The 54,631-nt window shown below is 43.8% G+C and carries 68 protein-coding genes and 4 tRNA genes; 19 read left to right on the top strand and 53 right to left on the bottom strand.

What is annotated here, in order from left to right; genetic code table 11:
- Positions 1–150: 150 nt before the first annotated feature.
- The 31 genes from eno to rplC form a co-directional block, all read right to left on the bottom strand.
- A complete protein-coding gene (gene eno, locus DQQ10_RS18945; RefSeq protein WP_112748498.1) occupies positions 151–1,428 on the bottom strand; it encodes a phosphopyruvate hydratase in 1,278 nt (425 codons plus the stop codon).
- 36 nt (positions 1,429–1,464) lie between these two features.
- Positions 1,465–2,577, bottom strand: a complete 1,113-nt coding sequence (gene carA, locus DQQ10_RS18950; RefSeq protein WP_112748499.1) for a glutamine-hydrolyzing carbamoyl-phosphate synthase small subunit — start codon at positions 2,575–2,577, stop codon at positions 1,465–1,467.
- A gap of 131 nt (positions 2,578–2,708) precedes the next feature.
- Positions 2,709–3,221, bottom strand: a complete 513-nt coding sequence (gene rplQ / locus DQQ10_RS18955) for a 50S ribosomal protein L17 (protein ID WP_112748500.1) — start codon at positions 3,219–3,221, stop codon at positions 2,709–2,711.
- Between the two features lie 5 nt (positions 3,222–3,226).
- Entirely contained in the window at positions 3,227–4,216 is a 990-nt protein-coding gene (locus DQQ10_RS18960) for a DNA-directed RNA polymerase subunit alpha (RefSeq protein ID WP_112748501.1), read from the bottom strand.
- A 26-nt stretch (positions 4,217–4,242) separates the two neighbouring features.
- Positions 4,243–4,848, bottom strand: coding sequence for a 30S ribosomal protein S4 (gene rpsD / locus DQQ10_RS18965; RefSeq protein WP_112748502.1), 606 nt, complete (start codon positions 4,846–4,848; stop codon positions 4,243–4,245).
- A gap of 27 nt (positions 4,849–4,875) precedes the next feature.
- The gene (rpsK, locus tag DQQ10_RS18970; RefSeq protein ID WP_112748503.1) at positions 4,876–5,274 is read right to left on the bottom strand and encodes a 30S ribosomal protein S11; all 399 of its coding nucleotides are present in this window, start codon (positions 5,272–5,274) and stop codon (positions 4,876–4,878) included.
- 19 nt (positions 5,275–5,293) lie between these two features.
- Complete coding sequence (gene rpsM, locus DQQ10_RS18975) at positions 5,294–5,674, bottom strand: 30S ribosomal protein S13 (protein ID WP_112748504.1); 381 nt, start codon at positions 5,672–5,674, stop codon at positions 5,294–5,296.
- A gap of 6 nt (positions 5,675–5,680) precedes the next feature.
- Positions 5,681–5,797 (bottom strand): 50S ribosomal protein L36, encoded by a 117-nt coding sequence (gene rpmJ / locus DQQ10_RS18980; protein WP_112748505.1) that lies wholly within the window; start codon positions 5,795–5,797, stop codon positions 5,681–5,683.
- Positions 5,798–5,808: 11 nt separating this feature from the next.
- Complete coding sequence (infA, locus tag DQQ10_RS18985) at positions 5,809–6,027, bottom strand: translation initiation factor IF-1 (protein ID WP_112748506.1); 219 nt, start codon at positions 6,025–6,027, stop codon at positions 5,809–5,811.
- Positions 5,988–6,800 carry a type I methionyl aminopeptidase gene (gene map, locus DQQ10_RS18990; RefSeq protein ID WP_112748507.1) on the bottom strand — a complete coding sequence of 271 codons (813 nt, stop codon included), beginning with the start codon at positions 6,798–6,800 and terminating at the stop codon, positions 5,988–5,990. Before map ends, infA begins: the two co-directional genes overlap by 40 nt.
- Positions 6,801–6,807: 7 nt before the next feature.
- Positions 6,808–8,142: a preprotein translocase subunit SecY gene (gene secY, locus DQQ10_RS18995; RefSeq protein ID WP_112748508.1), complete on the bottom strand. Its 1,335-nt coding sequence runs from the start codon at positions 8,140–8,142 to the stop codon at positions 6,808–6,810.
- The gene (gene rplO / locus DQQ10_RS19000; protein WP_112748509.1) at positions 8,142–8,588 is read right to left on the bottom strand and encodes a 50S ribosomal protein L15; all 447 of its coding nucleotides are present in this window, start codon (positions 8,586–8,588) and stop codon (positions 8,142–8,144) included. The genes secY and rplO overlap by 1 nt, the downstream gene beginning before the upstream one ends.
- Before the next feature lies 1 nt (position 8,589).
- On the bottom strand, positions 8,590–8,769 hold the full coding sequence (rpmD, locus tag DQQ10_RS19005; RefSeq protein ID WP_112748510.1) for a 50S ribosomal protein L30: 180 nt from the start codon (positions 8,767–8,769) through the stop codon (positions 8,590–8,592).
- A 5-nt stretch (positions 8,770–8,774) separates the two neighbouring features.
- The gene (rpsE, locus tag DQQ10_RS19010) at positions 8,775–9,293 is read right to left on the bottom strand and encodes a 30S ribosomal protein S5 (protein ID WP_112748511.1); all 519 of its coding nucleotides are present in this window, start codon (positions 9,291–9,293) and stop codon (positions 8,775–8,777) included.
- An 11-nt stretch (positions 9,294–9,304) separates the two neighbouring features.
- Complete coding sequence (gene rplR / locus DQQ10_RS19015; protein WP_112748512.1) at positions 9,305–9,655, bottom strand: 50S ribosomal protein L18; 351 nt, start codon at positions 9,653–9,655, stop codon at positions 9,305–9,307.
- A gap of 38 nt (positions 9,656–9,693) precedes the next feature.
- Positions 9,694–10,245: a 50S ribosomal protein L6 gene (gene rplF / locus DQQ10_RS19020; RefSeq protein ID WP_112748513.1), complete on the bottom strand. Its 552-nt coding sequence runs from the start codon at positions 10,243–10,245 to the stop codon at positions 9,694–9,696.
- An 18-nt stretch (positions 10,246–10,263) separates the two neighbouring features.
- Positions 10,264–10,662 (bottom strand): 30S ribosomal protein S8, encoded by a 399-nt coding sequence (rpsH, locus tag DQQ10_RS19025; RefSeq protein ID WP_112748514.1) that lies wholly within the window; start codon positions 10,660–10,662, stop codon positions 10,264–10,266.
- 211 nt (positions 10,663–10,873) lie between these two features.
- Positions 10,874–11,143: a 30S ribosomal protein S14 gene (rpsN, locus tag DQQ10_RS19030; protein WP_112748515.1), complete on the bottom strand. Its 270-nt coding sequence runs from the start codon at positions 11,141–11,143 to the stop codon at positions 10,874–10,876.
- Between the two features lie 11 nt (positions 11,144–11,154).
- Positions 11,155–11,703 carry a 50S ribosomal protein L5 gene (gene rplE / locus DQQ10_RS19035; protein WP_112748516.1) on the bottom strand — a complete coding sequence of 183 codons (549 nt, stop codon included), beginning with the start codon at positions 11,701–11,703 and terminating at the stop codon, positions 11,155–11,157.
- Positions 11,703–12,044, bottom strand: a complete 342-nt coding sequence (gene rplX / locus DQQ10_RS19040) for a 50S ribosomal protein L24 (RefSeq protein ID WP_112748517.1) — start codon at positions 12,042–12,044, stop codon at positions 11,703–11,705. Before rplX ends, rplE begins: the two co-directional genes overlap by 1 nt.
- 3 nt (positions 12,045–12,047) lie before the next feature.
- Positions 12,048–12,416, bottom strand: coding sequence for a 50S ribosomal protein L14 (rplN, locus tag DQQ10_RS19045; protein ID WP_079690070.1), 369 nt, complete (start codon positions 12,414–12,416; stop codon positions 12,048–12,050).
- 2 nt (positions 12,417–12,418) lie between these two features.
- Positions 12,419–12,673 carry a 30S ribosomal protein S17 gene (rpsQ, locus tag DQQ10_RS19050; RefSeq protein WP_112748518.1) on the bottom strand — a complete coding sequence of 85 codons (255 nt, stop codon included), beginning with the start codon at positions 12,671–12,673 and terminating at the stop codon, positions 12,419–12,421.
- A 5-nt stretch (positions 12,674–12,678) separates the two neighbouring features.
- Positions 12,679–12,873: a 50S ribosomal protein L29 gene (rpmC, locus tag DQQ10_RS19055; protein ID WP_112748519.1), complete on the bottom strand. Its 195-nt coding sequence runs from the start codon at positions 12,871–12,873 to the stop codon at positions 12,679–12,681.
- Between the two features lie 8 nt (positions 12,874–12,881).
- Positions 12,882–13,301: a 50S ribosomal protein L16 gene (rplP, locus tag DQQ10_RS19060; protein ID WP_112748520.1), complete on the bottom strand. Its 420-nt coding sequence runs from the start codon at positions 13,299–13,301 to the stop codon at positions 12,882–12,884.
- 32 nt (positions 13,302–13,333) lie between these two features.
- Positions 13,334–14,152, bottom strand: a complete 819-nt coding sequence (gene rpsC, locus DQQ10_RS19065; RefSeq protein WP_112748521.1) for a 30S ribosomal protein S3 — start codon at positions 14,150–14,152, stop codon at positions 13,334–13,336.
- Positions 14,152–14,619 carry a 50S ribosomal protein L22 gene (gene rplV, locus DQQ10_RS19070; RefSeq protein WP_112748522.1) on the bottom strand — a complete coding sequence of 156 codons (468 nt, stop codon included), beginning with the start codon at positions 14,617–14,619 and terminating at the stop codon, positions 14,152–14,154. The genes rpsC and rplV overlap by 1 nt, the downstream gene beginning before the upstream one ends.
- 5 nt (positions 14,620–14,624) lie before the next feature.
- Positions 14,625–14,900: a 30S ribosomal protein S19 gene (gene rpsS / locus DQQ10_RS19075; protein WP_112748523.1), complete on the bottom strand. Its 276-nt coding sequence runs from the start codon at positions 14,898–14,900 to the stop codon at positions 14,625–14,627.
- Entirely contained in the window at positions 14,900–15,724 is an 825-nt protein-coding gene (gene rplB, locus DQQ10_RS19080; RefSeq protein ID WP_112748524.1) for a 50S ribosomal protein L2, read from the bottom strand. The genes rpsS and rplB overlap by 1 nt, the downstream gene beginning before the upstream one ends.
- A 10-nt stretch (positions 15,725–15,734) precedes the next feature.
- Positions 15,735–16,022 carry a 50S ribosomal protein L23 gene (gene rplW / locus DQQ10_RS19085; protein ID WP_112748525.1) on the bottom strand — a complete coding sequence of 96 codons (288 nt, stop codon included), beginning with the start codon at positions 16,020–16,022 and terminating at the stop codon, positions 15,735–15,737.
- Positions 16,022–16,654 carry a 50S ribosomal protein L4 gene (rplD, locus tag DQQ10_RS19090; RefSeq protein WP_112748526.1) on the bottom strand — a complete coding sequence of 211 codons (633 nt, stop codon included), beginning with the start codon at positions 16,652–16,654 and terminating at the stop codon, positions 16,022–16,024. Before rplD ends, rplW begins: the two co-directional genes overlap by 1 nt.
- The gene (rplC, locus tag DQQ10_RS19095) at positions 16,654–17,286 is read right to left on the bottom strand and encodes a 50S ribosomal protein L3 (RefSeq protein WP_112748527.1); all 633 of its coding nucleotides are present in this window, start codon (positions 17,284–17,286) and stop codon (positions 16,654–16,656) included. The genes rplD and rplC overlap by 1 nt, the downstream gene beginning before the upstream one ends.
- A gap of 266 nt (positions 17,287–17,552) precedes the next feature.
- Here rplC and DQQ10_RS19100 point away from each other — a divergent pair, with 266 nt between their 5' ends.
- From DQQ10_RS19100 to DQQ10_RS19130, 7 genes are all read left to right on the top strand, one after another.
- The gene (locus tag DQQ10_RS19100; protein ID WP_112748528.1) at positions 17,553–18,560 is read left to right on the top strand and encodes an iron ABC transporter permease; all 1,008 of its coding nucleotides are present in this window, start codon (positions 17,553–17,555) and stop codon (positions 18,558–18,560) included.
- On the top strand, positions 18,557–19,519 hold the full coding sequence (locus tag DQQ10_RS19105; protein ID WP_133259703.1) for an ABC transporter ATP-binding protein: 963 nt from the start codon (positions 18,557–18,559) through the stop codon (positions 19,517–19,519). Before DQQ10_RS19100 ends, DQQ10_RS19105 begins: the two co-directional genes overlap by 4 nt.
- 97 nt (positions 19,520–19,616) lie before the next feature.
- The gene (gene glgP / locus DQQ10_RS19110) at positions 19,617–21,269 is read left to right on the top strand and encodes an alpha-glucan family phosphorylase (RefSeq protein WP_112748530.1); all 1,653 of its coding nucleotides are present in this window, start codon (positions 19,617–19,619) and stop codon (positions 21,267–21,269) included.
- Positions 21,270–21,409: 140 nt separating this feature from the next.
- The gene (locus DQQ10_RS19115; RefSeq protein WP_112748531.1) at positions 21,410–22,216 is read left to right on the top strand and encodes an MOSC domain-containing protein; all 807 of its coding nucleotides are present in this window, start codon (positions 21,410–21,412) and stop codon (positions 22,214–22,216) included.
- 21 nt (positions 22,217–22,237) lie between these two features.
- Positions 22,238–22,768 (top strand): CopD family protein, encoded by a 531-nt coding sequence (locus tag DQQ10_RS19120; RefSeq protein WP_112748532.1) that lies wholly within the window; start codon positions 22,238–22,240, stop codon positions 22,766–22,768.
- Between the two features lies 1 nt (position 22,769).
- Positions 22,770–23,417 carry an SCO family protein gene (locus tag DQQ10_RS19125; protein ID WP_112748533.1) on the top strand — a complete coding sequence of 216 codons (648 nt, stop codon included), beginning with the start codon at positions 22,770–22,772 and terminating at the stop codon, positions 23,415–23,417.
- Positions 23,404–23,886 carry a c-type cytochrome gene (locus DQQ10_RS19130; protein WP_112748534.1) on the top strand — a complete coding sequence of 161 codons (483 nt, stop codon included), beginning with the start codon at positions 23,404–23,406 and terminating at the stop codon, positions 23,884–23,886. Before DQQ10_RS19125 ends, DQQ10_RS19130 begins: the two co-directional genes overlap by 14 nt.
- A gap of 6 nt (positions 23,887–23,892) precedes the next feature.
- Here the strand turns inward: DQQ10_RS19130 and DQQ10_RS19135 are convergent, their stop codons facing one another.
- Positions 23,893–24,315: a DUF2141 domain-containing protein gene (locus DQQ10_RS19135; protein ID WP_112748535.1), complete on the bottom strand. Its 423-nt coding sequence runs from the start codon at positions 24,313–24,315 to the stop codon at positions 23,893–23,895.
- A 274-nt stretch (positions 24,316–24,589) separates the two neighbouring features.
- On the opposite strand from DQQ10_RS19135, the gene DQQ10_RS19140 reads away from it, so the two are divergent.
- The 7 genes from DQQ10_RS19140 to DQQ10_RS19170 are packed head-to-tail and all read left to right on the top strand — an operon-like array spanning position 24,590 to position 30,451.
- Entirely contained in the window at positions 24,590–25,069 is a 480-nt protein-coding gene (locus DQQ10_RS19140) for a (2Fe-2S)-binding protein (protein ID WP_112748536.1), read from the top strand.
- Positions 25,070–25,100: 31 nt separating this feature from the next.
- Complete coding sequence (locus DQQ10_RS19145) at positions 25,101–27,266, top strand: molybdopterin cofactor-binding domain-containing protein (RefSeq protein ID WP_112748537.1); 2,166 nt, start codon at positions 25,101–25,103, stop codon at positions 27,264–27,266.
- Positions 27,267–27,284: 18 nt separating this feature from the next.
- Positions 27,285–27,692, top strand: coding sequence for a c-type cytochrome (locus DQQ10_RS19150; protein ID WP_112748538.1), 408 nt, complete (start codon positions 27,285–27,287; stop codon positions 27,690–27,692).
- Complete coding sequence (locus DQQ10_RS19155; RefSeq protein ID WP_112748539.1) at positions 27,689–28,147, top strand: nuclear transport factor 2 family protein; 459 nt, start codon at positions 27,689–27,691, stop codon at positions 28,145–28,147. The genes DQQ10_RS19150 and DQQ10_RS19155 overlap by 4 nt, the downstream gene beginning before the upstream one ends.
- Positions 28,148–28,181: 34 nt before the next feature.
- Positions 28,182–29,363 carry an XdhC family protein gene (locus tag DQQ10_RS19160; RefSeq protein WP_112748540.1) on the top strand — a complete coding sequence of 394 codons (1,182 nt, stop codon included), beginning with the start codon at positions 28,182–28,184 and terminating at the stop codon, positions 29,361–29,363.
- A complete protein-coding gene (locus DQQ10_RS19165; protein WP_112748541.1) occupies positions 29,332–29,859 on the top strand; it encodes a YybH family protein in 528 nt (175 codons plus the stop codon). Before DQQ10_RS19160 ends, DQQ10_RS19165 begins: the two co-directional genes overlap by 32 nt.
- Position 29,860: 1 nt before the next feature.
- Positions 29,861–30,451 carry a nucleotidyltransferase family protein gene (locus tag DQQ10_RS19170; RefSeq protein WP_112748542.1) on the top strand — a complete coding sequence of 197 codons (591 nt, stop codon included), beginning with the start codon at positions 29,861–29,863 and terminating at the stop codon, positions 30,449–30,451.
- 47 nt (positions 30,452–30,498) lie between these two features.
- Here DQQ10_RS19170 and rpsJ read toward each other — a convergent pair whose 3' ends face one another.
- From rpsJ to rpsL, 4 genes are read right to left on the bottom strand one after another with little or no spacing between them, the layout of a single operon-like run.
- Positions 30,499–30,804 (bottom strand): 30S ribosomal protein S10, encoded by a 306-nt coding sequence (gene rpsJ / locus DQQ10_RS19175; protein WP_079688288.1) that lies wholly within the window; start codon positions 30,802–30,804, stop codon positions 30,499–30,501.
- A gap of 24 nt (positions 30,805–30,828) precedes the next feature.
- Entirely contained in the window at positions 30,829–32,943 is a 2,115-nt protein-coding gene (gene fusA / locus DQQ10_RS19180) for an elongation factor G (protein WP_112748543.1), read from the bottom strand.
- A gap of 17 nt (positions 32,944–32,960) precedes the next feature.
- Entirely contained in the window at positions 32,961–33,428 is a 468-nt protein-coding gene (gene rpsG, locus DQQ10_RS19185; protein ID WP_112748544.1) for a 30S ribosomal protein S7, read from the bottom strand.
- Positions 33,429–33,441: 13 nt separating this feature from the next.
- Complete coding sequence (gene rpsL, locus DQQ10_RS19190) at positions 33,442–33,864, bottom strand: 30S ribosomal protein S12 (RefSeq protein WP_112748545.1); 423 nt, start codon at positions 33,862–33,864, stop codon at positions 33,442–33,444.
- Between the two features lie 185 nt (positions 33,865–34,049).
- On the opposite strand from rpsL, the gene DQQ10_RS19195 reads away from it, so the two are divergent.
- Entirely contained in the window at positions 34,050–35,123 is a 1,074-nt protein-coding gene (locus DQQ10_RS19195; protein ID WP_165824015.1) for a Fic family protein, read from the top strand.
- 42 nt (positions 35,124–35,165) lie between these two features.
- Here the strand turns inward: DQQ10_RS19195 and DQQ10_RS19200 are convergent, their stop codons facing one another.
- The 16 genes from DQQ10_RS19200 to recF all read right to left on the bottom strand — a co-directional run bounded on the left by DQQ10_RS19200 (position 35,166) and on the right by recF (position 50,826).
- Positions 35,166–35,501 (bottom strand): DUF3467 domain-containing protein, encoded by a 336-nt coding sequence (locus DQQ10_RS19200; protein WP_112748547.1) that lies wholly within the window; start codon positions 35,499–35,501, stop codon positions 35,166–35,168.
- Between the two features lie 77 nt (positions 35,502–35,578).
- Positions 35,579–39,886 (bottom strand): DNA-directed RNA polymerase subunit beta', encoded by a 4,308-nt coding sequence (rpoC, locus tag DQQ10_RS19205; RefSeq protein WP_112748548.1) that lies wholly within the window; start codon positions 39,884–39,886, stop codon positions 35,579–35,581.
- Between the two features lie 89 nt (positions 39,887–39,975).
- Positions 39,976–43,848: a DNA-directed RNA polymerase subunit beta gene (gene rpoB, locus DQQ10_RS19210; protein ID WP_449421208.1), complete on the bottom strand. Its 3,873-nt coding sequence runs from the start codon at positions 43,846–43,848 to the stop codon at positions 39,976–39,978.
- A 166-nt stretch (positions 43,849–44,014) separates the two neighbouring features.
- Positions 44,015–44,392, bottom strand: a complete 378-nt coding sequence (rplL, locus tag DQQ10_RS19215) for a 50S ribosomal protein L7/L12 (protein WP_112748550.1) — start codon at positions 44,390–44,392, stop codon at positions 44,015–44,017.
- Positions 44,393–44,425: 33 nt separating this feature from the next.
- Positions 44,426–44,962 (bottom strand): 50S ribosomal protein L10, encoded by a 537-nt coding sequence (rplJ, locus tag DQQ10_RS19220; RefSeq protein WP_112748551.1) that lies wholly within the window; start codon positions 44,960–44,962, stop codon positions 44,426–44,428.
- An 11-nt stretch (positions 44,963–44,973) separates the two neighbouring features.
- The gene (gene rplA / locus DQQ10_RS19225; protein ID WP_112748552.1) at positions 44,974–45,672 is read right to left on the bottom strand and encodes a 50S ribosomal protein L1; all 699 of its coding nucleotides are present in this window, start codon (positions 45,670–45,672) and stop codon (positions 44,974–44,976) included.
- Between the two features lie 5 nt (positions 45,673–45,677).
- A complete protein-coding gene (rplK, locus tag DQQ10_RS19230; RefSeq protein ID WP_112748553.1) occupies positions 45,678–46,124 on the bottom strand; it encodes a 50S ribosomal protein L11 in 447 nt (148 codons plus the stop codon).
- Between the two features lie 6 nt (positions 46,125–46,130).
- The gene (nusG, locus tag DQQ10_RS19235) at positions 46,131–46,688 is read right to left on the bottom strand and encodes a transcription termination/antitermination protein NusG (RefSeq protein ID WP_112748554.1); all 558 of its coding nucleotides are present in this window, start codon (positions 46,686–46,688) and stop codon (positions 46,131–46,133) included.
- 11 nt (positions 46,689–46,699) lie between these two features.
- Positions 46,700–46,891, bottom strand: coding sequence for a preprotein translocase subunit SecE (secE, locus tag DQQ10_RS19240; RefSeq protein ID WP_112748555.1), 192 nt, complete (start codon positions 46,889–46,891; stop codon positions 46,700–46,702).
- Positions 46,892–47,008: 117 nt separating this feature from the next.
- Positions 47,009–47,081: transfer RNA gene (locus DQQ10_RS19245), tRNA-Trp, on the bottom strand.
- A gap of 234 nt (positions 47,082–47,315) precedes the next feature.
- Positions 47,316–48,503, bottom strand: coding sequence for an elongation factor Tu (gene tuf, locus DQQ10_RS19250; RefSeq protein ID WP_112748556.1), 1,188 nt, complete (start codon positions 48,501–48,503; stop codon positions 47,316–47,318).
- A gap of 209 nt (positions 48,504–48,712) precedes the next feature.
- Positions 48,713–48,784, bottom strand: a tRNA-Thr gene (locus DQQ10_RS19255).
- Between the two features lie 158 nt (positions 48,785–48,942).
- Positions 48,943–49,015: transfer RNA gene (locus DQQ10_RS19260), tRNA-Gly, on the bottom strand.
- A 179-nt stretch (positions 49,016–49,194) separates the two neighbouring features.
- Positions 49,195–49,277: transfer RNA gene (locus tag DQQ10_RS19265), tRNA-Tyr, on the bottom strand.
- Positions 49,278–49,408: 131 nt separating this feature from the next.
- The gene (locus DQQ10_RS19270; RefSeq protein WP_112748557.1) at positions 49,409–49,711 is read right to left on the bottom strand and encodes a DUF721 domain-containing protein; all 303 of its coding nucleotides are present in this window, start codon (positions 49,709–49,711) and stop codon (positions 49,409–49,411) included.
- An 11-nt stretch (positions 49,712–49,722) separates the two neighbouring features.
- The gene (gene recF, locus DQQ10_RS19275; RefSeq protein WP_112748558.1) at positions 49,723–50,826 is read right to left on the bottom strand and encodes a DNA replication/repair protein RecF; all 1,104 of its coding nucleotides are present in this window, start codon (positions 50,824–50,826) and stop codon (positions 49,723–49,725) included.
- 74 nt (positions 50,827–50,900) lie between these two features.
- Between recF and pdhA the strand changes: the two genes are divergently transcribed.
- The 4 genes from pdhA to DQQ10_RS19295 all read left to right on the top strand — a co-directional run bounded on the left by pdhA (position 50,901) and on the right by DQQ10_RS19295 (position 53,833).
- Positions 50,901–51,944 carry a pyruvate dehydrogenase (acetyl-transferring) E1 component subunit alpha gene (gene pdhA, locus DQQ10_RS19280; RefSeq protein ID WP_112748559.1) on the top strand — a complete coding sequence of 348 codons (1,044 nt, stop codon included), beginning with the start codon at positions 50,901–50,903 and terminating at the stop codon, positions 51,942–51,944.
- Between the two features lie 108 nt (positions 51,945–52,052).
- Entirely contained in the window at positions 52,053–52,742 is a 690-nt protein-coding gene (locus DQQ10_RS19285; protein WP_112748560.1) for a tetratricopeptide repeat protein, read from the top strand.
- Positions 52,743–52,818: 76 nt separating this feature from the next.
- Entirely contained in the window at positions 52,819–53,286 is a 468-nt protein-coding gene (ribH, locus tag DQQ10_RS19290) for a 6,7-dimethyl-8-ribityllumazine synthase (protein WP_112748561.1), read from the top strand.
- A gap of 247 nt (positions 53,287–53,533) precedes the next feature.
- On the top strand, positions 53,534–53,833 hold the full coding sequence (locus DQQ10_RS19295) for a hypothetical protein (RefSeq protein ID WP_112748562.1): 300 nt from the start codon (positions 53,534–53,536) through the stop codon (positions 53,831–53,833).
- A 54-nt stretch (positions 53,834–53,887) separates the two neighbouring features.
- On the opposite strand, the gene DQQ10_RS19300 is transcribed toward DQQ10_RS19295, so the two are convergent.
- Positions 53,888–54,616, bottom strand: coding sequence for an ELWxxDGT repeat protein (locus DQQ10_RS19300; RefSeq protein WP_112748563.1), 729 nt, complete (start codon positions 54,614–54,616; stop codon positions 53,888–53,890).
- Positions 54,617–54,631 lie beyond the last annotated feature (15 nt).

Raw genomic sequence — 54,631 nt, forward strand, 5'->3', positions numbered from 1 at the left:
CATAGCGCACAATCTTGCAAAAGCGACCGCATGAGTGACGAAGATTTCACGCGCCTACATTTTTCAAACTAGATTAACCCAAAAAAAACAAAAAAAGCCGCCTCATGACTTTTGAGACGGCCTCTTTCTTTTATGTACTATCCTTACCGACTAGAATTTCTTACCAGGGAAGTAAGCAACTTCACCAAGTTCTTCTTCGATACGGATCAACTGATTGTACTTTGCCATCCGGTCCGAACGAGATGCTGAACCGGTTTTAATTTGGCCAGTGTTGAGTGCTACAGCCAAGTCAGCAATCGTGCTATCTTCAGTCTCGCCAGAACGGTGAGACATAATGCTCTTGTACGCATTGCGTTTTGCAAGATTAACCGCATCGATCGTTTCAGTGAGGGAACCGATCTGGTTTACCTTGATAAGGATTGAGTTCGCTACACCTTTGTCGATACCATCTTGAAGACGTTTTACGTTCGTCACAAACAAATCGTCACCTACAAGCTGAACCTTGTCACCTACTTTATCTGTAAGCTTCTTCCAGCCATCCCAATCATCTTCAGCCATACCGTCTTCAATGGAGATGATAGGATATTTCTTCACCCACTTAGCCCAATATTCAACCATCTCATCTGACTTCAATTTCTTGCCATCAGATTTGTGGAATGTATAGGTTTTAGTTTTTGCATCATAGAATTCAGAAACCGCCGCGTCCATGGCAATGAACACATCAACACCAGGCTTAAGGCCCGCTTTCTCGATCGCTTTCAATACGATTTCAATAGCTTCCTCATTTGATTTAATGTTTGGCGCAAATCCACCTTCATCTCCGACGTTCGTTGAGAAACCTTTATCATGAAGCACTTTTTTCAACGTGTGGAAAATTTCGGTCCCCATACGAAGTGATTCAGAAAACGTATCAGCTTTCACAGGCATTACCATGAATTCCTGGAAGTCGATAGAGTTATCAGCATGGCTACCACCGTTGAGGATGTTCATCATAGGCACTGGGAGCGTATTAGCGCTAACACCACCGATATAACGATAGAGTGGCATACCCGCTTCCATAGCAGCTGCTTTTGCAATGGCAAGGGACGTACCGAGGATAGCATTTGCACCAAGCTTCGCTTTGTTTGCAGTGCCATCAAGCTCGATCATGATCTTGTCAAGGAGGTTTTGATCAAACACGTCGAAGCCAATAATTTCAGAGGCGATCTTTGTGTTCACATTATCAACAGCTTTCAAAACACCTTTACCAAGAAATTTCTTCTTATCACCATCCCGGAGTTCTACAGCTTCGTGCGTTCCGGTAGAAGCACCAGAGGGTACTGCAGCGCGACCAAATGCGCCTGACTCAGTAACTACATCGACTTCGATGGTTGGATTTCCACGGCTGTCCAAGATTTGGCGCGCATGGATGCTTTCAATTAAGCTCATGTTTAAATTAGATTTATGGATTTCGTTATGAATGGTTTATGCTGATACAGATTCCTTCACATCTGCTTTAATCATCGATACAAATTCATCGAAGAGGTAGCGAGAATCGTGTGGACCTGGCGACGCCTCAGGGTGATATTGAACCGAGAACGCCTTCTTATCTTTACGACGAATACCCATGATCGTATTATCGTTTAAGTGAACGTGCGTAACCTCAACGTTGGGATTCTTTTCAATCTCTTTTTCGCTCACAGCAAATCCGTGATTCTGCGACGTCATTTCACCTTTTCCGGATAATAAATTCTTTACCGGATGGTTTAACCCACGGTGTCCATGGTGCATTTTATACGTTGATAATCCTGAAGCCAAAGCCAACAGTTGGTGCCCGAGGCAAATTCCAAATAGAGGTTTGCTTGAATCAAGCGCTTTCTTCACGGTCTCAACCGCATATTGCATTACCGATGGATCTCCAGGGCCGTTAGAAATAAAATATCCATGCGGCTCAAATGCTGCCATCTCTTGGAATGACGTCTTCGCCGGAAACACTTTGCAGTAACAACCACGCGATGCAAGATTATCCACGATACTCTTCTTGATTCCAAGGTCCAGAACAGCTACTCGGATTGACGCATTCGGATCTCCAACGGTATACGCTTCTTTCGTCGTTACAACGGACGACAACTCAAGACCGTCCATCGAGGGCACCTTTTTAATTTCTTTGATCAGTTCCTCAGGCGAAAGCTCGGAAGAAATAATCGCGTTCATCGCACCTTTGCTACGAATGTAACGCACAAGCATGCGTGTATCCACATTGGCAATACCCACGATACCGCGCTTTTCTAAATAACTTTGCAAACTTTCCTTCGCCGATTTCCTGCTAAATTCTTCCGCAAAGTCATTCACGACAAGCCCCGCGATCTTCGGCTTATCAGACTCTTGCTCTTCATCAACCGCGCCGTAATTTCCAATGTGCGCTGTCGTGTTTACAATGATTTGTCCATAATATGAAGGATCAGTATAAATCTCCTGATACCCTGTCATTCCAGTGTTGAAGCAAATTTCTCCACCAGAAGTTCCAATTTTTCCAATGGCCAGTCCTTCTACCAGGAGGCCGTCTTCTAAAAGTAAGTAGGCTTTCTTATGCTGCATGTTGTTCACAAAAATACGTCAGGAATTTCGGGTTATAAGTGTTAGGTAACCGCAATTTTCATCAAGTTCCGTCATAAAAAAAGGGATTGAACTTTCGTCCAATCCCCATTCATATTTGATATCATCAAACACTATTCTTTATCCTTTTTAGCGGACGATTTTTTAGTCTTCTCTGCCTTTGGAGCTTCTGCCGCTGGCGCCTCTTCAGCACCTTCAGCCTTCTTAGCACCACGGCTACGACGAGTCTTAGCTTTCTTCGCTACAGCTTCCTTGCTGTAAAGCGTATTGAAATCTACCAACTCCATTACACACATTTCAGCATTGTCACCCACGCGAACGTCGGCCAATTTGATAATACGTGTGTACCCACCTGGACGATCTGCTACCTTACCTGCGATTTCGCCAAAAAGCGTTTTTACAGACTCTTTATTTTGAAGGTAAGAGAAAACCGTTCTTCTTGAGTGTGTTGTATCTTCTTTAGCCTTCGTAATCAATGGTTCAACATATTTGCGAAGCGCCTTAGCTTTAGCTACAGTTGTCTCGATTCTTTTATTGAGAATGAGTGAAGATGCCATGTTCGAGAGCAAAGCCTCGCGATGTGATGACGTTCTTCCTAACTTATTAATTTTTCTCCCGTGTCTCATGGTTCTTAATCCTCTTCGAGTTTATACTTGGCGAGATCCATACCGAAAGTAAGGTTCTTCTCTGCCACCAATTGTTCCAATTCAGCCAGTGACTTCTTACCAAAGTTTCTGAACTTCATCATATCGGAAATCTCAAGTTGTACAAGATCACCGAGTGTCTTCACGTCAGCAGCCTTCAAGCAGTTGTATGCGCGAACAGAAAGATCTAAATCGTGAAGCGGCGTCTTCAATAGCTTACGCATGTGAAGCATTTCTTCATCCACTTGCTCAACTTCAGCATCCTTACCAGTCTCAAGTTCCATTGACTTATCTGAGAACAATGCGAAGTGCTTGATTAGGATGTAAGCAGCTCCTTCGAGTGCTTTCTCTGGATGAATTGAGCCATCAGTTTCAATATCAACCACGAGTTTTTCGTAGTCAGTCTTTTGCTCAACGCGAGTATTCTCTACGCTAAATTTCACGTTCTTAATTGGCGTGAAAATCGCATCGATTGGAATAAATCCGAATACCTGCTCTGATGGTTTGTTTTCTTCTGCCGGAAGATATCCTCTTCCTTTCTCGATTGTCAATTCAATTTCGAAATGAGCTGACTCATCGAGGTTACAGATTACGTGCTCAGGGTTAAGAATCTCGAACGCAGATGTAAACTTAGCGATATCGCCAGCCTTAAACTGCTTCTGTTTCTTGATGTTAACCGTGATTTTATTATCAAAATTATCAGTGACTTTTCTGAAGCGAGTCATTTTAAGATTTAAAATGATCTCAGCAACATCTTCTACAACACCTTCGATTGTGGAAAACTCATGCAGTACACCTGGGATTTTAATTCCAGTAATCGCATAACCTTCCAGAGAGGACAAAAGAATTCTTCTAAGGGCATTGCCAATTGTAACTCCATATCCTTTTTCCAGAGGCTTGAATGTGAAGAGACCATGGAAATCATCCGCTTTCTCCATCACAACCTTCTCTGGCATTTGAAATGCTAATATTGACATAGTGTTGTTTTGATTAACCTTTAAAATTATTTAGAGTACAATTCAACGATCAATTGCTCGTTGATGTTCTCTGGAATGTCTTCACGACTTGGGAGATTCACCAATTTACCAGTGAATTCTTGGCCATCCCACTCTAACCAGTTGTACTTCTTCGCGCCTTGGATTGATAAGCTGTTTGTAACAACTTCTAATGACTTAGAACGCTCACGAACAGATACCAACTCTCCTGGCTTCAATGTAAATGAAGGTATATTAACGACTTCGCCATTCACTAAAATGTGTTTGTGAAGTACGAGCTGACGTGCAGCGCGACGTGTAGGTGCAATTCCTAAACGGTATACGGTGTTGTCCAAGCGTGCTTCAAGTAATTGAAGGAGAACCTCACCGGTAACGCCCTTCTTACGAGATGCAGTGTCGAACAATTTAGCAAACTGACGCTCAAGCAAACCATAAATGTATTTCGCTTTTTGCTTTTCAGCCAGCTGAGTAGCGTATTCAGATTGTTTACGCTTCTTGCCACGACCATGCATACCTGGCGCATAGTTTTTCTTCTGGAGCGCCTTGTTCTCACCTAAGATTGGCTCATTAAACCTTCTTGAGATTCTGGCTTTCGGACCTGTATATCTTGCCATGATGTATACGTGATAATTCTTTCTTAATTAAACTCTTCTCTTTTTAGGAGGACGGCAACCGTTGTGCGGAAGTGGCGTCACATCGCGAATTGCAGTTATTTCGATACCCGCAATTTGGATGGTACGGATAGCTGATTCGCGGCCAGCACCAGGTCCTTTTACGAACACTTCAACCTTACGCAATCCAAGTTCAAAAGCCTTAGTAGCGCAATCCTGTGCCGCAGTTTGTGCAGCGTATGGAGTGTTTTTCTTCGAACCTTTAAAGCCCATCTTACCAGCGGATGCCCAGGAAATAACCTGTCCGGTTGTATTGGTAATTGTAATGATGATATTGTTGAATGACGCTCTGATGTGAGCCTGGCCTACGGCCTCAACATTCACCACTCTCTTTTTTGCTTTATCTTTCCTCTTCTCAGCAGTTGCCATTATTGAAAAGTTTTATCAATTAACCTTTAGTTGCTTTTTTCTTATTCGCTACAGTCTTACGCTTACCCTTACGAGTACGAGCGTTGTTCTTTGTAGTTTGTCCACGCACAGGAAGTCCCTTGCGATGACGAAGACCGCGATAGCATCCAATGTCCATCAAACGCTTGATGCTCAATTGAATCTCAGACTTCAGAACACCTTCAATGCGGTATTTCTCTGCGATGATCGCACGAATGGTATTCGACTCATCGTCATTCCATTCTTTTACTTTCTTATCCCAGTTTACACCGGCTTGGGTAAGAATATTTTGGGCTGTACGGCGACCAATACCAAAAATATAGGTCAGGCCAATCTCGCCTCTTTTGTTATCCGGGATATCTACACCAGCAATACGTGCCATAGTCTGTTAACCTTGTCTTTGTTTATACCTAGGATTCTTCTTGTTAATGACATACAGTTTGCCTTTGCGTCTGATGATCTTACATTCAGCGCTGCGCTTCTTTATGGATGCTTTAACTTTCATTTCTTTACTATCTACTTGTATCTAAATACAATTCTTCCTTTTGTTAAATCGTAAGGTGACATTTCCAATCGTACTCTGTCGCCAGGTAAAATACGGATATAATTCATCCTCATCTTACCTGAAATATGGGCCAATACCTCGTGCCCGTTTTCTAGTTGTACTCGAAACATTGCATTCGACAATGCTTCACTTATAGTACCATCTTGTTCAATTGACCTCTGTTTCGCCACTTATAGCTATAATTTTCTTCTATGTATCGGTGCGTCGTCAATATCTCTGTCCTATCCTCGTGCACGGCAATCGTGTGCTCAAAATGTGCTGAAGGCTTCCGATCAGAAGTCCGGATTGTCCATCCATCACGCTCCTGAACTACACTCTTTGTTCCTTGGTTAATCATCGGTTCTATCGCGAACACCATCCCAGGAACAAGCTTCACACCCTTTCCACGCTTTCCGTAATTCGGAACCTCAGGCTCTTCGTGCAGCTTTTTGCCAACACCATGACCTACTAATTCCCGAACTACACCGTAGCCGAATCCCTCAACGTAGTTTTGAATTGCAAAAGCAACATCACCGATTCTGTTTCCCGCCTTCGCTTGTTCAATGCCTCGATATAATGAATCGTGCGTTCGTTCAAGTAAAAGCAGTGTCTCCTCACTTACCTTTTCAAGCGGATAAGTATAGGCAGAGTCGCTGTGAAAACCTTTGTGATACACGCCACAATCCACTGCGATTATGTCCGTGTCCTTCAATTCATAGCTTCCTGGGAAACCATGAACTACCACATCGTTAACCGAGATACAAAGCGTCGCAGGAAATCCGTTGTAATTTTTGAACGACGGAACCGCGCCATGATCTCGGATAAAAGTCTCAGCCACTTTATCAAGTTCTGAAGTCTTAATACCAGGTCTTATTACCTTGGCAACTTCACCGTGGGCCTTCCCAAGAATTTGGGCGCTTTCGCGGATCAGTATTAGGTCTTCTTCAGTCTTGAGGTGGACCATTCAGCTTTTAAGCCGCAGCAAATTGAGAACGTCCTTTCACTCTACCAGACTTCATCATTCCCTCGTAGTGTCTCATCAGTAAGTAACTTTCAATCTGCTGAAGCGTGTCGAGAACAACCCCAACAAGAATCAACAACGAAGTACCACCAAAGAACTGTGCGAAGTTCTGCCCAACCCCTGCTAGATTTGCAAATGCTGGAAGAATTGCAATCATCGCGAGGAAAAAGGCGCCTGGAAGCGTGATCCGTGATAACACGGTATCTATAAAATCCGCGGTAGGTTTTCCAGGCTTAACACCTGGTATAAATCCACCGTTTCTTTTCAAATTATCGGCAATATCGTTCGAGTTAATCGTGATCGCAGTGTAAAAGAACGTGAAAATCAAGATCAACAACGCGAACAGTAAACTATACTGCCATGAGTAAGGGTTTGAGAATGTAGCGTTAATAGATGCGCCAATCTCATTCTGCATCAAACCTCCCAACAGGGTCGGAATGAACATCAATGCTTGAGCAAAGATAATCGGCATTACACCTGCAGAGTTCAATTTCAATGGTATGAAATCGCGCTTACCACCGTATAACTTATTGCCAATCACCTGCTTAGCGTACTGAATCGGAATTCTACGAGTTGCTTGTGTTAAAGCGATAACCGCGACTACGATCGCAAAAAGCGCTAGTATCTCAAGTAAGAAAAACCAGAATTTACCAGGTAGCTTAGTCGAAATCTCAGAAGCAAGTGCTAATGGAAGACGAGATACGATACCGATCATGATGATCATCGAAATACCATTACCAATCCCCTTGTCCGTGATACGTTCACCTAACCACATACAGAACATTGTTCCTGTAATGATCAGTACCAGTGAAGTAAACATGAACTGGAAGCCGTTATCGTTAATGAAAGACGCATCAACGCCACCTTTCAAATAACTATAACCTTGGAAAATGGTAATTAAAATTGTGAGAACGCGTGTAAATTGATTCAGACGTTTACGACCAGAGTCCCCTTCCTTCTGCAACTTCTGGAAGTAAGGCACAGCAAAAGTCAAGAGCTGTACGATAATCGACGCAGAAATGTAAGGCATAATGCCCAACGCGAAGATAGAGTGGTTATTAAAGGCTCCACCAACGAAATTGTTGATAAATCCTAAGATTGCGTTCTGCTTTGAACTATCCAGAGGATCGTTATTAGAGTTGATGATCTTTGATGCATCAATTCCAGGCAGAACGATAAAACATCCCAATCTGAAGATGATCAGAAATCCGATCGTGTTCAGAATTCTAACTCTGAGATCCTCGATCGCGAAAATGTTCCGTATGGTCTGAAAGAAGCGTTTCATTACTTCACAATTGTGGCTGTTCCACCTACTTTTTCGATAGCTTGAGTTGCTGAAGTGCTGAAAGCGTGTGCCTCAACGGCAACTTTCGCTTTGAGTTCACCTCTACCTAAAACCTTGATTTTGTCGTTCTTTCCAACAATACCGTTCTCAACAAGGAATTGAATGCTGATCGCGCTACCATTAGTTTTCGCCGACAAAGTCTCGAGAACATCGAGGTTTACAGCTTTGAAATATTCTTTGTTGTTGTTCTTGAAGCCGAATTTAGGAACACGGCGCTGAAGTGGCATCTGTCCACCCTCAAAACCAACTTTCTTTGAGTTACCTGATCTCGATTGAGCTCCTTTATGACCACGTCCAGCAGTGCTACCGCCAGAACCTTGACCACGACCGAGTCTCTTATTTGATTTTACAGAACCTTCCGCAGGTTTAAGTGTATGGAGCTTCATCTTAAAGTTCTTTTACGGTAATCAAATGATTCACTTTTGAAATCATGCCAGCGATCTGAGGTGTTAACTCAACTTCTACCGACTTATTGATTTTGCCTAGACCCAACGCTTGCATAGTGCGCTGTTGTGTCTCTGGTCTTTTAATTATACTTCTCTTTTGGATGATCTGTACCTTTGCCATGTCTCTTAGCCGTTAAATACTTTCGACAATGAAATTCCTCTGTTCTTCGCCACCGTGTAAGCATCGCGCATACTTGTCAAAGCTTTGAAGGTAGCCTTCACCACGTTGTGAGGGTTTGAAGAACCTTTTGACTTCGCCAATACGTTGTGAACGCCGGCACTTTCAAGTACAGCACGCATCGCACCACCGGCGATAACACCCGTACCAGGAGAAGCAGGTTTCAGAAGTACAAAACCACCACCGAACTTACCGATCGATTCATGTGGCACTGTACCTTTAATAATTGGTACTTTCACCAGGTGCTTCTTGGCGTCGTCGATACCTTTTGTAATGGCGTCTGTTACTTCGTTGGCTTTTCCAAGACCGTAACCTACAACACCATTTCCATCACCCACGACAACAATGGCTGCAAAACTAAATCTGCGACCACCTTTCACCACTTTCGCTACGCGCTCAATGGCTACTACTTTTTCCTTAAGATCTATTTCGCTGGCTTTAACCGTGCTGATATTGCTTACTGACATATTTCAGTTTCTTAGAATTTTAATCCACCTTCTCTGGCACCTTCGGCCAAAGCTTTGATATTACCATGATAAAGGTATCCGTTACGATCAAAGATAATCGTCTGCACACCTGAAGCGATCGCTTTTTCTGCAATCTTCTTTCCTACGTTCTTAGAGTTCTCCTGGTTAAGACCAATCTTATCTCCAAGTTCGACCGTCGATGCTGAAGCGACTGTAACGCCTTTAGTATCATCGATAATTTGCGCGTAGATTCCACGGTTACTTCTAAAAACTGATAACCTAGGTCTCTCTGTTGTACCGCTGATCTTCTTACGAACACCAGCCTTTATTCTTTCGCGTCTTTCTCTATTCTTGCCTGCCATAGTTATATGGGTCTATGATGCTGTTCTTGATTCAATTATTACTTAGCAGCAGCCTTACCAGCTTTTCTGCGTACATACTCACCAGTGAAGCGAATACCTTTTCCTTTGTAAGGTTCAACTTTACGAAGCGATTTAATCTTAGCGGCAACCTGACCGATAAGTTGTTTGTCAATTCCTTCAAGAATAATTGTAGGATTTTGACCTTTCTCTTGAACAGCTTGAACTTTGATTTCGGAGGGAACCGCCAAGAACACATTGTGTGAGTAGCCTAAGCTAAGCTCCAATACGTTCGACTGTGCTGTTGCCTTATAACCTACACCGACTAACTCCAATTGGTGTTTGTATCCTTTTGACACTCCCTCAACCATGTTAGAGATCAATGCGCGATACAAACCGTGCAAAGATTTATGTCTCTTCTGATCTGTTGGACGCTCAACTAATAGTTGGCCGTTATCTTGGGTGATTTTGAAATCAGGGTCGATAGCCTGATGGAGCTCACCTTTTGGTCCTTTAACAGAAACCTTTTGGTTTGCAACGTTAACCGTTACTCCACTTGGGATCGATACGAGTTTTTTACCTATACGTGACATCTTCTGTTTCTTTAGGGATTAATACACGAAACACAATACTTCACCACCCACATTGAGGTTGCGTGCTTCCTTATCAGTAATCACACCTTTAGATGTAGATAAGATCGCGATACCTAAACCATTCATAACACGTGGCATTGTGCCCTTGTTAACATACGATCTAAGACCTGGCGTACTTATTCTCTCCAGCTTTGTGATTGCTGATTGTTTTGTCTCAGGATTGTACTTCAATGCAATCTTGATATTGCCTTGTTGATTTGTAGCATCCTCAAACTTGTAATTCAGGATGTAACCCTTATCAAAAAGAACCTTCGTAATTTCCTTTTTGAGGTTAGAGGCTGGAATTTCAACCACTCTATGGTTAGCCTTAATGGCGTTCCTCAGTCGGGTTAAGTAATCTGCTATAGGATCAGTCATTTTCTTCGTCCTTTATATTAAAAAGCAAGCCCGCGCTTTTTCAAACCGGGCTGCAAAGATATATAACAATTCTTGTTATCCAAACTGTTATCTGGTTTCGGTTCATTTATCCTTTTGATAAAGAAGGTCCGACCTGGATACTCAGCAACCTATTTATTTAAAAATCAGACCGTTAAAGGTCATCCGCGAAATTTCGCGTACTGTGCCGGATTTACCAGCTAGCTTTCGTCAATCCTGGGATTTTACCAGCTGAAGCCATCTCACGGAATACGTTACGGCAAACGCCGAACTTACCCATATACCCTTTTGGACGGCCAGTAAGCTTGCAACGATTCTTCAAACGAACCGGAGAAGCATTACGTGGAAGCTTATCCAATGCGGTGTAATCACCAGCTTCTTTCAACGCTTTTCTTTTTGCCGCATAGGTCGCAACGAGTTTTTCTCTCTTTGTCTGTCTTGCGATCACTGATAATTTTGCCATGACTTCTTATATTATTTTTGTGCAAACGGCATCCCAAATGCTTTCAGGAGCTCGAAGCTTTCTTCGTCTGATTTCGCAGTTGTAACGAACGTAATGTCCATACCGCTGATCTTGCTCACTTTTTCGATAGAAATCTCAGGGAAGATAATCTGTTCTTTCACGCCCAAGGTGTAGTTTCCATGACCATCAAAACCTTTATTGCTCACGCCTTTGAAGTCGCGAACACGCGGAAGCGCGATAGCCATTAAACGATCCAAGAATTCGTACATCTTGTCACCGCGAAGTGTAACACGTACGCCGATTGGCATATTCTCTCTCAATTTGAAGTTAGAGATCGCCTTCTTAGAACGTGTAGCCACAGCCTTTTGACCTGTGATGTTTGAAATCTCTTCCAACGCCACATCAATCAACTTTTTATCCGTTACAGCTACACCCATCCCCTTGTTAATGCAAATCTTCTCGATCTTCGGAACTTGCATTACAGATTGATATTCGAATTTCTGCTTTAGAGCAGGGACAATTTCTTTGGTGTACTTGTCCTTTAATCTAGGAGTTGCCATTATTTAATAAGTTCTCCGGTTTTCTTTGCGTATCTCTGAAGCTTACCTTTTTCGTTAAGCTTACGACCAACACGGGTTGCTTTCCCGCTGGCAGGATCAATCAATTGTAGATTGCTCACGTGAATCGAAGCTTCTACTTTCTTAATGCCACCCTCAGGCTTACCTGCAGATGGTTTTTCGTGCTTCGTCACGATGTTAAGGCCTTCAACGACAGCACGGTTTTTCTCAAGAATAACCTCAAGAACCACACCTTCTTTGCCTTTATCATCACCTGTGATCACTCTCACCTTATCGCCTTTGCGAATGTGGAGTTTAGGTTGTGTTGTTTTCTTCTTTTCCATGGCTTAAATAACTTCAGGTGCCAGTGAAACAATTTTCATGAACTGTTTCTCTCTCAGCTCACGTGCCACAGGACCGAAAATACGGGTTCCGCGTGGTTCGTCTTGAGCATTCAATAGAACAGCTGCATTATCTTCAAAACGGATATATGATCCATCTTTTCTTCTAACTTCTTTGGTAGTTCTCACCACCACAGCCTTTGTTACTGTACCTTTTTTTACTTGGCTGCTTGGCAGAGCAGACTTAACAGTAACGACGATCTTGTCGCCTACAGACGCGTAACGTCTTCCCGTTCCGCCGAGAACGTGCATACAGAGAACTTCTTTAGCTCCGCTGTTATCTGCTACGGTAAGTCTGGATTCAGTGCGTATCATGATTACTTAGCTTTTTCAATAATTTCAACCAATCTCCAACGCTTGTCTTTGCTCAATGGACGAGTCTCCATGATACGAACAGTATCGCCGATACCGGCAGTGTTTTGTTCGTCGTGAGCTTTGAACTTAGTCGTTCTGTTCACAAATTTTCCATAGATCGGGTGCTTTACCTTTCTGTCAACAGCAACAGTGATGGTTTTCTGCATCTTGTTACTTGTAACGCGGCCGATCCTTTCTTTACGTTCGTTCCTTTCCATAGGAATTATTTTTGAAGTTCTTTAGCTCTCAATTCAGTGCTGAGTTTCGCGATCAACTTACGTGATTCACGAAGTTTCATTGGATTCTCGATAGAAGAGATCTGGTGGGCGAATTGTGCCTTTCTCAGAGCTTCCTTTTCGCTACCGATCTTTTCCTTCAGCTCGGCTACGCTCAATGCTTTGATGTCTGCGTTTTTCATGGCGATGATTATTCTACGTAGTCAGGTCTAACTGAAAATTTAGTCTTGATTGGAAGCTTTCCTTCAGCAAGTTTCAAAGCCTCTTTAGCAGTCGCCAAATTTACACCACCTGCCTCAAACAAGATAGTACCTGGCTTGATAACCGCTACCCAATATTCTGGTGCTCCTTTACCTTTACCCATACGAACCTCTGCAGGTTTACGTGTAACTGGTTTATCAGGGAAGATGCGGATCCAAACTTGTCCTTCACGCTTCATCGCGCGAGTTACCGCAATACGAGCAGCTTCAAGCTGACGTGCAGTGATCCATCCACCTTCTTGTGCTTTCAAAGCAAATGAACCGAAAGCAATTGAATGACCTCTTGTCGCCATTCCCTTTACACGACCCTTTTGCGTTTTTCTAAATTTCGTTCGTTTAGGCTGTAACATGGTTACTGAGCTTTATGCGTTTGTTACTTTGATTAACCGTTTCTTTTTCCGCCTCTGTTGTCACCGCCGCGTCTTCCGCCGCCGTCACCACCGCGTCCTCTTCTGTCACCGCCTCTACCGCGGCCGCCGCCTCTTTCATTTCTGTCACCTTTCTGGCCACCACCAGCACCACCACCTTGTTGTGCATTTGCGCTCGCCAGCCCTACGTTAGGAGAAAGATCGCGCTTACCATAGATCTCACCTTTGAAGATCCATACTTTGATACCGATCTTACCGTAAACAGTTTGTGCTTCAGAGATAGCGTAGTCAATATCCGCGCGAAGTGTGTGCAACGGAATACGACCTTCTTTATACTGTTCAGTTCTTGCCATATCAGCACCCGCCAAACGACCAGAAACTTTCACTTTTATACCTTCAGCACCAACACGCATCGCAGAGGCAATGGCTTGCTTCATGGCACGCTTATAAGAAATACGTGCTTCGATTTGTTGTGCGATTGACTCACCAACCAATTTAGAATCCAACTCAGGACGCTTAATCTCGAAGATGTTGATTTGAACATCCTTGCTGGTGATCTTCTTTAATTCTTCCTTGATCTTATCAACTTCTCCACCACCTTTTCCAATCACAACACCGGGACGTGCAGTGTGAATAGTCAATGTGATGCGCTTAAGCGTTCTTTCGATTACAACCTTAGCGATACCGCCTTTAGGAATACGCGCTTGAACGTAGTCTCTGATCTTCTGATCTTCAACAAGTTTATCAGAGAAGGTCTTACCACCGTACCAGTTAGAATCCCAACCGCGAACGATACCTAATCTTAACGCTACCGGATTAATTTTTTGTCCCATTATTCCTTCGTTTCTTTTTCAGTTGATACTTCAGTGCCTGTATTTTTCAGGCTATCAATAACCAATGTTACATGGTTAGAACGCTTTCTCACACGGTGAGCTCGTCCCTGCGGAGCTGGTCTGAGTCTCTTGAGAATTCTTCCGCCGTCTACCCAGATAGCTTTCACATAAAGGTCCGCTTCTTCAAGCTTCACATCTGTGTGCTTAGCTTCCCAGCTAGAAATTGCTGATAAAAGCAATTTTTCAAGCTTCGGAGATCCAACCTTAGGCTCATACTTCAGAATATTGAGAGCCTTGTTCACACGCTCACCTCTAATAAGGTCAGCAATCAGTCTCATCTTCCGAGGCGATGTGGGAACGTTCTTCAATTTCGCCGTAGAAGGACCAGTCTTAGCCGCTTCTTTGCGGGCATCGCGCTTCTCGCGCTTAAGAACTGATTTTTTTATTTTTTTCGCTGTAGCTTCCATGTTTACTAAGCGTTTTCTTTCTTGTTACCCGAGTGACCGCGGAAAGTACGAGTACCCGCAAACTCACCGAGTTTGTGACCTACCATGTTTTCCGTTACATACACTGGAATGAATTTATTGCCATTATGTACGGCAAATGTGTGGCCGATCAATTCCGGAACCACTGTTGATCTTCTGGACCAAGTCTTAATTACAGACTTTTTACCTGACTTCTCAGTTGCTTCAACTTTCTTGAGCAAACGGAAGTCGCAATAAGGTCCTTTTTTAATGGAACGTCCCATTATTTTTTCCTCCTAGATATGATTAGACGATCTGAATACTTCTTCGGATGACGGGTCTTCTTACCTTTCGTGTAGAGACCATTACGTGATCTTGGGTGACCACCTGAAGCGCGACCTTCACCACCACCCATCGGGTGATCTACAGGGTTCATCGCTACAGCGCGGGTGCGTGGACGGATACCTCTCCAGCGGCTACGACCTGCCTTACCAACACTTTCATTCATGTGGTCAGGGTTTGATGTAGCGCCAATGGTTGCCATACAAACATCGAGTACGTTGCGCATCTCGCCTGAAGGCATCTTCAATGTAGCAAGTCCGTTTTCACGAGCAAGTAACTGAACGAATGTTCCCGCAGAACGTGCAATTGCACCACCTTTACCTGGCTTCATTTCAACATTGTGAATGATCGTACCAAGTGGAATTTTGTTTAGCGGAAGAGCATTTCCCACCTCAGGAGCAACATCTGCACCTGACACAAGCTGCTGTCCTACTTTCAATCCTTCCGGAGCGATGATATAAGATTTAGCACCATCAACATAGTACAAGAGAGCGATACGTGCTGAACGCGTCGGATCGTACTCAATTGATTTCACTGTTGCTGGAACACCAGTCTTATTACGCTTGAAATCGATATCTCTTAACTTCTGCTTATGACCGCCGCCTATGTAGCGCATCGTCATGCGTCCGTTACTATTTCTACCACCAGTTTTCTTAACTGTTGTTACCAGTGACTTCTCAGGCTTCGATGCTGTGATGTCATCGAAAGAGGGTGCGAGTCTGTGACGCGTTCCTGCTGTTACCGGTTTTAATTTCTTCAACGCCATTGTTCAAAAATTATACGTTGCTATAAAAATCAATTACTTCACCTTGTGCTAAAGTCACAATGGCTTTTTTGTATCCAGGTCTGCGACCAGAAAGGATACCGGTCTTGGTGTAACGTGTTTTGAATTTACCCATGACATTCATGGTATTCACTTTCTCTACGTTCACGCCATATTGTTTTTCCACGGCAATCTTGATCTCTACCTTGTTGGCATCAGCATTCACGATGAAGCCGTATTTGCCTTTCTCGTTCAAGGAAGAAACTTTCTCAGTTACCAATGGTCTCTTCAGGATACTCATTATGCTTTATTTAATAAGTTCTCAACTTTGCTAATTGCGCTCTCTACAAAGATCACATTGTCAGCGTTCATCACATCAAATGTGTTAACCTGATCGAACGTAGTAATTTTTGTATTTTGGATGTTTCTTCCGGAAAGAACGATGTTCTTATTGTTTTCTGGAAGAATGAGAAGTGTCTTCTTGTCAGCCAAAGAAAGGGCATTCAACAATGACACGAACTGTTTCGTTTTTGCAGAAGCAAAAGTGAAATCTTCAAGAACAGCGATAGAGTTATCTTTTGCCTTGTAGGAGAATGCTGACTTACGAGCCAGATCCTTCACTTTTTTATTCAGTTTGAAAGAGTAGTCGCGCGGAACCGGACCGAAAATACGTCCACCACCTTTGAATTGTGGGTTCTTAATGTTACCTGCACGAGCGCCTCCTGTACCTTTCTGTTTCTTGATCTTCTTAGAAGAACCTGAAATTTCGTTACGCTGCTTAGACTTATGAGTTCCTTGACGTTGGTTTGCTAAGAAGCTTTTCACGTCGAGATAAATTGCGTGGTCGTTCGGCTCAATACCGAATACATCATCTGCAAGATTTACTTTCTTGCTCGTCTTTTCACCACTAGATTTTAATACTGCTACTTCCATTATTTCTGAAGGATTACAGTTGAATTCTTTGGACCTGGAACAGATCCGCTCACCACGATGATGTTCTGTTCAGCGATGATCTTAACGATCTGGAGATTTGTCAATTTCACACGAGCATTACCCATGCGACCAGCCAAACGCTTTCCTTTTGGAACACGAGCCGCGAAAGACGCGTTACCCATTGAACCAGGAGCGCGAAGCCTGTCGTGCTGACCGTGCGTTGCACCACCTACCCCAGAGAAACCGTGACGTTTCACAACGCCTTGGAATCCGCGGCCTTTAGAAGTACCAATCGCATCGATGAAATCACCTTCAGCAAAAACATCCTGAATTTTGACTTCCTTACCAAGTTCTGCCAATTGGTCAAACTCAGTCTTGAAATCGCGAAACTCAGCGACATCCTTCTTCGGAGTGGTGTTCGCTTTCTTGAAGTGACCCAAGGCAGCTTTCGATGTGTTTTTTTCCTTCTTCTCGCCAAAAGCAAGTTGAACAGCACGATATCCGTCTGTTTCTTCGTTTTTCACTTGTGTTACTACACAAGGGCCGGCCTCGATTACCGTGCATGCGATATTCTCTCCTTCGGAGCCGAATACGCTTGTCATTCCTATTTTTCTTCCTATAATGCCAGGCATGGTTGAAACCTATTTATGCTTGTTTTTCAGGACTTTTTACGGATTTTCCGCCGCTTGGCAGACTCTTGTCGTAAAAAGGACTGCAAAGATAGGAACTAAAGGATAGTTACCAAATGCAGGTTTCAAAATATTTCAGAAAAGCGTCGTCTACAGCCATTTATAACCCGCATTCAACAACCTTCCGGAAAATTTGCCGCTTTTTTTCGCCTAAAACGCGTTAGAAATCACTTATCATTGGATCGTTTTTTTTAAAACTCTTTTAACCAATGGCTGCTTCCCGGTGGATATTACTCCTCTTGTTGCTAATACTACTCCTTATTGCAAGCTTATCATTAGGAAGTGTCGACATCCCAACTACGGATGTTATCGCTATTCTATTCGGGAAACAATCCAACGAACCCGCCTGGCAAGCTATCATTTGGGACTTTCGCATGACAAAAGCATTCACTTGCATATTGGCAGGTGGCGGACTTTCCTTAGCTGGTCTGCAAATGCAAACTTTGTTTAGAAACGCACTCGCCGGACCTGATGTGCTCGGTTTAAGTTCCGGCGCTAGTTTAGCGGTTGCTGCGCTACTACTCGGTCAGTCTGCCGGACTACCATTACTAACGACCAACAGCACCTCTATTGCCGTTGCCTCCAGTATTGGATGCTTTGGTGTTTTTATCATCATGCTCGCAATCGCTCAGCGCGTTCAAGATAACGCAGCGCTACTTCTCGTAGGCCTTATGATTGGTGCAGCAACGTCTTCTATTGTAAGCATCTTGCAATACATTACACAAGCTGAGGACCTTCAGCTTTACATTATTTGGACATTTGGAAGTTTGGGAAGCCTATCCTGGCAAGAGATAAATCTGCTAGGCATTGTTACAGTAATCGGGACCGTACTTGCAATAGCCTCTGCCAAACCGCTCAACGCTTGGCTACTGGGCGAAAATTACGCGCAAAGTCTAGGCATTAACACACGTCGCGCAAGGCTACAAATCATTCTCAGCGCAAGTATCCTAACCGGCGTAGTGACCGCCTTTTGTGGGCCTATCGCATTCGTTGGATTGGCAGTTCCTCACTTGGTTAAACTCGTTATCAAGACAAGCAATCATCTCATCCTCATCCCCGCTGTGCTTTTGGGTGGCGCTTCTTTGGTACTGTTTTGTGATATTGTCACGCAATTGCCGCGGCAAAACCAGTTACTTCCAATCAACGCAATCACCGCTTTAGTGGGCGCGCCTGTGGTCATTTGGGTTATTATGCGATCAAGAAAGATATCGGTATGAATACAGAGGGCATGCTCGTCATTAAGGATCTTTCTGTTGGATATGGGGCTCATAAACTATTTGAGCATATCTCTCTGACACTTCATAGAGGAGAATTCATTTGCTTGATGGGCCCCAATGGCATCGGCAAATCATCGCTTATCAGAACCATTGCTGGTCTTCAAAAACCCCTGGCAGGGCAAGTCAAAATCGATCATGACAATATTCGTGCGCATAGCCTGGCAGTTGTGCTTACTGATCGCATCACGGCGCAAAACCTGACCGCGCATGAACTGATAAACTTAGGACGTTACCCGTATCTAACATGGCGTGTGAAACTTACGAAGCAAGATCATGCCATTATAGAACAGGCAATAGAGCAGGTCGGCATTCAAGAACTCAAAAACCGTCGCGTGCAAGAACTCAGTGATGGACAGCTCCAATTGGTAATGATCGCTCGCGCACTAGCACAAAACACACCGGTAATTGTCCTCGATGAACCAACAGCTCACCTTGATCTAAACAATCGGCTTGAGATCATGAAGCTGTTAAAAAATATTGCTCACCAGCAGAATAAAGGCGTACTGGTATCGACCCACGATCTCGACCTTGCTTTGCAAACCGCCGACGGTATCTGGTTAACACAGCGCGATAAAACAATCCTTACTGGTTTTCCTGAAGATCTTGTCCTTAACAATGCGTTCGATACTATTTTTCAATTGAAGGGATTCGATTTGAAAACAGGAAAAGTTGTTCACGATTATCAACAATCTTTATCGGTTACACTGGACGGTGATGGCTATAGTTTTCTGTGGACAAAAAATGCTTTAGAACGAAACGGCATTGGAGTCTCGCCCAATAGCGGAGTCGATATTACTATACAATCACATGGCGACCGTTTCGTTTGGCTAGCCGACCGACAACAATTTGATAGCCTCCAAGATCTCGTACATTGGTTGATCAGCGCAAAACACGTTTAGAGAAGCAAACGATTGCAAATTTTCTACGCAATATCTTGGTCAATAAGATGACTTGATTTCAATCTGTTTTATTAGTTTGGACATCTATACATTCAATATGATAAAAGAAACAGAAATATTTTCCTATAGCTTCGATCCAGCATATAGCAAACCGGTCGCCTACTTTTCGATGGAGTTTGCCGTCGACCAACCACTAAAGATCTATAGCGGTGGTCTTGGTTTTCTAGCAGGGTCACATTTAAGAAGTGCTTACGAAAAAAAACAAAACCTCATTGGTATTGGCATCCTTTGGAAGAAAGGTTATTACGATCAAGAAAGAAATCAAGACCAAACACTTCGGGTCAGCTTTCGCGATAAAGACTATTCATTCTTAGTCGACACCAACATTATCTTTCCCATCACCATTCACGGCGCGCGTGTATACGTAAAGGCCTTCCTTCTTAAACCTGAAGTATTTAAAACTGCTCCTCTATTTCTGCTCACTACAGATATTCAAGAAAACGATTACCTCGCACAAACCATCAGCCATCGCTTGTATGATCCAAACGAAACCACGCGAATTGCGCAATCAATTTTATTAGGCGTTGGCGGAGCGAAACTCATCGATGTGTTAGAACGAAAGACAGACATCTATCACATGAATGAAGGACACGCACTCCCCATGTGCTTTTACTTACTTGACAAATTTAAAGACCTCGCCGAAGTCAAAAAACGCGTCGTCTTTACAACACATACGCCCGAAAAAGCAGGAAACGAAGAGCATAGTGTACCGCTGTTAAACAGCATGAGCTTCTTCAGCGGACTTACCCTAAAACAGGTTGATGAGTACATTCAACCTGAAAACGGCATATTAAATTATACGCTATCAGCTTTGAGGATGGCGAAGATCGCCAACGGCGTTTCCCAATTGCACGGTGAAGTCTCTCGAAAGATGTGGGGTGACTACGATGACATTTGTGAAATTACCGCGATCACCAATGCGCAAAACAAAACCTATTGGCACGACGATGTACTGGATGAAGCTCTTCAACAAAACGACGACGCAAAAATAGTTACTCGAAAAAAAGAGCTGAAGCACAAACTGTTCAGGGTAGTCGCCAATCAAACGGGTAAGCTATTTGACGAAAATGTGCTCACGTTGGTTTGGGCAAGACGATTCGCCGCCTACAAACGTGCGAACTTGCTCTTGATGGACTACAATCGATTCTTGAAAATTGTACAAAATCCAAAATATCCCATCCAGATTATTTGGGGAGGCAAACCCTACCCAGAAGATTTCGGTGCGATCAATATCTTTAATGAGATCTACTGGAAAACTAAAGACCTTCCGAATTGCACCGTGGTAACAGGTTACGAGCTGTGGCTTTCGGGACACCTCAAAAAAGGATCCGACCTTTGGCTAAATAATCCGCGCCTTTATCACGAAGCTTCCGGAACATCGGGAATGACCGCAGCAATGAATGCTTCCATTAATCTTTCAATTCCGGATGGATGGATACCTGAGTTTTCAAAACACGGTGAAAACAGTTTCATAATTCCAACGGCAAATGATCTGTTGACGCAAGAATCAAAAGATAAACTCGAGGCAAACGCACTACTTGATCTCCTGGAAAACGAAATTATTCCGATGTATTACGAAAGACCAAAGGAGTGGTCGAAAATTGTAAAACGAAGTATGCAAGACGTTTTGCCATTCTTTGATTCAGGGCGAATGGCATCCGAATATTACGAAAAGCTATACAAGCATTAAGCTCGTCCAAGGCAGTCTACTCTGACTGCCTTTCTTTTTACATAAAATTGCGCGCCCTTATCGCGCATCTTCTTTACTTTGCGCGAGCGTAAGATGCCTGTACAAAACACGGTTGACACGTCGTCAGTTAACAGAACAACATGGGAGATTTAAAGCTATCGGAGATCTGGATCTATCCGGTAAAGTCGTTGGGAGGCATTCAGCTAACCGCTTCTAAAGTTTTAGAAAAAGGCTTGCCTTACGACAGGCGTTGGATGCTTGTTGATGAAAATAATGTCTTCATGACTCAGCGTGTGTTTCCACAGATGGCACTCTTCAAGTTGGCGTTGAATCATACGGCATTAACGATTAGGTTTGGTGCAGACACGATAGACGTTCCCCTTGTGCCCAAAGGTAACAACACTGCAGAAGACGTTGTTATCTGGGACGATCATGTAATGACTTGTGAAGTTGACACTGCCATTTCTCAATGGTTCTCCTACCATCTGCAGAAAAAATGTAAGCTCATGTTTTTTCCTGAAGACTATGTTCGGCCAGTAGATCCGAAGTACAAGGTTAACGATGAACAAGTGAGTTTGGCGGACGCATACCCCTTCTTGATTATCGGCGAGAATGCACTCCAACAATTAAATGACAAACTCGCCAGCGCGATTGGGATGGATCGCTTCAGACCAAACTTTGTGTTTAGCGGCGGCGCCCCTCATGAAGAGGACACCTGGCGAGAGTTTGTTATTGGAACCAACCGTTTTGTCGGCGTAAAGCCATGCGCGCGTTGTGCCGTACCCACGATAAACCAAGAAACGGCGGAAAAGGGTATTGAACCCACTAAAACATTGGCTAAATATCGCGCTCGAAATAACAAGATCTACTTTGGCCAAAATTTAGTGGCCCGCGACCAAGGTGAAATAAAGGTTGGCGACAGTATTCAGATTGTGAGTTATGCCTAATTTTGCCATACCGAATTAGCAATGCATTATTATTACTTAAAGGCCGTTCACATCATCTTTATTGTTGCGTGGTTTGCAGGGTTGTTTTATATGCCTCGGCTTTTTATTTACACGATCGAGGCGAACGATAAACCGGCGCAAGAAAAAGCTGCGATCCAAAATCAGCTGATCATTATGGCGTCGCGGTTGTTATTTGGAATTACATGGCCCGCAGGTGTCATCACTTTTTTGATAGGTGTATTACTAGTTTGGAATAATCCCGGTGTCCTTCGTGAAGGCTACATGCATTTTAAACTATTTTTTGTTTTCCTTCTTTACGGATATCATTTCTCACTGCATGCTATTTTTAATCAACTAAAGAAAGGTGTTTATCGTTATAGCTCGCAACAAATTCGAATTTGGAACGAAGTACCTACCCTCCTACTGATCAGTATTGTTTTTCTGATCGTTGTTAAAAGTTCATTGAGTATGGTATGGGGTGTACTGGGATTGATTGCAGTGAGTGTAGCGATTATGGCTGGAATACGAGTTTACAAGAATCTTAGAAAATAATATGACATCAAGAATCATACAGACTTTATCACGCGTAATCGGCGCAATACTGCTAACGGCAACAATATTTGCATGTTCAAAAAAAGAAGCGGTTACGCCACTTCCTATTTTCGGAGAACGAGAAGTAAAAGGCACAGACACTGTTTACCACACCATTGCCGATTTTAAGTTCATCGACCAGGATAGCGCCATTATAACACAAGAGACTTTTAAAGGTAAAATCTATATAGCGGATTTCTTCTTCACTACCTGCCGTACGATTTGCCCCATTATGAAAACGCAGATGAAACGTGTATACGATTCAATCCAAAATGATCCAGACGTATTGATCCTCTCACACACAATAGATCCTGAGTATGATACAGTGCCCCTATTAAAAGATTTTGCAGAACGCCTTGGGGTGAGTGCTGCTAAATGGCACTTCGTCACCGGCAAGAAAGACTCAATTTATGAAATAGCACAAACCAGTTATTTCGCCACAGCCATGGAGGCCAAAGAAGAGCCCGATGGATTTATTCACAGTGGAGCATTCTTATTGATCGACAAAGATAGACGCATCCGCGGAAAGTATGATGGAACTAAAGTGGATGAAGTGAACCGATTACTGCTCGATATCGAGGCGCTCAAATCAGAATATGCAGCGCAGTAGTATCAAAATGATTACAACGGTTGCCCTAATGACTGGATGTTGGGTCGCCCTTGCGTGTAGTCGCACCGACAACAACCACTCTGCTGACGCTGATAAAAAAACGCGTGATACCTCCGCCAAATTCACGCAATATTATAACCGGGGTGAAGAGTTATATCAGCAACACTGCAGCAACTGTCATCAAGTAGATGGTTCGGGGCTCGGGCTGCTTTTCCCACCGTTAAACAAATCAGACTATCTCGACAAGAATTTAGACGATGTACTTTGCTTGATGCGGTACGGGAAATCGGGGGAATTAATCGTTAACGGGAAACAGTTTAATAAAGAGATGAAAGGCATCGCGACGCTATCGGATCTTGAAATCGCCGAGATCGCTACTTACATCTATAACACGTGGGAGAACGACAGGGGCTTAATTGAAGTAAGCTATGTCTCGAACGCGATGCAAACGTGCGAGACACAGCGTTAATTATTGTTACATGTAATTCAGGTTGATTACCTGGTTTACTTTAGCACCGTCCACTTTTACTTTGGCTTTCGAAAAATCTGGCGGCCCAAACATACCAGTCGCGTTGTTTCCAAAGGCGAATCCTTCTTTTGGTATACCCATCATATTCTTATCCAATTCGCCGTTGTCGTTTTCATCATGCACGACACTAATCGCGTATTCACCGGGCTTCAGATTTTCAAATACGACGACCGCTTCCGTTGATGCCACCTTTACGATTTTCCCATCTAAAGGCGTTTTCAAAAATGATTCATCGTTGTTGTAGATGGCCACACGGATTGATCCTTTTACCGCTCTAATTTCCTTGATCGTTACTTCAATTGAGCTCTGTGCTTTAGAAACAATGGTGAGGGACGTTAACACTGCGAGTAGTAGGATGATCTTTTTCATATTGTTTTCGATTTATACCCAAACATACGGGCCGTTGAGCAACTGGTTAAATCTGATCGTCTGAGCTGTTAATTTTAATAGACCAATTGTTATGCCGCAGCGATGTAGTGTAAACAAATATATATCAGGTGATAGGTGTATTTGGTCTCCCCCGACGTGCTATTCGGTTGAAATTGATAGCAACACCCGCCATTTTACGTAAAACGGGCGTACCTAATCTATTCGGTAACCGATAACAATTTGTAACTTACTCACTGCACCAATCTTTTTAATCATGGCTTCGATAACCCTCAAAATTAATAACAAGGAAGTGTCTGTCGATGTTGACCCAAAAATGCCATTGCTGTGGGTCCTACGCGACGTAGCCGGCTTAACCGGAACGAAGTACGGTTGTGGCATCTCACAATGCGGGGCTTGCACGGTACATCTTGACGGAAACCCAATGCGCTCTTGCATTCTACCAGTGTCCGCTGCCGCTAATAAAAGTATTACGACCATTGAAGGTCTCTCCGACGATAACAGCCATCCTGTGCAACAAGCGTGGATCACCGAACAAGTACCACAATGTGGATATTGTCAGTCTGGGCAAATCATGGCCGCAGCAGCTCTGATCAAACGTATTCCCCAACCTACCGACAAAGACATTGACTCCGCTATGCAAGGACATATTTGCCGGTGTGGTACTTACACGCGCATTCGCAAAGCAATAAAAACGGCTTCGTTGATTTCAACACAAAAAGCCAGCAAAGGATAGTCGTGACCGGTATTACGCAAACCATTCTCCTATGAAAACGAGCAAACAAAATATATCACGCAGAAACTTTATTAAGCTCTCCGGACTTACCGGTGCAGCCTTTACGTTAGGGTTTTACTTTCCTGCCAACGCGAAAGAAGCTAAAATCATTAAGGCAGATGACGCAAGTGTGTTGAATGTCGAGCTCAATGCTTGGATCTCTATCGATACATCAGGAAAAGTAACTATCATCAATCACCGATCAGAAATGGGGCAAGGTTCGTTTCAGTCCGTGCCTCAAATTATTGCCGAAGAACTTGAGGTGGACATGAATGACATTAACATCGTATTCGCACAGGGAAGTCAAACAAAATATGGTAGTCAAATCACCGGCGGAAGTTCGACCATTCGTGGTTCCTACCAGCGTCTGTTAAAACTCAGTGCGAGTGCTAGAGAGATGTTGATCGAATCGGCAGCACGCCAATGGAAAGTAGAGAAAACAGAATGTTACGCTGAACGTGGCCACGTAATTCATAAACCATCAGGAAAAAAATTGCATTATGGTGCACTGGTCGAAGAAGCATCAAAACTTCAACCACCAGCACAAGTGGAATTGAAACGACCTAGTGATTATAAAATAATTCGCAAGCCCTTACCGCGGCAAGATACGCCGCTCAAAACAAACGGTACGGCAATCTTCGGATTGGACAAAAAAATTCCTGGGATGTTGTATGCCGTGGTCGAACGCAATCCGCGCTTTCTCGGTAAAGTAAAAAGTTTTGATGATGCAGCAGCTAAAGCAGTACCGGGTGTTAAACATGTGATCCCTGTTAAGATGCGTGTTTTCTCTCACGACCGAGAAGGTGTTGCTGTAGTCGCTGATAATTTGTGGTCGGCCATGCAGGGTCGAAAGGCTCTCAAAGTGGTTTGGGATGACAACGGTTTTGAGCATCACAGCACTGAACAACTTTATGCGAAAATGAACGAGTCTTTCTCAACTGGCAAAGCACTTTCATTTAAAACGAAAGGTGACGCCGGTGCAGCTTACGCCACCGCTTCAAAAAAACTCGAGGCCGTATATGAAACACCGTACGAATCGCACAGTTGTATGGAGCCTTTAAATTGTATCGCACATTTTAAAGATAACAAACTAGAAATATGGGGTCCGATACAAGGGCCTGATTGGGTTCAAAAAGATGTTGCAGATCTAATGGGGCTCAAGGCCGACGATGTAACGGTGAACATGACTTTTCTCGGCGGTGGATTTGGACGAAAAGCGTTCTTAGATTATCCACACGAAGCTGCTGTCATTTCAAAAGCCATCAATGCTCCTGTGCAAGTCGTTTGGTCTCGCGAAGATGATATGACACAAGGTCCATTCCGGCCTGGTATGGTATATCAATGTAGAGGCGTATTGGACGGAACGCGCATGAGTTCGTTCGAGACAAAAGTTGCTGGCCAAAATATGGGGCATCAAAATCCAGGTGCGAATAAAAAATCTTATAATAGCAGCATCACCGAGGGGTTCCTTGAAACATATCTCGACTCCATCCCAAATTATAGCTTTAGTGACGTACCGTTAGAATCACCCATCCCAGTAATGTGGTGGCGCTCCGTGTATTCGTCAACAAATGGTTTTGCTTTTGAAAGTTTCATCGATGAACTCGCCGTTGCAGCGGCAATGGACCCATTGGCTTTTAGAAGACAACACCTGTGGAATGGCAGGTATCACGATTTGATTAACAAACTTGAAGAAGTTTCCGGTTGGAAATCGCGCAGCAAAAATGCCGGATTTGGCGTAGCCATTACCGAATGTTTTAACAGTATCGTTGGTGAGGTTGTTAAAGTTTCTAAAGCCACCGACGGAAAAATCAAAATTGATAAAATTTGGGCGGTGATGGATTGCGGATGGTATGTTAACCCCGACATCGTAAAAGCGCAAGTAGAAGGTAGTATCGTGATGGCACATGGAGCTGCCGTGAAACATGCCACACATTTTAAAGATGGCATGGCAGTTGAAAGGAATTTCGATAGTTATAAAATGTCGCGGATCAATGAAATTCCCGAGATTGAAGTACATATCATGGACAATGAAGAAAAAGCTGGCGGTGTAGGCGAACCTGCACTACCTCCATTCACGGCTGCCTTGACAAATGCAATTTTCGATCTTACTGGAAAACGTATTCGCAAGGTGCCATTCAGCCTCGACCAAGTTTAGTAATTGTAAGTATCTACTATGAATCGTAACATCACACTAATTATCGGAATGCTCGCAGGGGTTTCTATCACACTATTATCCTTCGATCAAAAATTCGATTTAAAAGCGAGCATCACACGCGGAAAAGAAGTTTACACCACACAATGCATGACCTGCCACATGGAACAAGGTGAAGGTATTGAAGGAGCATTTCCTCCACTTGCAAAATCTGATTATTTAATGGCGGATAAAAAACGATCTATCACTCAAATACTTCACGGATTATCAGGTGAAATAAAAGTGAATGGCGTGACGTATAACGGCGAGATGGCAGCGATTGAACTCACTGATCAGGAACTTAGCGATGTACTGAATTACGTCAGAAACTCATGGGGAAATAAGGGCGAGGCCGTCACTCCAGCAGAAGTTAAAGCGCTTCGGAAATGACCGGAAGAATTACATCAATACTAATCTCATTTACCCTTTGTGTTGGATGCGTATCCAAGCCAACAACAAATCAGCATGAGGTCATCACGAAAGATGAAGTCTCTGCGTTCTTAAAACAGTATGATGTCGCTTGGAATGCGAAAGACGGAAAGTCCATAGAAACGCTGCTGAGCGATCAGTATATCTACTTTAGCTCACTGGGCGAAACAACGAAAAAAGCCGAAACTATTAAATTCCTAACGGATTCTGCTTATGTTATTCATTCCGCCAATCGCAATGAAATAGAAATTTCAGTGAAAGGAAACATAGCCACGGTAAGTTCGCATTGGGTTGGAGATTTGTCGTGGCAAGGTGAAACTATTCATGATAATCAGCGGTGCGGACTAACCATTGCAAAAATCAATGGCAACCTCGAAATCATTTCCGAGCATTGCGTTGCTATCAAGCAAGAATAGCGCGATGACAGTTCTATTGTCGTAAAGCCAGCTTATGAAAGAACTTAAATCCATTCTTACGGCTTATCAAAAAATTGATCTAACAAAACAACGTGCCGCGTTAGCAACCGTGGTAAGCGTACAAGGATCCTCCTACCGCAGCCCAGGTGCACGTATGTTAATCACCGATGACGGGAGATGGGTAGGATCTATTAGCGGTGGGTGTTTAGAAGGAGATGCCCTGCGGAAAGCACGCGACGTGATGCAGCGCAAGCAAGCCATCACCGTAACCTATGACACCCGAGAGGAGAGTAATCAAAATCTCGGGATTGGTTTGGGATGTAACGGCGTGATCGACGTGCTCATTGAACCTATCGATAGCACAAGCGTAACAAATGTTATCGACATGTTCTCAAAAATCACGAACGTCAATACGCCCGTGGCGCTTGCAACAATCTTTAGTGGCCCAAATGCGGTGGGTGAAAAATTACTTCTTAAGAACGATAACACTGTTCACATCACCTTCAACAACGATACACTTGCCAAGGCTTTAGAACGAGACCTGCAGCTGCGATTCGAGACAGGTAAATCCGAAGCGAAGACTTATCACACAGCCGATGGCACATTCGGAGTATTTGTAGAGCTCATTCAGCCGTCCATTTCGCTTATCATTTTTGGAGGTGGATTCGATGCTCGTCCAGTAAGCCAACTTGCAAAATCGCTTGGTTGGGAGGTAATGGTGACGGACGAATGTGTCGCGCATATCGCACCACTATTTTTCCCTACCGCAGATAAACTCTCGTTGTGTCATCGGGATTTTATTGATCGCGATTTCAACATCACACCCTACACGGCTTGTGTTTTAATGTCGCACAACTACGAATACGATCGGGACGTTCTTCGTAAAATCATCAAATCTAACACGCCCTATATTGGTATACTCGGACCACGAAAGCGCTTTGACAAGATGGTACTCGAGTTTACGCACGAGAAGATTACATTCACTGCTCAAGAAAAAGAAAAAATTCACTCGCCTATCGGGTTAGACATTGGCGCTGAAACACCCGATGAAATCGCACTCTCGATCATCGCAGAGATACAGGGCAAGTTTGCCAATCGCTCGGGAGGATTCTTGAAATATCGTCAAGGACCAATTCATAAACGAGATGAAAAAAGTGATCAGGTTTTCAAACAAATTTATCTCAATGAAAACGACAGCAATTCGAAGTATGCATAATGCAAGCCGCTGGCTATTGTTCTTCATGAGCACTACGCTCGCAACGCTGGCCAATGCACAGTCGCAGCAAGAAATCACCGATCAAGTCTGGAAACCTTTCATTGCGTCCTTCAATAGTTTTGATACCGATGGCTTTATGAAACTTCATTCACGCGACGTTATACGTTCATCACGTGATGCAAAACGCATATTAGATTGGAAACAATACGATGAAGAACAACGACAGGGGGATCTCCGATCCAAAAAAGAAAACCGCCGACGAACACTCGAACTCCGTTTTACCGAACGACTTTCAAATCACAACCAAGCTATTGATATCGGCATCTATAGAACAACGAGCTTTAACAGCAAAGGCGAAAGTCGTGCTTTCTACGGAAAATTTCATGTCGTTCTCCGTAAAGAAAACGGCGTTTGGAAAATTCTGGTCGACACCGATTCATCGGAAAACAATACCATCGGCGAAACTGATTTTAACAGTGCAGCTTTAATGGAGTAACATGAGCATTGGGATTATCATACTCGCAGCAGGGACTTCATCGCGAATGGGTCAATCCAAGCAACTTCTTAAGATTGGCAATGTATCGCTCTTGAAACATGCAACACAACAAGCACTGGGAGCTTCGTCGCACGTTACCGTGGTACTTGGCGCAAATGCCAATGAACACGAAGTAGAGCTAAGGGCAACGCCCATCCAAATCGCAGTTAACACTCAGTGGCAAAAAGGTATTGGAAGTTCGATAAAAACAGGCATCAAAAGCATTTTGTCTGTCTCGCCGCATATCGACGGAGTTCTCATCATGTTATGCGATCAACCGAAGGTGACCACAGCCTATCTCAACACCATGATTAAAACGTTTGGCGATTCACATGGCGCCATCGTTGTCTCCAGATACGAAGGCACATTGGGAGTACCAGCCATATTTAGCAACGAACACTTCCACGATCTACTTGGACTCGAAGATGCATCAGGCGCGAAGTCCGTAATTATGCGCTACCCCAATGATGTTTCAGCTATCGACTCTCCAGAAGCAGCCACCGATCTTGATACTCCCGAAGACTATTCACAATTCATCGCTACCTTAAAATAAAAAAGCCACTCAGAAGAATGGCTTTCTATGTTTTTGCAAGCAGCTAACTACACTTTGATTTCAACATCAACGCCGCTAGGAAGCTCAAGTTTCATCAATGCATCTACTGTTTTCGCGCTGTTAGAATAGATATCTACAAGGCGTTTGTAGGTGCAAAGTTGGAATTGCTCGCGAGACTTTTTGTTTACGTGTGGTGAGCGAAGTACAGTGAATTTCTCCTTCTCAGTAGGAAGAGGAATTGGTCCACTAACAACAGCACCCGTAGCTTTCACAGCTCTTACGATTTTTTCTGATGACTTATCAACCAGATTATGGTCGTAAGATTTCAATTTTATTCTGATTTTTTGGTTCATATCTAAACGTCTTTTAGATGTTAATTATTTCGCCATTGCGGCGCCTTTAACTTCTTCAATTACTTTATCTGCAAGGTTTTTAGGAACCGGAGCATAGTGAGAGAACGTCAGGGATGCAGAAGCACGACCTGATGTAAGCGTTCTAAGGTCAGTGATGTAACCGAAAAGTTCTTTCAACGGAACATCAGCTTTAATAACCTGTGCACCTGCACGTGTATCCATACCCTTCATCACACCGCGTCTTCTGTTCAAGTCACCTGTCACAGAACCTGTGTATTCATCTGGGCTCATTACTTCAACTGACATGATTGGCTCAAGAAGTTGTGGTGCGCATTTCGCTGCAGCTTCTTTGAAACCAATACGGGCTGCCAATTCGAATGACAATGCATCAGAGTCAACATCGTGGTAAGAACCATGGAATAGACGTACGCGCATGTTGTCAATAGGGTATCCTGCAAGCGGACCATTTGACATGGCGCTCTCGAAGCCTTTTTGAACTGGCTGGATGAATTCGCGAGGAATAACACCACCAACGATGTCATTAACGAATTCCAATCCATCCTTATCTCCTTCACCAAGTTCGCGTGGCCCGATCTCGAATACGATATCAGCGAATTTACCACGACCACCTGTTTGTTTCTTGTAAACTTCTTTGTGCTCAACAGCTTTTGTAAGCGCTTCTTTGTAAGCAACCTGAGGAGCACCTTGGTTGATCTCTACTTTGAACTCACGCTTCAAACGATCGATGATGATCTCCAAGTGAAGTTCACCCATACCACGAAGGATGGTCTGACCTGTCTCTTGATCTGTATTTACACGAAGGGTTGGATCTTCTTCTACAAGTTTAGCAATCGCCATACCGAGCTTATCAACGTCAGCCTGTTTCTTAGGCTCGATCGCATAACCGATAACAGGCTCAGGGAACACCATTGACTCAAGGATTACTTTGCGCTTTTCATCGCAAAGCGTGTCACCTGTCTTGATGTCTTTGAAACCTACTACCGCGCCGATATCACCAGCAACCAATCTTTCAATTTGGTTTTGCTTGTTAGCGTGCATCTGGAATACGCGAGAGATACGTTCTTTATTTTCGGAGCGCGTGTTGTACACGTACGAACCTGATTCAAGTACGCCAGAGTATGCTCTTACGAAGCAGAGACGTCCTACGAATGGGTCAGTAGCGATTTTAAATGCAAGCGCTGCGAACGGCTCTTTTTCATCCGGTCTGATAACAACTTCTTCGTTAGTATCAGGATTTGAACCAATGATATTATCCTTATCGAGTGGTGAAGGAAGAAGTTCCATCACGTAGTCGAGCATTGTTTGAACACCTTTGTTTTTGAAAGATGAACCACAAACCATCGGAACGATTTTCATATCGATAACCGCCTTGCGAAGGGCAGTTAAGATTTCGCCTTCACTGATTGAGTTCGGATCTTCGAAGAATTTCTCGAGAAGTGTTTCATCATATTCAGCAACAGCTTCGAGAAGTTTCTCACGGTATTCGTTCACTTCATCCTTCATGTCGTCAGGAATCGGAACAACTTCGTAAGTCATTCCTTTATCGTGCTCATTCCAAATGATACCACGGTTGTTAACAAGGTCAACAACACCTCTGAAGTTATCTTCAGCACCAATTGGTAATTGAAGCGCGACAGCTTTGCTACCTAGTTTTTCTTTTACTTGCTTACAAACACCAAGGAAGTCTGATCCAGCACGGTCCATTTTGTTAACGAAACCGATACGGGCAACTTTATAGTTGTCTGCAAGGCGCCAGTTTGTTTCAGACTGAGGCTCAACACCGTCAACCGCACTGAAAAGGAACACCAGACCATCCAATACACGAAGCGAGCGGTTTACCTCTACGGTAAAGTCCACGTGACCTGGCGTATCGATGATGTTTACGTTGTATTTGTTATTTCTGTAGTTCCAGAAAACTGTTGTCGCAGCAGAAGTGATGGTGATACCACGCTCCTGTTCCTGTTCCATCCAGTCCATGGTTGCAGCACCTTCGTGCACTTCACCAATTTTGTGGTTTACACCGGCATAGTAAAGAATACGTTCTGTTGTAGTAGTCTTTCCTGCGTCAATGTGCGCAGCGATACCGATGTTTCTGGTGTATTTAAGATCTCTCGCCATTATCTGATGTCCTCTGATTAGAATCTGAAATGTGAAAATGCCTTGTTAGCTTCTGCCATACGGTGCGTATCATCTTTCTTTTTGATCGCAGCACCTTCGCCTTTTGAAGCAGCGATGATTTCAGCAGCAAGTTTATCCATCATGGTTTTTTCACCACGAAGTCTTGAATAATCAATAAGCCATTTAATGCTTAGGTTGATACGACGGTCAGGTCTGATTTCCACAGGAACCTGGAAAGTAGCACCCCCAACACGACGGCTTTTTACCTCAACCGATGGCATCAGGTTATTCATTGCGCGCTTCCAAACTTCAAGACCGCTCTCGTTAGTTTTCTTTTCAACAACTGCAACGGCATCGTAGAAGATACCATAGGCTGTACTTTTCTTTCCTTGTTCCATCAAATAGTTCACGAACTTGGTTACAAGCGTGTCGTTGAACTTAGGGTCAGGGAGAAGATATCTCTTTTTAGGTTTTGATTTTCTCATGGCTCAATTCCTGTTATTTCTTTCCTTTAGCTGGAGCACCTTTTCCTGCAGGAGCAGCTGCACCTGGCTTAGGACGTTTTGCACCGTATTTAGATCTTGACTGAAGACGACCATTTACACCGGCAGTATCCAAAGCACCGCGTACGATGTGATAACGAACACCTGGGAGATCTTTTACCCTTCCACCGCGGATCAACACGATCGAGTGTTCTTGTAGGTTGTGGCCCTCACCTGGGATATAAGCGTTGACCTCTCTACCGTTGGTCAGACGTACCCTGGCAACTTTACGCATCGCAGAGTTTGGCTTTTTAGGCGTTGTTGTGTACACACGTGTACATACGCCCCTGCGCTGTGGGCAGGAATCAAGAGCCGGTGACTTCGACTTGAAAGTCAATTTCTTCCGTCCCTTTCTTACAAGTTGTTGAATGGTAGGCATTTATATTTCCTTTTAGAAACTTTTCAAAATTAGGACTGCAAAGGTAGCTAAAGTCGTCACCACAGCCAAAGGCACTCGAAATATTTTTGAGGAAAGTGCCTGATTTTCTCCAAAATATCGTAAAATCCTCGCCTTCGACGCAAATTCACGCTTAATACATGTGTCTAATCTATAACTTTGGACTCATGTCTACCTTAGATGCGCCTTTACATTCACTCCTGAAGGACAAAACCCCAGGATCCTGCCCTGGACTCCAGCTACTCCCTCCCAGCAGCGCCAGACTGGAAAATAACAGCGTCCTCCGACAAGAAAGTCGCGCCGCCGTTGCCCTTGCCGAACTTCGCGTATGGTTGAAACTTCACCATACGCCCAACATCTTTCTCGAGAATATGATGATCCGAGAAGCCATCTGTAGCACGGCAATCGAAACAAGAACCGTCCCCTTTGAAGATGTTCTGGAAGCACTGACATCACAGGTCTCACGGCCAACGGCAACAATTAAGAATGTATTGCAATGCCTTCTAGCAATTTCGCATGGAAACTCAATCTTTGCACAGCGCAGGACGCTTGAGCTTACTGACATCTTTCAGATCGTAGCACAACTCCAGGGAATTAGCATCCCTCAAACAGCAAGCATGCCTTACGATGCGCAATCGCCTAACATTAAATTATTGCTGAACCTTATCGGCTACTTCAACGAACCCGCCCGCGAAATATCCCCGCTTATTAAAATGGCAGTTCAGCACTATCAGTTTGAAAGCATACACCCTTTTTATCTCGAGAATGGAAGAACAGGAAGAGTACTGAATCTACTTTTCCTTCAGCAACATCAATTACTTCCTTTGCCCGCACTGTCTGTAAGCGAATACGTCTTACAAAACAAAATCGAATACTACCATTTACATCAGCAAGTGCGTGAACAAAATGAATGGACGAGTTGGATTCTATTTTTCCTTCGTGGAATAGAAACGGTCGTGAAAAAGAATTCCCAAAGACTACTCGCTATCGAGAACCTCTATCAAACAACAACGTCATTGTGTAAGACGGCAGGAAAATCAAACTATACAAAACCGCTAGTCGATGTAATCTTCAAACGGCCCTATTGCAAAATTGAACACCTCCAAGAGTTTAACATTGCCCAGCGCAAAGCGGCAGGCAAGTACCTTCATACATTAGTAGAATTAGGAATACTTGGATTAAAGAAAGTTGGGAAAGAAAATATTTTCGTTCACCGTGCTTTGATCGACTTACTCAGTTAGCAACAATTATGAGTATACTTCGCTGCCATCATTTTACCCGCTTCAGGCTTCACCCATAGTACCGCCAAAATTCATTGGGAATTTCGGAAGATCTTCTGTCCTCTTGATGGGACCAAATGCCGTTTCGTATTTGTCTATGTTGTCTTTTAAAGCGAGTAGGAAACGTTTTGCATGTTCTGGTGTAATCACAATTCTGGACTTCACTTTCGCTTTTGGAACACCCGGCATAAGTCTAATGAAATCAATCACAAACTCACTGTTAGAATGAGCGATCATGGCAAGGTTTGAGTAAATGCCCTCGGCGATTTCTTCCGAGAGTTCAATATTGATCTGATTCTGCTGCTGTTGCTGTTGTTGTTTATTCTTTTCTTCTGCCATAACCTATTCATGTTTATTAAAGCAAAAAGCGGATGGTTGTGACACCATCCGCATTATTTTCAGTTCATTAACTATGCTTAGTCTTGGAGCTCTTTCTCGCGGTCCTTACGATGTGTCGCTGCCATGAGATCGCTGTACTCTTCTTTAGAAGTTACGATCAAATCGTTGAACTTCCGCTGACCCGTACCCGCAGGGATCAAGTGTCCTACAATTACGTTCTCTTTCAAGCCCATCAACCAGTCTGTCTTACCGCGGATCGCAGCTTCGCTGAGAACTTTAGTAGTTTCCTGGAATGACGCCGCTGACAACCAGCTCTCCGTTTTCAACGATGCCTGTGTAATACCTTGAAGTGTCGGTCTAGATACTGCAGCAAGTGCATCTCTAACTTCAACCAACTTCTGGTCTTTACGACGGAGGATAGAGTTCTCATCTCTCAATTCACGAGCAGTAATGATCTGACCAGGCTTCATTGCTGAAGAATCACCAGCGTCTACTACTACTTTCTTATCAAGGATAAGATCGTTTTCTTCACGGAAGTTGAGTTTATCAACGTATTCACCTGGAAGGAAGCTTGTATCACCTGGATCGATGATCTCAACCTTCTGCATCATTTGACTCACGATCGCTTCAATGTGTTTATCATTGATCTTCACACCTTGCAGACGGTATACTTCCTGAATTTCATTCACCAAGTATTCTTGTACTGCAGTAGGACCTTTGATAGACAAGATATCTGAAGGCGTGATCGAACCATCTGACAATGGCTGACCTGCTTTCACGAAGTCATTATCTTGAACAAGGATGTGTTTAGACAATGGAACCAAGTAACGTTTCTGAACGCCATCGCGTGATTCAATAAAGATCTCACGGTTACCACGTTTGATACCACCATAAGTAACTACACCATCGATCTCACTGACAACCGCAGGGTTGGAAGGGTTACGCGCTTCGAACAATTCTGTTACGCGAGGAAGACCCCCTGTGATATCGCGTGATTTACCCATCGTACGTGGAATCTTCGCGAGCACCTGACCCGCTTTGATTTTCTCACCCGCATCAACTGCCAAGTGAGCACCTACCGGAATGTTGTAGCCTTTCGTTTCAGTTTTACCTTTTACAACGATAGCCGGATTCTTAGTCTTATCACGTGTTTCGGTAATAACCTTTTCACGGTGACCAGTCTGTTCATCAGATTCTTCTTTGAAAGTAACACCTTCAATGATTGACTCATATTCGATTACACCATCAAACTCTGACAAGATCACGGCGTTGTAAGGATCCCAGAAGCAAAGCTCTTCTCCTTTTTCAACTTTCTGACCATCCTTCACTTTCATGAATGATCCGTAAGGCACGTGGTTCGTAATCAACACACGTTGTCTGTCGTTGTCTACAATTCGAATTTCACCTGTACGACCCATCACTACTTGAATAGGATTATTGTCGTTATCAGTTGTATCTATTACACGGACACCTTCGAATTCGAGGATACCGCTGAACTTAGCTTTAATGTTTGCATCTACCGCGATGTTCGATGCCGTACCTCCCACGTGGAATGTACGAAGTGTAAGCTGTGTACCAGGTTCACCGATTGATTGTGCTGCGATTACACCTACTGCTTCACCTGCATGTACCATCTTACCGGTAGCAAGGTTACGACCGTAGCATTTCGCGCATCCTCCGATCTTCGACTCACAAGTGAGCAATGAACGGATTTCAACTTCTTCGATGCTGGTTTCCTCTACGCGCTTCGCGATTTCGTCAGTGATCTCTTGATTAGCATCACAGATCATTTCATCTGTCAACGGATCGTAGATCGCGTGAACAGTTACACGTCCGAGAATTCTCTCCGACAATGGTTCAACGATGTCTTCGTTGTCTTTCAATGCTGTAACTTTCAAACCACGCAATGTTCCGCAGTCGTCTTCCGTCACAACAAGATCTTGTGCTACGTCAACAAGACGACGTGTGAGGTAACCCGCATCCGCTGTCTTCAAGGCAGTATCGGCAAGACCTTTACGCGCACCGTGTGTAGAGATAAAGTACTCGAGTACGTCCAAACCTTCTTTGAAGTTCGAAAGAATTGGGTTCTCGATGATCGATCCTACTGAACCCGCAAGGTTCTTCTGTGGTTTCGCCATCAAACCGCGCATACCACCCAACTGACGGATCTGCTCTCTCGAACCACGAGCACCAGAGTGCATCATCATGTAGATCGAGTTGAAGCCCTGGTTATCGTCTTCCAGTTGTCTCATCAGGGTATTCGTCAGCAACGTATTCGTACGTGTCCAGATATCGATAACCTGGTTGTAACGCTCGTTGTCTGTGATAAGACCCATCATGTAGTTATTCCATACGCCATCAACATCTTCCTGCGCACTTGCCACAAGCTTCTCTTTCTCATCTGGAACTTTCACATCGTTCAAGCCCATTGAAAGACCACCTTTGTAAGCCATCTGGAATCCGAGTTCTTTGATATCATCGAGGAACTTCGCTGTTTTTGACTGTCCTGCATGTTTGAAGATGTCGGAGATAATTGTTTGAAGTTTTTTCTTCGTCAACAATTCATCTACATATCCTACTTCTTCAGGAACGTATTGGTTGAAGATTACGCGACCCGTCACCGTTTCAATCATCTTGTACGATAACTCACCTGTCTTCTTATCTTTTACATTCACGCGAACTTTAATGTTAGCGTGCTTAGAAAGTTTTTTCTCGTTGAAAGCAACGATTACTTCCGCTGCTGAGTAAAAGCGTTTGCCCTCTCCAATCACCGGATGCTCTGGCGTGCTCTTTCTTCCTTTTGTTAGGTAGTAAAGACCAAGAACCATGTCTTGTGATGGTACTGTGATAGGCGCACCGTTAGCAGGGTTGAGAATGTTGTGCGACGACAACATCAACAACGATGCTTCAAGGATTGCTTCTTGTCCGAGCGGAACGTGAACCGCCATCTGGTCACCGTCGAAGTCGGCGTTAAACGCAGTACATACGAGTGGGTGAAGTTGGATCGCTTTTCCTTCGATCAATTTTGGCTGGAATGCCTGGATACCAAGTCTGTGAAGCGTTGGAGCACGGTTGAGGAGCACAGGGTGTCCTTTCAATACGTTTTCCAAAATATCCCAGATCACTGGATCTTTTCTATCAACAATCTTCTTCGCAGACTTAACCGTCTTCACGATTCCTCTTTCGATGAGCTTGCGGATAATGAATGGCTTGAACAATTCAGCTGCCATGTCTTTTGGAAGACCGCACTCATGAAGTTTCAATTCAGGACCTACCACGATAACGGAACGACCAGAGTAATCAACACGTTTACCGAGGAGGTTTTGACGGAAACGACCTTGCTTACCTTTGAGCATATCACTCAACGACTTCAGGGCACGGTTTCCATCTGAACGAACAGCGTTCACTTTTCTAGAGTTGTCGAACAATGAATCGACAGCCTCCTGTAGCATACGCTTCTCGTTACGAAGGATAACTTCAGGAGCTTTGATATCAATCAGTCTCTTCAGACGGTTGTTACGAATGATAACACGTCTGTAAAGGTCATTCAAATCTGACGTCGCAAAACGACCGCCATCCAATGGAACAAGTGGACGCAATTCTGGTGGAATTACTGGAACCATCTTGATCACCATCCACTCTGGCTTGTTCTCGATGCGAGTACGCGCTTCACGGAAAGCTTCTACCACTTTCAAACGCTTCAATGCCTCCGCCTTACGTTGCTGTGACGTATCGGTCGCAGCTTGGTGACGCAAGTCGTAAGAAAGTTGATCGAGTTGTGTTCTTGACAACAACATCTCCAACGCCTCTGCACCCATCTTCGCGATGAATTTCTTAGGATCGTTGTCATCTAATAATTGATTCTCCCGTGGAAGCTTATCGATAATATCGAGGTATTCTTCTTCTGTGAGGAAGTCTAGCCTGTTTACACCATCTTCTTCTTTAACACCTGGTTGAATAACAACGTAGCGCTCGTAGTAGATGATTTGATCAAGTTTCTTCGTAGCAAGACCAAGCAAATAACCGATCTTGTTAGGAAGGGAACGGAAGTACCAGATGTGTGCTACAGGTACAACAAGTTCAATGTGGCCCATACGCTCGCGACGCACCTTCTTCTCGGTAACTTCTACACCGCAGCGATCGCAAATGATGCCTTTATAACGAATTCTCTTATACTTACCGCAATGACATTCCCAATCCTTCACAGGACCGAAAATACGCTCGCAGAACAAACCACCCATTTCAGGCTTGTACGTTCTGTAATTGATGGTTTCCGGTTGTGTAACCTCACCGTGAGAACTCTCAAGAATTGATTCCGGAGAAGCCAAACTAATGGTGATCTTTGAGAAGTCGTTGTTGATCTTTTTATTTTTTCTGAAAGACATATGCTTAGTTTTCAGTTAAACAGTTCACAGTTATTGTTTAAGGTTCGCGGTTGACTGTGAACGGTCAACCGTGAACCGTGAACTACTTCTTAATCCATGGTGATCTCAAGCGCCAAGCCTCTGAGTTCGTGCACCAATACGTTGAACGACTCTGGAATATTTGGCCTGCGCATGTTCTCACCTTTAACAATCGCTTCGTATGCTTTCGCACGACCGATCACGTCATCAGACTTAATCGTGAGGATTTCTTGTAGGATGTTCGAAGCACCGAATGCCTCAATCGCCCAAACCTCCATCTCTCCGAAACGCTGACCACCGAACTGTGCTTTACCACCAAGCGGTTGCTGTGTGATAAGCGAGTAAGGTCCGATAGAACGTGCGTGCATCTTATCGTCTACAAGGTGACCAAGTTTCAGCATATACGCCACACCTACAGTTACAGGTTGATCGAACTTATCTCCAGTCAAACCATCGTACAAGTATGTACGACCGTATGGCGGAAGACCTGCTTCTTTCAATTCACCTTGCACTTCATCAATGGTAGCACCGTCGAAAATTGGTGTTGCATATTTGCGACCTAATTTCAAACCTGCCCATGCAAGTACAGTTTCGTAGATTTGACCCAAGTTCATACGTGAAGGTACACCAAGCGGGTTGAGACAGATGTCTACTGGTGTTCCGTCTTCAAGGAATGGCATGTCTTCATCGCGAACGATTCTTGCTACCACACCCTTGTTACCGTGGCGACCCGCCATCTTATCCCCTACTTTCAGTTTACGCTTCTTCGCAATGTAAACTTTAGCAAGCTGTACAATACCTGTTGGAAGTTCATCCCCTACTTCGAGGGTGAAACGTTCACGCTTGAATTCACCAGCGTAAGTATTGCGCTTAATTGTATAATTCTTCACCAACTGCGCGATAAGCTCATTCGTATGATCATCGCTTGTCCAGTTTTCTAAGCTAATGTCGGCAATCAAGTTCACTTCTTCAGGAACGTTGTAATTGCTTTCATCGCGGTAAATGTTCTTATCAGGGAAGAGATTGTTGTCAATTACCTTCTGAGAGAACTTCACGCCTTTGCTTACTAACTCATCACCAAACTTGTGCTTCACACCGTTGCTGGATTTACCATTCAGGAGTGTAGTCAGTTTCTTGATGATCTCTTCGCGAAGTTCAGTAAGCTGCTTGCTGTACTTGTTCTTCAATGCGTCGAGTTCTTTCTTAGACTTCGTGCGTACATCTTTGTCGCGCTTAGGTCTTGAGAAGAGTTTTGTATCGATAACAACACCTTTCAATGATGGAGGTGCCTTGAGGGATGCATCTTTAACATCACCTGCTTTGTCACCGAAGATCGCACGAAGAAGTTTCTCTTCTGGCGTAGGATCGGTTTCTCCTTTAGGTGTGATCTTACCGATCAAGATATCGCCTTCTCTAACTTCTGCTCCCGTACGGATGATACCATTCTCATCGAGATGTTTCACCGCTTCTTCGCTTACGTTAGGAATTTCTGATGTCAATTCTTCTTCACCACGTTTTGTATCACGAACTTCAAGTTCGAATTCTTCAATGTGGATTGAAGTGTAAACGTCATCACGAACAACTTTCTCAGAGATTACGATCGCATCCTCGAAGTTGTAACCTTGCCATGGCATGTATGCCACAAGAAGGTTTCTTCCAAGGGCGAGCTCACCATTTGCGGTAGCGTAACCTTGACACAGTGGTTGTCCTTTTTCAACCTTCTGACCTTTTCTTACAAGTGGCGTGAGGTTGATACAGGTATCCTGGTTAGTTCTTCTGAACTTAATCAGGGTGTATGTTTTGAATTCATCATCGAATGATACGAGTTGCTGCTCTTCAGTGACTTCGTACTTGATAACGATTTTCTTCGCATCTACAAATTCTACGACACCTGTTCCTTCTGCAAGGATAAGTGCTCTTGAATCAAGTGCAACACGTCCTTCAAGACCAGTTCCTACTACAGGCGCTTCTGGTCTCATCAACGGTACTGCTTGACGTTGCATGTTCGAACCCATCAACGCACGGTTAGCATCGTCGTGCTCAAGGAATGGAATCATCGAAGCCGCAACCGAAACGATTTGGTTAGGCGCAATATCCATGTACTTGAGATCTTTTGGTTCAACCACAGGGAAGTCACCTTCGAAACGAGCTTTGATCTTCTCATCGACAAACTCGCCACCATTCTTCAATGGCATTTTCGCCTGCGCGATATAGTTGGTATCTTCTTCCTCTGCTGTTAAGAACACAACAGGATCTTTCACTTTTACTTTACCGTTTTCAACTTTACGGTAAGGTGTTTCAATGAAGCCCATCTTGTTCACTTTTGCATGAACGCAAAGCGACGAGATCAAACCGATGTTCGGACCCTCTGGCGTCTCAATGGTACACAGACGACCGTAGTGCGTATAGTGTACATCTCGAACCTCGAACCCTGCGCGCTCGCGCGAGAGACCACCAGGACCGAGTGCCGACATTCTCCGCTTGTGCGTGATCTCTGCCAATGGATTGGTTTGATCCATGAACTGAGACAACTGGTTTGTTCCAAAGAAGGAGTTAATTACCGACGAAAGCGTACGCGCATTGATCAAGTCCACAGGCTTGAAGTCTTCATTGTCGCGAACATTCATTCTTTCTTTGATTGTTCTTGCCATACGTGCAAGACCAACGCCGAATTGAGAGTAAAGCTGTTCACCTACTGTTCTTACACGACGGTTACTCAAGTGATCGATATCGTCGATAAGTGCTTTAGAGTTGATCAGACCAATGAGGTATTTCACGATAAGGATAATATCCTCTTTCGTTAATACACGCTGATCAGAGCTGATGTCAAGACCAAGCTTCTTGTTGATTCTATAGCGTCCTACTTCACCGAGGTCGTAGCGCTTTTCACTGAAGAACAAGCTCTGGATAATATCGCGAGCAGTTTGTTCATCTGGCGCTTCGGTGTTTCTCAACTGACGATAGATGTACTCAACCGCTTCTTTTTCAGAGTTGGAAGTATCTTTCGCGAGTGTATTGAAGATAATGTTGTAATCCGTGATGTTGATATCATCGCGGTGCAGGATAATTGACTTCACACCTGAATCCAGGATTACGTCAACGTCTTCTGCGCTGATGGTGTGGTCACGCTCGAGTAACACTTCGTTACGATCGATGGACACAACTTCACCAGTATCCTCGTCCACGAAGTCTTCAGTCCAGGTCTTGAGAACCCTTGCTGCGAGTTTGCGGCCGACGATTTTCTTAAGTGTGTTTTTATTTGCCTCTACTTCTTCAGACAAGCCGAAGAGGTCAAGGATGTCTTTATCTGAACCATAACCGATTGCACGGAGCAATGTCGTTACAGGGAATTTCTTTTTACGATCGATGTACGCATACATTACAGCGTTAACATCGGTAGCGAATTCAATCCATGATCCTTTGAAGGGAATAATACGCGCCGAGTACAATTTAGTACCGTTCGTATGTTTGCTCATGGCGAAGAACACGCCCGGTGAACGGTGAAGCTGTGACACGATAACGCGTTCAGCACCGTTGATCACGAAAGAACCTTTCTCGGTCATATAAGGAATATTCCCGAGGAATACTTCTTGTTCGATCGTTTCAAAGTCTTCGTTGTCCTCGTCGTTACAGGTCAATCTCAACTTGGCCTTTAACGGTACGGAGAAAGTTAATCCGCGGTCGATACACTCATCGACGTCATATTTTGGCGGATCGATAGTGTAGTCAACAAACTCAAGCACGAAGTTTTCGCGCGAGTCGCTGATTGGGAAGTTTTCAGCAAAAACCTTGTAGAGACCTTCGTTCTGTCTTTTTTCGGCAGGTGTCTCTATCTGAAGGAAATCTTTGAAAGACTGGAGTTGGAGGTCCAGAAAATCTGGATAGTCAAGGACTTTCTCAATTGAAGAGAAGTCGATTCTACCGTTTATGTTTTTCTTTGCCAAGGTGTTTAACATTTAAGTTCTTGATCCTGGACGGAGAACATTAAGAGAATTAAATACTAGTTTGGGCACAAATAGGAATAGACCCCGTCTCTTCCGGACTGTGCCGGGGTAGAAAAACGGGGTCTAACCGAAGCTGTTAGACGAGTACCCTTCGTCTTTAGAAGCATTACTTCAACTCAACTTCGGCACCAGCCTCAACGAGTTGTTTCTTCAAGTTCTCAGCTTCGTCCTTAGGTAAACCTTCTTTGATAGTCTTAGGAGCACCATCAACTACGTCTTTAGCTTCTTTCAAGCCAAGACCTGTAAGTTCTTTAACCAATTTAACGATTTGAAGCTTGTTAGCGCCAGCAGACTTCAATACTACATCGAAGTTAGTCTTCTCAGCAGCAGCAGCAGCACCACCACCACCAGCAGCAGGACCAGCTACAACCGCAGCAGCAGCAGGCTCAATACCATAAGTATCCTTAAGGTATGCAGCAAGTTCAGTTACTTCTTTAACAGTGAGTTCAACGAGTTGATCTCCGAGTGCTTTAATATCAGCCATTGTCGTAAAATTTAATAAGTTCTTTGTTAATAATTATTTAGATGCACGTTCTTCCAACGCTTTCACCAATCCAGCTACCTTGTTATTGCTGCTGCTTGTAAGCGCAGAAATAAGGTTCTTAGCAGGAGACTGAAGCAATGCAATAACGTCGCCGATGAGCTCATTCTTAGATTTAAGCTCACTCAGCATATTGAGGTTCTCATCCCCTACAAAGAGGTCTGAGTTGATAGAAGCCGCCTTAAGAACGGGTTTACCATCGAGTTTAATACGAAACTCTTTAATCACCTTCGCTGGGAGATTACCGACTTCTTTGGAGAACATTACTCCCGAGAAACCATGTAATGCTTTAAACAAAGGCGAATAATCTGTGCCTTCTTGCTTTTCGAGGGCCTTACGGATCAAAGTGTTTTTGTACACTTTGTATTCGATACCGCTCTTGAAGCAAAGTCTTCTAAAATTATTTACTTGCGCTACAGTAAAACCTGTTGCATCAGTAATATAGAAGTGCGCATTGTTGGCAAACTTTTCTGAAAGCTCTTCAATGATCTGTGCTTTTTCTTCTCTGGTCATGTCTTTAATTCTTAAATGCCAGCAATCGAATTTTTGTCAACCGCTATCCCCGGGCTCATGGTCGTAGAGATACTAATACTTCTAAAGTATTCTCCCTTCGCAGAAGCAGGTTTTAGCTTGGCAACAACGTTGATCATTTCCACAGCATTGTCCCGGATTTTATCGGCCGAGAAGGAAGCTCTACCAATGCTGACGTGAATGGTCCCTTGTTTATCAATTTTGAAGTCGATTTTACCGGCTTTTACTTCTTTCACCGCTTTTCCGACTTCTAGCGTAACAGTTCCTGATTTAGGATTTGGCATAAGTCCGCGAGGTCCGAGTACCTTTCCAAGCTTACCTACTTTTGCCATTACTGTAGGTGTACAGATGATCACATCGATATCTGTCCATCCACCTTCGATCTTTGTGATATAATCATCAAGACCTACGTGATCGGCACCCGCATCTTTTGCTTCCTGAACTTTATCAGGTGTACAAAGAACAAGTACACGAACTGTTTTACCAATACCATGTGGTAATGATACTACACCCCTTACCATTTGATCTGATTTCTTAGGGTCAACACCTAAACGGATATCAAGATCTACAGAAGCATCGAACTTTGTGAAAGTGATTTCTTGCAAAAGTTTTGATGCATCTTCCAAAGAGTATTCCTTCTCTGGATTGTATTTAGCAAGGACTGCTTTTCTGTTTTTAGAAATTTTCGCCATCGCTTTTAGTTTTTATCCCAAGGAGGGGTTCCTGATACTGTAATACCTAAGCTTCTTGCAGTACCTGCTACCATCTTCATTGCAGATTCAATTTTGAATGCATTGAGATCCGGCATTTTGGTTTCTGCAATAGTTTTCACTTGGTCCCAAGTGATTGAGCCTACCTTTGTACGGTTTGGTTCTGCTGAACCTTTTTGTTTTTTAGCGGCATCTAAAATCAGGATTGCGGCTGGTGGTGTCTTGATAACGAAGTCAAAAGACTTGTCGTTATAAATACTAATCAACACTGGAAGCACTTGTCCCGGCTTGTCCTGAGTACGTGCATTGAATTGCTTACAAAAGTCCATGATGTTTAGACCTTTTGAACCCAATGCAGGACCAATTGGAGGTGCCGGATTTGCTGCTCCGCCTTTTACCTGTAATTTCAGATAGCCTACGATTTCCTTTGCCATGTTATCTTAGTCTAGCTTTTCTACCTGCATATAACTCAACTCTACCGGAGTATTCCGGCCAAAAATTTTCACCATTACATTGAGCTTCTTCTTGTCTTCAAAAATCTCCTCAACTGTTCCCGTAAATCCGCTGAATGGACCATCCATTACTTTCACGGACTCACCTTTGATAAATGGTGTCTCGAGCTTTTCCTCGAGTTCGTCAATCTCATCAACTTTACCGAGAATCCTGTTAACCTCTGATTGACGAAGAGGTACGGGATCCTTGGAAGCCCCGGTGCCGTTGGTACTGAGAAATCCGATTACGCCTGGAATACTATTCACGGCGTGAAAGGCTTCTCCGTTCGAGAGATCTGCAGAGATGAGGACGTAACCTGGGAAGAAGTTCCGCTCACGAACTCGCTTCTTGCCGTTCCTCATTTCGTATACTTTTTCTGAAGGGATCAATACTTGCGGAATGAAATCCACGAGTTTTGAGCGTTCGATCTCAGTCTCCAGGTAGGATTTAACCTTCTTTTCCTGGCCACTTACGACCCTGAGTACATACCATTTCAGCTCGCCCATAGTATCCCTCCTTAAACTGATCTATAAAACCATTCAAGACCGGTTCTGAAAACCCAGTCTACTGCAAAGATTACAGCGGCAAAAATTGATGTCGCCACCATTACCAACACGGCACTGCCTTGAAGTTCACTGTACTTGGACCAAGTCACCTTATTGGTGATTTCGTCCCAGGATTCTGCCAGATAGGTTTTAACTTTTTCCATTGATCTTAGTCTTTGTATGGTTCAGGATCAGCCTGAAGTTTCTTGCTACTAAAGTCACAAGCATCCGTGCTTGTTTCTATTTAGTATTTCTATCCAGGTCGCCCTGTATAGATTTTGCACGGGTGGAGAGACTCGAACTCCCAGCCAACGGTTTTGGAGACCGCTACTCTACCAATTGAGCTACACCCGTAAATATGATTCGGATTCACCTTAAGTTAAGTCACTGTCACCAGCACTCTACCTCCCGATCGCTATCGGAATGAGCTACACCCTTTTATTTCTTTGTTTTTTCCGTCCTTATCAGCCTGACCACACACCTACACGCACCCCAAAAAACGGACTGCAAAGGTATAAGAATACCAAACAAAATAAAAGCGTTCCTGAAAATTTCTCCCAGAAACGCTTTTTATTGATTATCAACGAATTAATCGAGGATTTCAGTAACCTGACCTGATCCTACAGTGCGGCCACCTTCGCGGATCGCGAAACGAAGACCTTTTTCCATTGCGATCTTGTTGATCAATGTAACTTCGATCGAGATGTTATCGCCAGGCATAACCATTTCTACACCTGCAGGCAACATGATCTCTCCTGTTACGTCTGTTGTACGGAAATAGAATTGTGGACGGTATTTGTTGAAGAATGGTGTGTGACGACCACCTTCTTCTTTAGACAATACGTAAACCTCAGCTTTGAATTTAGCGTGTGGTGTTACTGAACCTGGTTTACAGATAACCATACCACGCTTGATTTGCTCTTTTTCAACACCGCGGAGGAGAAGACCTACGTTGTCACCAGCTTCACCTCTGTCAAGGATCTTACGGAACATCTCAACACCAGTGATGGTAGATGAAAGGTTCTCAGCACCCATACCGAGGATTTGAACTGGATCACCAGTTTTGATAACACCGCGTTCGATACGACCAGTTGCTACAGTACCGCGACCAGTGATTGAGAACACGTCTTCAACAGGCATCAAGAAATCTTTGTCTACAAGACGAACTGGAATTGGAATGAAGTTATCAACTGCTTCCATAAGTTCTTCAACTTTAGCAACCCATTTTGGCTCGCCGTTCAATGCACCAAGAGCAGAACCTCTGATCACAGGCATTGTGTCGCCAGGGAAGTTATATGCTGACATCAATTCACGAACTTCCATTTCAACAAGGTCTAACAATTCTGTGTCATCTACCAAGTCTACTTTGTTCATGAATACTACAAGCGCAGGTACACCTACCTGACGTGCAAGAAGGATGTGTTCGCGTGTTTGTGGCATTGGACCGTCGGTAGCAGCAACTACGAGGATCGCACCGTCCATCTGAGCAGCACCTGTAACCATGTTCTTCACATAGTCAGCGTGACCTGGACAGTCTACGTGAGCATAGTGACGGTTAGCTGTAGCGTACTCAACGTGTGATGTGTTGATTGTGATACCCCGTTCTTTTTCTTCTGGAGCGTTGTCGATAGAAGAGAAGTCACGCATTGCAGCAAGACCTTTAGTTGCAAGTACTTTTGTGATCGCAGCTGTAAGGGTAGTTTTACCGTGGTCAACGTGACCGATGGTACCTATGTTTACGTGTGGTTTCGAGCGGTCGAATTGTTCTTTAGCCATATTTGAAAATCCCTGTTAAAGTTTAAAATTATAGTGTTAATGAAATAGTTTTTCTAATTCAAGATCCAACCTACTGTTGAATCAACACCCTGAACATTTTAAGCCTTTCGAATAGGGTTTCTGCTTAAGATTTTAGATTGTTGACTGCTGAGATTTGCTAGGTCCCGGCCTGCTTTGTCAAACAATTCGTATCGAATTACTTTTTGGAGAGCTGTTGAAGAGGATTGAACTCTCGACCTCTTCCTTACCAAGGAAGTGCTCTACCACTGAGCTACAACAGCTTAATATCTTAATCTTCACTGTTGAACGCTCAACCTTGGCGCGCCACGCGCCATGCTCTACCACTGAGCTACAACAGCTTAATCGCCGTTAATCGTTATCCGTTAATCGTTAATCGTGATGTAATCCTGATCAACAGAGGACAACGGCTCTTTCAAAGAGCGGGAGACGAGGCTCGAACCCGCGACCTATAGCTTGGAAGGCTATCGCTCTACCAACTGAGCTACTCCCGCATTAAAGTTTAAAGTTGAAGGTTGAAAGTTTCTTCCCCTCACTTCTTGATTGACTTATCGTCAATCACTAATTCCAACAATATTTTAAAGAACAGACAGAGTATTCTGTCGTCTAAAAATCAAAAAGTCTAAAGTCCAGTCTTTCAACTTTTAACTTTAAACTTTCAACTCTTAAATTGTGGGGGAAATAGGATTCGAACCTATGAAGTCATAAGACAACAGATTTACAGTCTGTCCCAGTTGGCCGCTTTGGTATTCCCCCAACTTATCAATCTCTTCGAAGAACGATTAAAAAGCCCCTTTGCTCGGGGCGTTTTCTAAAAGAGTGTGCAAAATTATACGCTTTTCCACTTTTTCAAAACTTATCTGCAGATTTTCCTAAAATATCCTGCATTACATCGCCACAATCTCTGTAATAATACCTTTTCCAAATTCTTTTTGGATCATATCAAGCACCAACTGCCGATGTAACCCGAAATCGTGGCGCATCGTAGGCGAATCGAACTCTATAAAAAGTACTTTATTTCTGATGTAGATTTTTTTTGTTCTGCGTGCAATGGGCTTACCCGCAATTCTCTCCCAAGAATTAATTAAGCTTGCTTCATCAAATTTTGTTGAGAGATTATAATTGTTCAACAAATCACGAAGTGCATTGCCAACCGACTGAAATTCTTCCCGCGGCTTCCTTTTCGCCATAAGATTCTTGATTAGTGTCCTACTGATATTCTTCCCGCATCTACGAAAAGCACCGTCGCCTCTACCCCTACCGCATCGAGTAAGTCTTTGGTGCGGCCAGGACGAGCATCCGTAATGAAAAGCTGTCCAAGGTCTGATCTGATCAACTCCAATAATTTCGTTATCCGCTGATCGTCTAATTTGTCAAAGATATCGTCTAGCAAAAGTATGGGCTTAAATTGATTGTGTTGCTCTAAAATTTCGAATTGTGCTAATTTAAGTGCAATCACAAAAGACTTCTGCTGACCTTGTGACCCTAGTCTTTTAAGGTCTCCTTCACCAAGAGAAAAGATGTAATCGTCACGGTGCACTCCAAAATTTGTGCGCTGCATCACCAGATCTCGCTGCCGATTCCGAACCAATTGCTCCTGAAAGCCATTCGTCAAAACCCCGGATTCGTATGCAAGCGTCGACGTTTCTGCCTCGTTCACCAGAAAATTGAAGTACTTCCTAAAAACTGGCAGGTATTCGTCGCAAAATCGCTTGCGACGTGTATAGATGGCTTCACCGTGCTGTACTAAAAGTCTATCATAAGACTCTATAGCTAACCAATCTGGGCGCCCGCTATCAGCAAACATCTTCAGCAGACTGTTCCGCTGTTTCAGCGCGTTATTATAGACAATCAGGTGATTGAGGTATTCTTTGTCAAGCTGCGAAATCGCAGAATCAAAAAATCGACGTCGCGCTTCACTCCCTTCTTTAATAATATCAACGTCGTCGGGTGCGATCATGATCACCGGGAACCGCCCAATATGATCGCTTAGCTTTTGATATTCATTCCCGCCCTCTCGGAACACTTTTTTTTGTCCCGATTGGATGGCCGAGCTGACTTCAAAAACAGTATTATTTTTTTTGAATGCAGCCTTTACCATCAGAAAAGACTCTCCTTTTCTAACACAATGGAGGTCGGAAGTCGCAAACGCGCTTTTTGTAAAAGACAGGTAATAGATGGCGTCTAATAAATTGGTTTTTCCGCTTCCATTGCGCCCCACCAGTACATTGACCTTACTGGCGAAATCCAAGGCAATTTCCTCGTAATTCTTAAAATTAAGCAGCTGAAGTTTCTGGAGATACATGCAGGAAATACACGGAAAGTTTGGCTAATGACCGTTGGGGGGTTATTTTCGCAACTCGAATCAAAAATAGGGATATGCCTACGACTACAAAAGGTAAAAGCGAACCAGTGGCGGCAAAAAAGGCCGAGAAAACTGAATTTTCAAAGGAGACATACCTTTACTGGTATGAGAGCATGCAGCTTATGCGCAAATTCGAAGAGAAGGCAGGGCAGTTGTATGGTATGCAGAAGATTAAAGGATTCTGCCACCTATATATAGGACAAGAGGCATGTGCTTCTGGTGCAGTAAGTGCACTTCGAAAAGGCGACAAGTGGATTACAGCATACCGTGACCACGGACATCCATTAGCGCTTGGCACCGATCCGAAAGCCATCATGGCTGAACTTTATGGCAAAGAGACTGGTACCACAAAAGGTAAAGGTGGTTCAATGCACATTTTTGATAAAGAACATAACTTCATGGGTGGACACGGCATTGTTGGCGCTCAAGTGCCAATGGGTGCTGGTATTGCCTTCGCTGAGAAATATAATAAGACGGGGAATGTCTGCATGACCTACATGGGTGATGGTGCCGTTCGTCAAGGCGCATTCCACGAGGCGTTGAATTTAGCAATGCTTTGGAAACTGCCTGTGATTTTCGTAATCGAAAACAACGGATACGCTATGGGTACATCGGTTCAGCGAACTTCGAACGTTCATGAACTGTACACGCTTGGTGAAGCCTATGACATGCCATCGGAGCCTGTTGATGCAATGACGCCTGAAGCGGTCCATATCGCCGTAGCAAAAGCTGCGGAAAGAGCACGCGCCGGTGAAGGACCGACCTTGCTTGAGTTCCGAACTTATCGCTACAAAGGACACTCCATGTCTGACCCACAGAAATACAGAACAAAAGAAGAAGTTGAACAATACAAGCAACGCGATCCAATCGAAGTAGTTCGTCAAACAATTTTGGATAAAAAATTTGCGACGGAAGCTGATTTGGAGGCCATCGACAATAAGATCATTCAGCAAGTCGATGAAAGCGTGAAGTTTGCCGAAGAGTCTAAATTCCCGGATGTTTCTGAGGCCCTAACGGATGTATACGTCCAAACAGACTATCCATTTATTGTTGACTAAAACACGATCTTGATTTAACCCGGCAGCACTTGCCGGGTTATTTGTTAAGTATAATCTTATTTGTAGTTTTGCGGCCCTCCCGTTTATGCGGGATTACCTATTTGAACCATGGCTAAGAAAGAAGAACATAAGCACGAGCTTCTCGAAAATCCCGAAGCACTTAAAAACACGCTTGTTGACGCAGAAAACTGGCTGGAAAGAAATCCAAAGATTTCATTAGGCATTGCCGCTGTCGTTGTACTGGCTGTCGCTGGATTTTTCGGGTTTAAGTATTACACCAAAAATCAAAACTTGGAAGCTCAAAAATTGATGTTCCAGGCGGTTTACTATTTCGAACAAGATAGCTTGACTTATGCGTTGGAAGGCGATGGTAACAACCTCGGCTTTAAGGCCATTATTGACCGTTACAGCATGACGGATGCGGCAAACTTGGCAAGTTACTATGCGGGCGCATGTCTCTTGAAACAAGGTGATTTTAAATCAGCGCGCACATACCTAGAAAAATATAGCTCTAACGACGTACTCGTACAAGCACGTGCATACGCCTTGATCGGTGATACTTACATGGAAGAAGGTGCTTTTGAAGATGCCGCTAAGTTCTACAGCAAAGCTGCTAACCACGAACCTAACAAATTCTTCTCACCTGCATACCTGATGAAAGAAGCGCTCGCTTACGAAAAACTTAGTCAAAACGACAAAGCCAAAGAAGCGTACGATAAAATCATCACGCAGTTTGTAGGCTCACCAGAGTACCAAAATGCGCGCAAATACAAAGCAAGATTAGAAACCAATTCTTAATCTGCTGAACCATACTATAGAGGGATAGCCAAAACTATCCCTTTTTTATTTTCTGAATTTAAAATGAACTTATCCTATGGCAGGCCCTCTGAAATCTGGCAAAGTAAAAAGTAACGTAAGCCTCAAAAAGAAACGAATCGCTATCGTTGTTGCAGACTGGAATGAAGAAATCACGGGCGCACTATACGATGGCGCTGTTCAGTCTTTGCTTAGCAACGGCTTCAAAAAGGAACACATCGTGCGTAAAAATGTGCCGGGTAGTTTCGAGCTTACACTGGGCGCGCTATGGGCAGCCGAGGATAAAAAAGTAGACGCTGTCATTTGTCTTGGATGCGTTATTCAAGGCGACACACCACACTTCGACTATATCTGCCAAGCCGTTGCCTATGGCATCACCGAGGTGAATCTTAAAACAAAGAAGCCGGTAATCTTCGGTGTACTAACCACCTTAAATAAACAACAGGCGCTTGATAGAGCTGGGGGCAAACATGGCAACAAAGGTGAAGAAGCTGCATTGACAGCCATTGGCATGCTCAATTTCTAATTTAAGGTTTCTCGGGTACCGTGCACCAATCAATTTTACTTCGCACCCATTAATAGCGCCCTTTCGCATAAGCCAGCGATCAAACCTATTATTTATTAAAGCTCCCGTGGAATGAGCGTGGAGAGAGAGTGGACACAGAGTGGAGAAAGGATTTATCTTCCCTAGACCTAGGTAACGCCATACTTAGTGTCACTCATTGTCTTTACGGTATCCTAAACTTGTTACTGAAAAGTAACCCACTACCGTTATGGCAACAGTCTCAACAGCATGTTTCATCGAAGGATTGCATGGCAAAATTGGCAACAAAATGGTTTTTAGAACAATGCGTGGAAAGACGTTTGTCAGTCATGCGCCCCGAAAAACTAAAAAAATCCAAAGCGAAGCTCAACGACAAACACGGCATACCTTTAAAGAAGCGTCCGCCTGGGCCCGTCATATACTCACTGATCCTGAAAGGAAAGCGTACTATAAACAACGCGCCGAGGCACTAAAATTACCCAATGCCTATACCGCCGCAGTAACTGATTTTATGCGTAAACCTACGTGAACAGGTCTGTCCATCATAACCGGGTCGCGTTCACCATAAGAAAAAAAGATGAAATCAATCAATGGCAAATTTGCTAAGCGATGCTGATGAATGATCAAAAAGCGTTGGGAAAATCTTTTTTGTTCCTTCCGAAGATCCATCGGTGATCCATAATTCTATACTCTCTTGCCCGAAGACTGAAAATACCACCTTACCACCAAAAGTTGAAAAATTTTGTGGGACCGACGACCTGGCACCGGGCGTAATATCTTTCACCAACGTAGTGCCTTCAGGAGACCCGTCCGTTTTCCACAACTCGATTCCTGTGCTAACATCATAGCCACCGAAATAAACTTTCATATCCGCGTTCGACGACACTTCCGCGTGGGCGAATTCGCGGCCCATACGCCATAGCGGACTATTATCGACAGAAAGATGGAATAGCGGCGAAACATCTTTGAGTAAGAATGTCCCTTCAGAAGTTCCATCCGATCGCCATAAACCGTCACCATTCCTGCCGTCATTCGCAATGAACAACAAGATCGAATCTCTCAGCATAAAGTGGCTTGGTGAAGATGAACTCGTTCCTGGATTGATGTCTTTAACAAGGATCGTTCCGTTTGTCGAACCGTCGCTACGCCAAAGCTCCAAACCATGGACGTCGTCGTTTAATACAAAGAAGAAAAAACCACCCGTTGAAGTGATCTTATCCAATGAACTGTAGCTGTGTTGAAACGTTTGTGCGGGGGATACTATCGAGAAAAATGTACCCAAAAGGATAAAGGAGAATGATAGGCGACTCATGATTGTGCGGTTTAG

Origin of the sequence: Pseudochryseolinea flava (assembly GCF_003286915.1) — a bacterium.
In the GTDB taxonomy this organism is placed as follows: domain Bacteria; phylum Bacteroidota; class Bacteroidia; order Cytophagales; family Cyclobacteriaceae; genus Ohtaekwangia; species Ohtaekwangia flava.

Bases quoted from the DNA above. Each gene is read 5' to 3' on its own strand.
- eno (WP_112748498.1), bottom strand. From the start codon at position 1,428: ATGAGCTTAATTGAAAGCATCCATGCGCGCCAAATCTTGGACAGCCGT.
- carA (WP_112748499.1), bottom strand. From the start codon at position 2,577: ATGCAGCATAAGAAAGCCTACTTACTTTTAGAAGACGGCCTCCTGGTA.
- rplQ (WP_112748500.1), bottom strand. From the start codon at position 3,221: ATGAGACACGGGAGAAAAATTAATAAGTTAGGAAGAACGTCATCACAT.
- DQQ10_RS18960 (WP_112748501.1), bottom strand. From the start codon at position 4,216: ATGTCAATATTAGCATTTCAAATGCCAGAGAAGGTTGTGATGGAGAAA.
- rpsD (WP_112748502.1), bottom strand. From the start codon at position 4,848: ATGGCAAGATATACAGGTCCGAAAGCCAGAATCTCAAGAAGGTTTAAT.
- rpsK (WP_112748503.1), bottom strand. From the start codon at position 5,274: ATGGCAACTGCTGAGAAGAGGAAAGATAAAGCAAAAAAGAGAGTGGTG.
- rpsM (WP_112748504.1), bottom strand. From the start codon at position 5,674: ATGGCACGTATTGCTGGTGTAGATATCCCGGATAACAAAAGAGGCGAG.
- rpmJ (WP_112748505.1), bottom strand. From the start codon at position 5,797: ATGAAAGTTAAAGCATCCATAAAGAAGCGCAGCGCTGAATGTAAGATC.
- map (WP_112748507.1), bottom strand. From the start codon at position 6,800: ATGGTCCACCTCAAGACTGAAGAAGACCTAATACTGATCCGCGAAAGC.
- secY (WP_112748508.1), bottom strand. From the start codon at position 8,142: ATGAAACGCTTCTTTCAGACCATACGGAACATTTTCGCGATCGAGGAT.
- rplO (WP_112748509.1), bottom strand. From the start codon at position 8,588: ATGAAGCTCCATACACTTAAACCTGCGGAAGGTTCTGTAAAATCAAAT.
- rpmD (WP_112748510.1), bottom strand. From the start codon at position 8,769: ATGGCAAAGGTACAGATCATCCAAAAGAGAAGTATAATTAAAAGACCA.
- rpsE (WP_112748511.1), bottom strand. From the start codon at position 9,293: ATGTCAGTAAGCAATATCAGCACGGTTAAAGCCAGCGAAATAGATCTT.
- rplR (WP_112748512.1), bottom strand. From the start codon at position 9,655: ATGGCAGGCAAGAATAGAGAAAGACGCGAAAGAATAAAGGCTGGTGTT.
- rplF (WP_112748513.1), bottom strand. From the start codon at position 10,245: ATGTCACGTATAGGTAAAAAACTCGTATCGATCCCAAGTGGAGTAACG.
- rpsH (WP_112748514.1), bottom strand. From the start codon at position 10,662: ATGACTGATCCTATAGCAGATTACTTAACCCGACTGAGGAACGCCATT.
- rpsN (WP_112748515.1), bottom strand. From the start codon at position 11,143: ATGGCAAAATTATCAGTGATCGCAAGACAGACAAAGAGAGAAAAACTC.
- rplE (WP_112748516.1), bottom strand. From the start codon at position 11,703: ATGGCAACTCCTAGATTAAAGGACAAGTACACCAAAGAAATTGTCCCT.
- rplX (WP_112748517.1), bottom strand. From the start codon at position 12,044: ATGGAAAAGAAGAAAACAACACAACCTAAACTCCACATTCGCAAAGGC.
- rplN (WP_079690070.1), bottom strand. From the start codon at position 12,416: ATGATACGCACTGAATCCAGACTTACCGTAGCAGATAACAGCGGAGCT.
- rpsQ (WP_112748518.1), bottom strand. From the start codon at position 12,673: ATGGAAAGGAACGAACGTAAAGAAAGGATCGGCCGCGTTACAAGTAAC.
- rpmC (WP_112748519.1), bottom strand. From the start codon at position 12,873: ATGAAAAACGCAGACATCAAAGCATTGAGCGTAGCCGAGCTGAAGGAA.
- rplP (WP_112748520.1), bottom strand. From the start codon at position 13,301: ATGTTACAGCCTAAACGAACGAAATTTAGAAAAACGCAAAAGGGTCGT.
- rpsC (WP_112748521.1), bottom strand. From the start codon at position 14,152: ATGGGACAAAAAATTAATCCGGTAGCGTTAAGATTAGGTATCGTTCGC.
- rplV (WP_112748522.1), bottom strand. From the start codon at position 14,619: ATGGAAGCTACAGCGAAAAAAATAAAAAAATCAGTTCTTAAGCGCGAG.
- rpsS (WP_112748523.1), bottom strand. From the start codon at position 14,900: ATGGGACGTTCCATTAAAAAAGGACCTTATTGCGACTTCCGTTTGCTC.
- rplB (WP_112748524.1), bottom strand. From the start codon at position 15,724: ATGGCGTTGAAGAAATTAAAACCGGTAACAGCAGGAACGCGTCACAGA.
- rplW (WP_112748525.1), bottom strand. From the start codon at position 16,022: ATGAGTATCCTGAAGAGACCATTGGTAACTGAGAAAGTTTCTTCCTTG.
- rplD (WP_112748526.1), bottom strand. From the start codon at position 16,654: ATGGAAGTAGCAGTATTAAAATCTAGTGGTGAAAAGACGAGCAAGAAA.
- rplC (WP_112748527.1), bottom strand. From the start codon at position 17,286: ATGCCTGGCATTATAGGAAGAAAAATAGGAATGACAAGCGTATTCGGC.
- DQQ10_RS19100 (WP_112748528.1), top strand. From the start codon at position 17,553: ATGGCTGCTTCCCGGTGGATATTACTCCTCTTGTTGCTAATACTACTC.
- DQQ10_RS19105 (WP_133259703.1), top strand. From the start codon at position 18,557: ATGAATACAGAGGGCATGCTCGTCATTAAGGATCTTTCTGTTGGATAT.
- glgP (WP_112748530.1), top strand. From the start codon at position 19,617: ATGATAAAAGAAACAGAAATATTTTCCTATAGCTTCGATCCAGCATAT.
- DQQ10_RS19115 (WP_112748531.1), top strand. From the start codon at position 21,410: ATGGGAGATTTAAAGCTATCGGAGATCTGGATCTATCCGGTAAAGTCG.
- DQQ10_RS19120 (WP_112748532.1), top strand. From the start codon at position 22,238: ATGCATTATTATTACTTAAAGGCCGTTCACATCATCTTTATTGTTGCG.
- DQQ10_RS19125 (WP_112748533.1), top strand. From the start codon at position 22,770: ATGACATCAAGAATCATACAGACTTTATCACGCGTAATCGGCGCAATA.
- DQQ10_RS19130 (WP_112748534.1), top strand. From the start codon at position 23,404: ATGCAGCGCAGTAGTATCAAAATGATTACAACGGTTGCCCTAATGACT.
- DQQ10_RS19135 (WP_112748535.1), bottom strand. From the start codon at position 24,315: ATGAAAAAGATCATCCTACTACTCGCAGTGTTAACGTCCCTCACCATT.
- DQQ10_RS19140 (WP_112748536.1), top strand. From the start codon at position 24,590: ATGGCTTCGATAACCCTCAAAATTAATAACAAGGAAGTGTCTGTCGAT.
- DQQ10_RS19145 (WP_112748537.1), top strand. From the start codon at position 25,101: ATGAAAACGAGCAAACAAAATATATCACGCAGAAACTTTATTAAGCTC.
- DQQ10_RS19150 (WP_112748538.1), top strand. From the start codon at position 27,285: ATGAATCGTAACATCACACTAATTATCGGAATGCTCGCAGGGGTTTCT.
- DQQ10_RS19155 (WP_112748539.1), top strand. From the start codon at position 27,689: ATGACCGGAAGAATTACATCAATACTAATCTCATTTACCCTTTGTGTT.
- DQQ10_RS19160 (WP_112748540.1), top strand. From the start codon at position 28,182: ATGAAAGAACTTAAATCCATTCTTACGGCTTATCAAAAAATTGATCTA.
- DQQ10_RS19165 (WP_112748541.1), top strand. From the start codon at position 29,332: ATGAAAACGACAGCAATTCGAAGTATGCATAATGCAAGCCGCTGGCTA.
- DQQ10_RS19170 (WP_112748542.1), top strand. From the start codon at position 29,861: ATGAGCATTGGGATTATCATACTCGCAGCAGGGACTTCATCGCGAATG.
- rpsJ (WP_079688288.1), bottom strand. From the start codon at position 30,804: ATGAACCAAAAAATCAGAATAAAATTGAAATCTTACGACCATAATCTG.
- fusA (WP_112748543.1), bottom strand. From the start codon at position 32,943: ATGGCGAGAGATCTTAAATACACCAGAAACATCGGTATCGCTGCGCAC.
- rpsG (WP_112748544.1), bottom strand. From the start codon at position 33,428: ATGAGAAAATCAAAACCTAAAAAGAGATATCTTCTCCCTGACCCTAAG.
- rpsL (WP_112748545.1), bottom strand. From the start codon at position 33,864: ATGCCTACCATTCAACAACTTGTAAGAAAGGGACGGAAGAAATTGACT.
- DQQ10_RS19195 (WP_165824015.1), top strand. From the start codon at position 34,050: ATGTCTACCTTAGATGCGCCTTTACATTCACTCCTGAAGGACAAAACC.
- DQQ10_RS19200 (WP_112748547.1), bottom strand. From the start codon at position 35,501: ATGGCAGAAGAAAAGAATAAACAACAACAGCAACAGCAGCAGAATCAG.
- rpoC (WP_112748548.1), bottom strand. From the start codon at position 39,886: ATGTCTTTCAGAAAAAATAAAAAGATCAACAACGACTTCTCAAAGATC.
- rplL (WP_112748550.1), bottom strand. From the start codon at position 44,392: ATGGCTGATATTAAAGCACTCGGAGATCAACTCGTTGAACTCACTGTT.
- rplJ (WP_112748551.1), bottom strand. From the start codon at position 44,962: ATGACCAGAGAAGAAAAAGCACAGATCATTGAAGAGCTTTCAGAAAAG.
- rplA (WP_112748552.1), bottom strand. From the start codon at position 45,672: ATGGCGAAAATTTCTAAAAACAGAAAAGCAGTCCTTGCTAAATACAAT.
- rplK (WP_112748553.1), bottom strand. From the start codon at position 46,124: ATGGCAAAGGAAATCGTAGGCTATCTGAAATTACAGGTAAAAGGCGGA.
- nusG (WP_112748554.1), bottom strand. From the start codon at position 46,688: ATGGGCGAGCTGAAATGGTATGTACTCAGGGTCGTAAGTGGCCAGGAA.
- secE (WP_112748555.1), bottom strand. From the start codon at position 46,891: ATGGAAAAAGTTAAAACCTATCTGGCAGAATCCTGGGACGAAATCACC.
- tuf (WP_112748556.1), bottom strand. From the start codon at position 48,503: ATGGCTAAAGAACAATTCGACCGCTCGAAACCACACGTAAACATAGGT.
- DQQ10_RS19270 (WP_112748557.1), bottom strand. From the start codon at position 49,711: ATGGCGAAAAGGAAGCCGCGGGAAGAATTTCAGTCGGTTGGCAATGCA.
- recF (WP_112748558.1), bottom strand. From the start codon at position 50,826: ATGTATCTCCAGAAACTTCAGCTGCTTAATTTTAAGAATTACGAGGAA.
- pdhA (WP_112748559.1), top strand. From the start codon at position 50,901: ATGCCTACGACTACAAAAGGTAAAAGCGAACCAGTGGCGGCAAAAAAG.
- DQQ10_RS19285 (WP_112748560.1), top strand. From the start codon at position 52,053: ATGGCTAAGAAAGAAGAACATAAGCACGAGCTTCTCGAAAATCCCGAA.
- ribH (WP_112748561.1), top strand. From the start codon at position 52,819: ATGGCAGGCCCTCTGAAATCTGGCAAAGTAAAAAGTAACGTAAGCCTC.
- DQQ10_RS19295 (WP_112748562.1), top strand. From the start codon at position 53,534: ATGGCAACAGTCTCAACAGCATGTTTCATCGAAGGATTGCATGGCAAA.
- DQQ10_RS19300 (WP_112748563.1), bottom strand. From the start codon at position 54,616: ATGAGTCGCCTATCATTCTCCTTTATCCTTTTGGGTACATTTTTCTCG.